Below are 57,450 nucleotides of genomic sequence, written 5' to 3'. Positions count from 1 at the left end.
CACTGCCAGCTCAGTCCGTCGACCACGGCGCCGCCGACCACCGGGCCGACCGCCACCCCGAGACCGGTGATGCCGCCCCAGATCCCGATGGCCGCGCTGCGCATCCGCGCGGGCACCGCCACCGACAGCAGGGTCAGCGACAGCGGCATGACGCCCGCGGCGCCCAGGCCCTGCACGGCGCGGGCGGTGATCAGCATCCACGGATCGGTGGCCAGTGCGCAGGCCGCGGAGGCGACGGTGAATACCGCGATCCCGACCAGGAATACGCGCCGCCGGCCCAGCCGGTCGCCCAGCGCGGAGGCGGTGAGCAGCAGCGACGCGAACGCCAGCGTGTAAGCGTTGACGAACCACTGCAGATCGCCGAGCGAGGCGCCCATCTCGGTACGGATCACCGGCAGGGCGTTGGTCACGACGAGGTTGTCCAGCGTGACCATGAACGTGGGGATGCCCACCGCGGCGAGGACCGCCGCCAGCGGTGGCTTGCGGCGCGACGCGGCCGGGACGGCGGTTGCCGCTTCGGTCGTCTCGAAGGTGCTGGTCATGGCGCTTCTACTCCTTGTTGTTATCCGCTGATAACTTGATGAGTGAAGAGTATGCATCGGCTGATAACATGTCAACAGCTACGCTTCCGCCCACATCGGAGCGCGGCAGATCCGAGCCGAAACACCCCGAGGAGGACGACGGTGACCCCGAGCCGAACCCGGCTGACCGCGAGCGAGCGCAGCGTGCAGGTCCTGGATGCGGCCGTCCTCGCATTCGCCGAATCCGGTTACGCCGCAACGAAAACCGACGAGATCGCGCGACTGGCCGGAGTATCGCAGCCCTACGTCATCCGGCTTTTCGGCAGCAAGCAGCAGTTGTTCGTCGCCACCGCGCACCTGGTCTGCGACCGCATCGAGGAGGTCTTCCGAGCGGCACACGCGGGCGTCGAGCCCGGAGCAAGCCCGGATGAGGCGTTGCACGCGCTCGCCAACGGATACGGTGCCTTCCTGGCCGACCGCTCCCTGCTACTGGTGCTGCTGCACGGCTTCGCCGCCAGTTCGGATCCGGCCATCGGCAACGAGGTGCGCGACCGTTTCGGGCGTATCTACGGCCTGATCCGCGACCTGACCGGCGCCTCGCCCGACCACGCTCGGCAGTTCATCGCCAACGGCATGCTGCTCACCGTCATGACCGCGATGCAGGTCGTGGGGCCCGATGCGGTTCCGGCCGGGTGGGCCGAGGAACTCCTGAATTCCTTCGGGAACGACTGACCACCGCGCCGCGGCCTAGGACACACCCACCCCACCGTGACAGCGGAGGCCCTCTCCGCTTATAGTTAGATGCAGCAAGCAACTTATTGCTCTTGTCTACTTGATCCACCACACAGCTTCGACGCGGTCACGGTGGGCCCCGCGGTACTCGCCCGGCCACCGCATGCCCGTGTCCGGAAAGAGAATCGATGGCAACCACCACCGCGCACGACGCCGCCCCCGGCGTCGCCGCACCGGACGAGGCCGCGATGACGCACCGGCAGATCATGGAGGCCCTGTCCGGGCTGCTGCTGGGCATGTTCGCCGCCATCGTCTCCTCGACGATCGTCTCCAACGCGCTGCCGAAGATCATCGGCACCCTCGGCGGCGGGCAGACCGCCTACACCTGGGTCGTCACCGCCGCCCTGCTCGCGATGACCGCCACCACCCCGCTGTGGGGCAAGCTGGCCGACCTCTACAGCAAGAAGGCGCTGGTCCAGATCGCGCTGCTGATCTATATCGCCGGTTCGGTGGTGGCCGGTCTGTCGATGAACGCCGGGATGCTCATCGCCTGCCGCGCCGTGCAGGGCATCGGCGCGGGCGGACTCTCGGCGCTCGCGCAGATCGTGATGGCCGCGATGATCGCGCCCCGCGAACGCGGACGCTACAGCGGCTACCTCGGCGCGACCTTCGCCGTCGCGACGGTCGGCGGACCGCTGCTGGGCGGTGTCATCACCGACACCAGCTGGCTGGGCTGGCGCTGGTGCTTCTACGTCGGCGTGCCGTTCGCGCTGATCGCGCTGGTGGTGCTGCAGAAGACGCTGCACCTGCCGGTCACTCGCCGCGAGGTGAAGGTCGACTGGCTCGGCGCGTTCCTGGTGACGGCCGCGGTGTGCCTGCTGCTGGTCTGGGTCAGCTTCGCCGGGGACAGGTACGAGTGGATGTCGTGGCAGACCCTGACCATGGTGCTCGGGTCGCTGCTGCTGGCGGTGGTGTTCGTCCTCGTCGAGTTCCGGGCCGCCGAGCCGATCGTGCCGATGCGCCTGTTCCGCAACCGGACCATCACGCTCGCCTCCGCCGCCTCGCTCATGGTCGGCACCGCGATGTTCGCCGGCACCGTGTTCTTCAGCCAGTACTTCCAGCTGGCGCGCGGCGAATCGCCGACCATGTCCGGCGTCATGACGATTCCGATGATCGGCGGCCTGTTCATCGCCTCGACGGTCTCCGGCCAGGTCATCACCCGCACCGGGCGCTGGAAGGCGTGGCTGGTGTGCGGCGGCGCGCTGGTCACCGCCGGTCTGGGGCTGCTCGGCACGATCCGCTACGACACCGACTACTGGCTGGTCGCGCTGTACATGGCGCTGATGGGCCTGGGCATCGGCATGACGATGCAGAACCTGGTGCTGTGCACGCAAAACCAAGTAGCGCCGAGGGACCTGGGAGCCGCGAGTTCGCTGGTGGCGTTCTTCCGCTCGCTCGGCGGTGCGATCGGCGTGTCGGCGCTGGGCGCGGTCATGGCCAACCAGGTGCGCGAGCACATCACCGACGGCGTGTCCAAGCTCGGCCCCGCCGCCGCGGGCGCGATGGGCGGCTCGGGCAACGAACTGCCGAACCTGGCCGCGCTGCCGGGCCCGGTGCGCACCGTCGTCGAGGACGCCTACGGGCACGGCATCGCGGATGTCTTCCTCTACGCCGCGCCCGTCGCGTTCATCGCGTTCCTGCTGACCCTGTTCATCAAGGAGGTCGCGCTGCGCACCTCCGGCCCCGCGCCCACCGCGCCGACCGCCGTGACCGAGCTGACCCAGGTCGGCGACGCGGCCACCATGCCGATCGAATCGGTGCGCGACGCTGCGGTATACGGACATGTCCGCGCGGGCGACGACGCTCCACTGCCGGGCGCCGCGCTCACACTGATCTCCCCCACGGGACGCCAGGTCGGCCGCGCGCTCGCCCACCCCGACGGCCGGTTCGGGCTCGACGCCCCCGAGCCCGGCGCCTACGTCCTCATCGCCTCCGCCGACGGCTTCCAGCCGCAAGCCGCCCCCATCACCGTCAACGGCAGCCCACTCGCCTACGACTTCCAGCTCAGCGGCATGAGCGGCCTGGCAGGCACCTTGCGCGCCGCCGACGACCGGACCCCCGTCCCCGACGCCGTGGTCATCGTCACCGACAGCCGCGGCGAGGTAATGGCCGCCGGTTCCTCGGGCCCCGACGGCGGCTACGACCTGGCCGACCTCATCCCCGGCCCCGTCACGGTGGCAGTGAACGCCACCGCCTTCCAGCCGATCGCCGTCTCCGCCCAGGTCCACGGCCAAGGCATCACCCGCCTCGACCTCACCCTCTCCCGAGGAGCCCGCCTACACGGCACCGTCTACGCCGCCGACCGCCCCCTCCCCGACGCCCGAGTCACATTGGTAGACACCGCAGGCGCGATAATCAGCACAGCCACAACAGCTTCGGACGGCACCTACACATTCACCAACCTGGGCAACGGGGATTACACACTCATTGCCTCGGGCTACCCGGCGACAACCTCAACCGTCGCCCTGCGCTCGGGGGAGTCGGGTGGGCACGATATCGAACTGTCCCACCCGAGCGAGTAGTCCGTAATAACCACGGCACCAAGACATTCCGTGGTCCGTATAACCGCAACGTGCCCGGGCGCAATCCGCCCGGGCACGTTCACTCTCTCCCGCCACTCGACTGACCGCCTTCGCAATTCGCACCGAAAGGCGATCTTCGCCGTCTCGATAGAAGACCCATTGGTCGCCAATTACCTATTCTCACAAATGATTTCGCGGTAGCGCACATGAAACAAAGAAAATCGACACGGCGATAGGTGATTGCAATGCCCCAGGTGGCCGCGGAGGAGATGGGCATGATCGACGGAACAACGATCGCCAACTATTTGGCCTCGGCGTTAGAGGGAGCCGGCGACAGATGGGTGGACCACTCACTGGACAAGGGATTGGCCGCGCTCACCCAAGCAGTGACTCGCAGGCTCGGACGTGGGCCCGTCGATGACCTTGCCGAGAATCCGGACAGCATCCGGGCCCGGCAGCGGGTAGCGACCGCAATCGAGCGGGCGGCCGAGGCCGACGAGCAGTTCGAGCGCGAACTGGCAGGCCTGCGGGATCAACTCGATCGAGCCAGGAGCCAGACCACGGTGAACCACACCGGCCGCGGCGGCCGGACGGTGCTGCGCGGAACCGGCGACGGCCATACCGCCGCAGGCGATATCTGGATCTACGACCACTACGCTCCCCCGCCGGACGACCTTTCCGGAGCACCGGCCTGGACGAAGATATGCCTGTGGATGGGCGGCGCGATCGCCGCTTTCGGCTGGGCGATCATGATGATCGGCATCGCCCAACACACGTCCCAGAGCACGCCCAGCACCGGATTCGCGATCTTCGCCATCGGCGGTTTGATCATGGCCGCAGGGGAACTCGGGGCTCGCACTTCACCTCCCAAGCGCCGCCGCTGATGCGGGGAGTGCCGGACAGCCGCCAAATCCCGTTGTGCTGGCCCCCTTGACGACGCGACACTTCCCGGTCGAGTTCACCAACCGACCCGCCACACCCGCGGGATGGGTCGGCGCGCGGTAACCGGTGGGTACAGTGCTCGGACATGCGCAACCGGCTGCTGCTGTCCGCTGTCACCAGGCTCGTGAGTTCGATCGTGGCGGGAGTCCTGGTGGGCGCGGTCGTCGGGGTTTACACGGCCGGGCCTCTGGGCGTTACGGCCGGAATTGCCATGACAGCAACAGTTTTCGTCGCGATGGGCTGGCTGGCCCTGTGGCCGCTGGATGCCGACGAGACACGGGCGTATTCACGTCGCGAGGACTTCCGGCCGGTCGTGGAGGAACTGGCCGTGGTGGCCGCCGCCCTGAGCGGCCTCGTCGGCACCGTCATGATCCTCGTCCTCCGCCACTCCGAAGAAGGCCCCGCCGCAGCCGCGACCTCACTGTGCGGAGTCTTCATGGCATGGGCGGGCCTACACCTCATGTACACCACGCGCTACGCCTACCTCTACTACGAAGACCCCACCGGCGGAATAGATTTCAACTCCGACGCACCCCCGTCCTACCGCGACTTCCTCTACTTCAGCTACAACCTCGGCATGACCTACCAGGTCTCCGACACCGCCGTCTCGAACCAGCACATCCGCGCCGTAGTACTCCGCCACACCCTCCTCTCCTACGTCTTCGGCACAGTCGTCCTGGCAACAACCATCAACCTGGTAGCAGGCTTCGCCAGCGGGTAGACGCTTCCCTCAACCCTCCGTATCAGCCGAATGATCAGATCGGTAAGGAATGGACCACGCCGACCTAGCCTCCCGACCGAGAACGCTCGCACAGGTCGCTGAGAACCGCACCCGTCACCGCAGTACAACCACGACGAATCCACCACCACAGCAGCGACGAATCCACCACGACCACAGCGACCAATCCACCACCGACTATGCGACGAATCCACCACCAAACGAGCGACGAATGCACCAAGCACGCACATATCAGCCCCGTTAGCCCCCGACATACGGTTCGTGTCAAGAGCCGTTCACGCAGGTGAGCGACTCAGAGAGAGCCGGACTCGGGACTGTCGGAACAACGGCGGATCTTGATCTCGGTCCGATCGGCCGGACCTGATGGTTCGGCAGGAAGGACCGACTGATGTCGGAGACACTGGCTGCCGTGGCGAAAGACGCGGTGGACACCAAGAAGCTGGCCGAGCAGCTGCTCGCGCAGGCCAAGGAACAGGGTATCGACCTGGTCGGGCCGGGCGGGCTGCTCAACCAGCTGACCAAGACCGTGCTCGAAACCGCGTTGGAGGCAGAGATGACCGAGCATGTCGGCTATGAGAAACACGACCCGTCCGGCCGTGGAACGGGCAACTCCCGCAACGGAACCCGAACGAAAACCGTGATCACCGAGATCGGCCCGGTCGGCATCGACGTGCCGCGCGACACCAATTCCTCGTTCGAACCCAAGATCGTCAAAAAGCGGCAGCGGCGCCTGTCTGGGGTCGACGAGATCGTGTTGTCGCTGACCGCGAAAGGCCTGACCACGGGCGAGGTTTCGGCGCATCTCGCCGAGATCTATGGGGCTTCGGTGTCGAAGGACACGATCTCGACGATCACCGAGAAGGTGGTCGCGGAGATGACCGATTGGTGCAACCGGCCCCTCGACGCCGTCTATCCGGTCTTGTTCATCGATGCCATCCACGTGAAGATCCGCGATGGTCAGGTGGCCAATCGACCGGTCTATGTGGTCATCGGTGTCACCACCGCCGGGGAACGTGACATTCTGGGGTTGTGGGCCGGCGATGGCGGTGAGGGAGCCAAGTTCTGGCTGCAGGTGTTGACCGAGCTGAAGAATCGTGGCGTGGCCGATGTCTGCATCGCGGTCTGCGACGGACTCAAAGGACTGCCCGAGGCGATCAACACCGTCTGGGCGCAGACGATCGTGCAGACCTGCGTTATCCATCTGCTGCGCAACAGTTTCCGTTATGCGGGCCGTCAGCATTGGGCCGAGATGAGCCGCGATCTCAACCCGGTCTACACCGCTGCGACCGAGGCTGCGGCTCGCGAACGGTTCGGCGAGTTCGCGGCGAAATGGGGCGAGCGTTACCCCGCGATCGTCAAACTCTGGGACAACGCCTGGCCCGAGTTCGTGCCGTTCCTCGACTACGACGTCGAGATCCGGCGAATCATCTGCTCCACCAACGCGATCGAGTCCCTGAACGCTCGCTACCGGCGCGCGATCCGCGCCCGTGGCCACTTCCCCAGCGAGCAGGCCGCGTTGAAATGCCTGTATCTGGTGACCCGTTCCCTGGACCCGACCGGGAAGGGTCGGGCACGATGGGCGATGCGGTGGAAACCAGCATTGAACGCCTTCGCCATCACCTTCGAAGGCCGGATCCACCCGACCGGGAACTAACCCACACCGAGGTCGGATCCGCCGTTAAACCGACAGTCCCCCGGACTCAGGCGGCATCGATATGATGGCCGGTGAATTGCACCCGAATATCTTCGGCGTCGACGGCAATGTTGAGGGTGGCGTCCAAGGCACCGGCGAGTTTGGCGAGCAGTGGAAGGGTTGGCACGGTGTCAGAGCCTTCGATGCGCGAGATCTCGGCCTGGGTCAGGCCGGCACGATCAGCGAGATCCGCTCGAGTGAGTCCGAGTCCGGTTCGGCGGTCGTAGACCGCTTTGGTCAGCGCCATTGAGAGCTGGATTTCGCGACGGGCCTCGGTGACATCGTCGGGTTCCGTGTAGCCCTCGGCAAGTTTGCGTTCCCGGAAGGTCTTCCAGCGTGCGTGGCTCATCGGTCCAGTTCTCCTCTCTCGATGACACGGACGAATTCTTAGTGGGCGGGTTCGTACTCCGCTCGGCAGGTCTGTTGGGCGAGTTTCGCCCGTTTGACCTCGATGTCTTCTCGCATTCAGGTCTTTCGAAACAATGGCTCCTCGTCCGGGCGCGAGCCAGTACGTGATGCGGATGGCAGCCGATTCTTCGGCCCGTTCCCCCGGGCGGCGGCGTCATGCAACGCCGGGCACCGTTTGGCTAACTCGTTCGCACACTCACCGAAGGCTTCATGCAGATCGGCCCGTCCGAGTATGTTCCCGCCATGTCCGCCACCAGCCAGACCGCCTGTGGCTAGCCCGAGGCGTGTCGGCAACTCAACCGCGGTGCTGCACCCGCGAACTCGCGTAAAGGCAGATGGCCGCTGCGGCGGCCAGGTTCAAGCTTTCCGCTCGGCCGTGGATGGGGATTCGGATGCGGTGGTCTGCTTGGGCGGCTACGGAAGGGGGGAGGCCGTGGGCCTCGTTGCCAAAGAGCCAGGCGACGGGGTGGCGGAGGATTTCGTCGGCGTCGTCTAGGTCTACCTCGCCTCGGGCTGTGGTGGCGAGGATGGTGATTCCGGCGGTGCGGAGGTCGGTCAGCACGGAATCGGTGTCGCGCTCGCGGGCGAGGGGGACGTGGAAAAGGCTTCCGGCGCAGGCTCTTACGCACTTGCCGTTGTGTGGGTCTACCGAATCGCCTGCCAGTACAACGCCGTCCGCGCCTACAGCGTCGGCGACCCGGATCAGGGTTCCCGCGTTGCCGGGGTCGGAAATCTCCACGGGTACCGCCAGCAGTCGCGCCCCGGCGAGTGCCATATGGCGGTGATCCACTGTGGCAGAACGGCTTTCCAGCTGAGTGGTGACTGCCATTGCCGTGCCCGCGTGTTCGCCCGAGCCGCCTCGAGGTTCGGCGCCCGCGCCCGAATCGGAACCCGCGCTCAGCTCTGACCGAAGTACTTGCCCGAGTGGCACATCCACCTGACGGCACACAGCGACCAGCCCCGGCGGTGTCACCGTCTCCCCCAATTGCTCAGCGGCACGGTCGTTTACGAGCGTAGTCCGCACCCCCGACGCCGCGGCCGAAGCCACCAGCTCATGCTCCCGCTCGGCAGCCCGACCGGAGAAGAACAGCTCCTCCACTCGCCCCGTATCCAACGCCGCCGCAACGGAATTCGAACCCTCGGCGAGAAACAACCCGGTCTTGCGCCGCTGCGCGCCCCGATGCAGCTTGACAGCCGAAACGACCCGCGGATTGCGCTCCGAGAGAGGCGCGTCCGCGGGTCGTTTCGAAAAGTGCTGTGTCAAGCCCGGATCAGGCGGCGGGGGCGTTGACGTCGGCCGGGAGGGCCGCCTTCGCCACTGCGACCAGGCCGGCGAACGCCTCGGCGTCCGACACTGCCAGCTCGGCGAGGATCTTGCGGTCGACCTCGACGCCGGCGGCCTTCAGACCCTGGATGAAGCGGTTGTAGGTGATGTCGTTGGCGCGGGCCGCCGCGTTGATGCGGGCGATCCAGAGCTTGCGGAAGTCACCCTTGCGCGCCCGGCGGTCCCGGTAGGCGTAGGTGAGCGAGTGCAGCTGCTGTTCCTTCGCCTTTCGGTACAGGCGAGAGCGCTGGCCCCGGTAGCCCTTGGAGGCCTCGAGGATGGAACGGCGCTTCTTCTGAGCGTTGACGGCCCTTTTGACGCGTGCCACTGGTCAGTCCTTGTTCGATCGTGGGGCGCTCGCGGCGCCCGAGTGGTCGGGGTTGGCGGGGCTTACTCAGATACCGAGCAGCTTCTTGACGCGCGGGACGTCGGCCTTGGCGACAGACACGGTGCCTTCCAGACGACGAGTCCGGCGGCTGGACTTGTACTCGAACAGGTGGCGGCGGTTGGCCTGCTGGCGCAGCAGCTTGCCCTTGCCCGTCACCTTGAAGCGCTTCGACGCGCCGCTGTGGCTCTTCATCTTCGGCATGGATTCCTCAATCTGTCTCGTGCCGGTGGCAGCGCGAAGCCGCACTACCACCGGTGCTGTTCGGTTCTACTACGGGGCGGCCGCTTCGGCTTCCGGCGCGGGCGCCGGTCCGGGGCGGGCCGCGCCGGCGCCGGACCACCGGCGGAACCGCCACCGGCCACGGTGCCCTGCTGCGACTGCGACGCCGTCTGCTGCGCCTTCACCCGCGTCTTCGCACCCTTGTGCGGCGCGAGGACCATCGTCATGTTCCGGCCGTCCTGCTTGGCGGAGGTCTCCACGAAGCCGAGGTCGGCCACGTCGGAGGCCAGCCGCTGCAGCAGCCGGAAGCCGAGCTCGGGCCGCGACTGCTCGCGACCGCGGAACATGATCGTCACCTTGACCTTCGACCCGGCCTCGAGGAACCGCATTACGTGGCCCCGCTTGGTGGCGTAGTCGTGGTCATCGATCTTCGGACGGAGCTTCTGCTCCTTGATCACGGTCTGCTGCTGGTTCTTCCGGGACTCGCGCGCCTTCTGCGCCGTCTCGTACTTGAACTTGCCGTAGTCCATGATTTTGCAGACCGGCGGTCGCGCGTCCGGCGCGACCTCGACCAGATCGAGATCTGCCTCCTGCGCGACGCGTAGTGCATCTTCAACACGCACGATCCCAACCTGCTCGCCGCCGGGTCCGATGAGCCGAACTTCGGGCACGCGGATGCGATCGTTGATGCGGGTCTCAGTGCTGATGGGGCCTCCTAGGTCAAGCGGTGTCGTCCAACGACCGCGCGCTATAACTGCAACCCCATATCCAACACGAAAGCCCCGGTGCGGTATTTCACCGCCACGGGGCCCGATGTCGACCGGCCGCCGACGCGAGACATCTCGCATCGACCCCACGCTGGGGAAACCCCGCGCGAGGAACCCATCGGCAACGATGGGCGACCGGACCGTCGTGCCTGGCGTGTCGCCGGCCGGCGGTGGGAGTCGGGCTCCACTTATGGCCCCGAACCTGTTGCAATAACACGACCGGGGCGGTCGTCGGCTGCCAGCTTAACATCCGGCGACCCGCAACTCCCAATCGGCCGCCCCGCGACCAGGCACGTCGGTCTCGGATGCGATGCTACCGGGCATGAGTGAGGCGTCGTCGAACGAGCCCGTGCGGGAGCTGGCGGATATCCCCGCGGTCGAGGTGATCAGTCGCGCGGCCGTGATGCTGATGAGTTCGGCCGCCGAGAAGCTCGGCCTGGCCGACGACGACCCGGACACCAGCGCGCGCCTCGACCTGGACGAGGCCCGCCGCGTCATCACCGCCCTCGCCGGTCTGGTCAGCGCGTCGGTGGAGTATCTGGGCCCGCACGCCGGGCCGATCCGCGACGGACTCCAGTCGCTACAGCGCGCGTTCCGCGAGGCCTCGGCGCACCCCGACGAGCCGGGTAAGGGGCCGGGCGAGAAGTACACCGGCCCGGTGTACTGAGCAAGTGGTTCTGCGCGCCGCGTCGCCGGGGAGCGCGATCGAGATGATCTCCGTGCCGAGCGGGCGGGTGACACTGTCGGATCGGCGCACGCAAAGCACGTGGTCCGTCGACGTGGCCGGGTTCACGCTGGCGGCGTTCCCGATCACGCAGTCACGGTTCGCCGAAGTGACCGGACGCCGGCCGAGCGCGGTCCACGGCGACGAGCTTCCGGTGGAGAGCGTGTCGTGGTGGGACGCGATCGAGTTCTGCAACGCGCTGTCGAGACAGTACGGTGCCGTGCCCGCCTATCGGGTGGACGGCGAGACCGTCGAATGGGACCGCACCGCCGACGGCTACCGGTTGCCGACCGAGGCCGAGTGGGAGTACGCGTGCCGCGCCGGAACCACGGGCCCGCGCTACGGCCCGCTCGACGATATCGCTTGGTACCGCGGCAATTCCGACGGCCGGATGCACGAGGTCGGCGGCAAGCGCCCCAACGCCTGGGGCCTCTACGACATGCTCGGCAATGTGTGGAACTGGTGCTGGGACGTCTACGACCCGCAGGTCTACGGCGAGTACCGGGTGCTGCGCGGCGGCGGATGGTTCGACGAGCACTGGAGCTGCCGGGCCGGGGTCCGCCGCCGCAGCCACCCCGCCGCTCGGATCGACGACATCGGATTCCGGGTCGCGCGCTCGCCGGTCTGATCCCGCCCGGACGCGAACGGCCCACTGGTTCAAGTCAATACAAAATCTCCCGTTTCACACACACGACCGGGGACCGCCCATATGATTCGACGGATGTCCGCCAGAAACGACCTCGAGCGAGAATTGCGCGGCCCGACGGCGGCTTTGGATCTCCTCTCCGACGGGGAGATCGCCGACCTGCTCACGCTGTTCCGTTCCGCCCGGCAGCAGGAACGCACCGCGCTCGCGGAATCCATTGACGGCATGGTCGGCGCACTGCCGAAGCCGCTGCGCGGGGTGACGAAACGGATCATGTTCGGAGACGCCGTCGACTGATGAGTGAACTGGTCACCCGCGCCCAGATCATCCTGCTGGCGCGCACCCTGCACGTGTCGCCGCACCGGCTGGCGCATCTCGAGCGGCTGGGCGCGGACCATCTGCACGAACTGCAACAGCGGATGGCGGCGGTCATCTTCGACGAGCATGCCGAAACCTTCCGCCGCATCAGCAAGTTGGTCCCATTCATTCCGTTGACGATCTCGATGCCGCTGGTGCAGCGGATCGTGCCGCCGACGATGACCGGCCGTGCGGCGGGGGCGGTCGGTGTCGACCATCCGAAGAAGGCCGTCGAGACGATGTCGCTGCTGGGTACGGAATATGCGACCGACTGCACGCCGTATCTGGATCCGGCTACCGTCGGCCTGCTGGCTTCCGACGCGCCACCCGAACCGGTCGTCGCCGTCGTCAACGAGATGTTGCGCCGCCGCGACTACGTCACGGCCGGGCCGTTTCTGGGCTATGCCACCCCGTCGTTGATCCGGGCGGTCGAGCAGGGCGTGCCCGACGACGAGGGACTGATCTTCTCCGCGGCGTTCGCCTACTCCTCGGCGAGCGTCAGTGCCGTCGTGCGGCAGTTGCTGGACGGGCCGGCGCAGCGCATTCCGCGCATGGTGCGCACCGTGCTGAGCGGGTCGCCGGATCTGCAGTCGGCGGCGCTGTCGGTGTTCGCCCGGTGCGATCCCGATGTGATCGCCGCGGTCGGCGACATCCTGTTCGGCATCGGGTCGCCGGAGTCGCTCGGCGCGCTCCTCACCAATGCCCGGCGCACGGGTGTCACGGCCGAGTTCCTGGCGTTCACCGCCTCGCTGAGTTCGGCGGCGCTGGGCCGGCTGGTGACGAATCCGGTGCTGGCCGAGCGGGATACGCTGTCGGGCCTGGTCGCCGCGTTGGACGGGCCGGTCGGGCCGCGCAGCTGGCGGGGACTGTTCGAATTGACCGCGCACGGCGATATCGACCTGCGCCGCGACGTCGCCCGGCTCCTGGCCGAGGTGTCCGCGGCCATGGTGGCGCAGCTGCCGTCGCAGGCCACCGAGGCGGGGGTGTGGACGGCGCTGCTGGATATGGTCGCCGACTCCGACGCCGACGTCCAAGCCCACATCGGCGGGGTGTGGGCCGCCCTACCGGACGAACGCCGCGTCGGCCTGCAACGTCACCTGGACGAACGCACCGCCGATCCCCGCCTGGCCGTGCTCCGCGCCGCCATGCCTTCGGTCTCGGTGGAAGAGGTGTTCTTCCGCCGCCGCCAGCTACGCCGTCACGGCTCCGGCGGCCCCGAATTCGGCGCCGCCGCAGGCGGTTTCGGCGGCTGACGCGCCCCCTCAGGAACGCGCTTGTTCCCGTTCGATCCAACGCATGCCCACCAGGGCCGGATCAGCGCCCAATCGCGCCGCGCCAGCGCACGCCCGCCGCATGAATCAGCGCACAATCGCGCCTGATCCGGCACACGGCTGCGCCCGGTCAACACACCGGCCCCGGGTCTGTGCGTAATCGCGCTCGACCGACGCATGCCCACGGCATGGATCAGCGCACAGTCGCGTCTGGTCCTACGCCCTGCCGTGCTCGGTTCAGCGCACTGCGGTGCTCGGTCAGCGCAGGGCGGCGGCCTTGCGGCGGGCGGCGGCGGCGCGTTTGGGGTCGGCGTCGGCTGGTTTGCGGGGGGCGGATTTCTTGGCGGGGGTCTTCTTGGCGGTCTTGGTGGGGGCGGGCTCGTCGGGGGTGGTGGAGAGGACGGTGCGGAGGAACTGGCCGGTGTAGCTTTCCGGCACGGCCGCAATGTCTTCCGGGGTGCCCTGGGCGATGACGGTGCCGCCGCCGGAGCCGCCCTCGGGGCCCATGTCGATCACCCAGTCGGAGGTCTTGACGACATCGAGGTTGTGCTCGATGACGATGACCGTGTTGCCCTTGTCGACCAGGCCGTTGATGACGCCCAGCAGTTTGCGGATGTCCTCGAAGTGCAGGCCGGTGGTCGGCTCGTCGAGGATGTAGACGGTACGGCCGGTGGAACGCTTCTGCAACTCGGCGGACAGCTTCACGCGCTGCGCCTCACCGCCGGACAGCGTCGGCGCGCTCTGCCCCAGCCGGACGTACCCGAGACCGACGTCGACCAGGGTCTTGAGGTAGCGGTGAATCGAGGTGACCGGCTCGAAGAACTCGGCCGCCTCCTCGATGGGCATGTCCAGCACCTCGGCGATGGTCTTGCCCTTGTAGTGCACCTCCAGCGTCTCCCGGTTGTAGCGGGCGCCGTGGCACACCTCGCACGGGACGTAGACGTCGGGCAGGAAGTTCATCTCGATCTTCAGCGTGCCGTCGCCCGAACACGCCTCGCAGCGGCCGCCTTTGACGTTGAACGAGAACCGGCCGGGCTGATAGCCGCGTACCTTCGCCTCGGTGGTCGCCGCGAACAGGGTGCGGATCTTGTCGAACACGCCGGTGTAGGTGGCCGGGTTGGAGCGCGGCGTGCGGCCGATCGGCGACTGGTCCACCTGGACCAGCTTGTCCAGGTGATCCAGGCCGTTGATCCGGGTGTGGCGGCCGGGGACCTGCCGGGCGCCGTTGAGCTTGTTCGCCAGCACCGTCGCCAGGATGTCGTTCACCAGCGTGGATTTACCCGAACCCGACACGCCCGTGACGGCCGTCAGCACGCCCAGCGGGAAATCCACATCGATGCCGCGCAGATTGTGTTCGTTGGCGCCGACGACGGTGAGCTGCTTCTTCTTGTTCACCGGCCGCCGCACCATCGGCACCTCGATGCGCTCGCGCCCCGCGAGATACGCGCCCGTCAGCGAGTTGCGGTCGGTGAGCAGGCCCGGGTACGGGCCGCTGTACACCACCTGGCCGCCGTGCTCGCCGGCCATCGGGCCGATGTCGACCACCCAGTCGGAGGCGTGGATGGTGTCCTCGTCGTGCTCGACCACGATCAGCGTGTTGCCGAGATCGCGTAGCCGCGAAAGGGTTTCGATGAGCCGCCGGTTGTCGCGCTGGTGCAGCCCGATCGACGGTTCGTCCAGCACGTACAGCACGCCCACCAGGCCCGAACCGATCTGGGTGGCCAGCCGGATGCGCTGCGCCTCGCCGCCGGACAGCGTGGCCGCCGCCCGCGAGAGCGTCAGGTACTCCAGGCCGACATCGAGCAGGAAGCCCAGCCGCGCCTGGATCTCCTTGAGCACCTGTCCGGCGATGGCCGCCTCCCGCTCCCCCAGTTCCAGCGAGTTCAGGAACTTGGAGCAGTCGCGGATCGAGAAGTCACACACCTCGGCGATGGAACGACGGCCCTCGCCGGAGTTGAGCGTGACCGCGAGGATCTCCGGGCGCAGCCGCGCACCCCGGCACACGGGGCACGGGATGTCGCGCATGTAGCCCTCGTAGTGCTCCTTCATCTGCTCGGACTCGGTGTTGTCCATGCGCCGCTGCAGGAACGGCATCACGCCCTCGAAATCGGCGTAGTAGGAGCGCTTGCGGCCGTAGCGGTTGGTGTAGGACACGTGCACCTGGTCGGTGCTGCCCTCCAGCACCGCCTTGCGGGCCTTGGCGGGCAAGCGATTCCAGGGCGTGTCCATGGAGAAGCCGATGGACTCGGCCAGACCCGACAGCAGCCGGGTGAAGTATTCGGCCGTCTGCCCGCGCGACCACGGGGCGATGGCGCCCGCGGCGAGGCTCAGGTCGGGATCCGGCACCACCAGGTCCGGGTCGACCTCCTTGCGGATGCCCAGACCGGTGCAGTCGGGGCAGGCGCCGTAGGGCGAGTTGAACGAGAACGAGCGCGGCTCGAGATCCTCGATGTCGAGCGGATGGCCGTTGGGGCAGGCCAGTTTCTCGGAGAAGCGGCGCTCGCGGTCGTGGGCGTGCTCGTCGCGGTCGACGAAATCGAGCACCACGATGCCGTCGGCCAGGCGTAGCGCGGTCTCGATGGAATCGGTGAGGCGCTGTTTGGCGCTGGGCTTGGCGGTGAGGCGGTCGATGACCACCTCGATGTCGTGCTTCTCCTGCTTCTTCAGCTTCGGCGGTTCGGTCAGCGGATGCACCACGCCGTCCACTCGCACGCGCGAATAGCCCTGTGTCTTCAATTGATCGAACAGGTCGACGAATTCGCCCTTGCGGGTGCGGACCACCGGCGCGAGCACCTGGAACCGGGTGCCCTCCGGCATCTCCAGCACCTGGTCGACGATCTGCTGGGGCGTCTGCTTGGCGATCAGCTCACCGCAGACCGGGCAGTGCGGGGTGCCGGCGCGCGCGTACAGCAGGCGCAGGTAGTCGTAGACCTCGGTGATGGTGCCCACCGTGGAGCGCGGGTTGCGGTTGGTGGACTTCTGGTCGATCGAGACCGCCGGCGAGAGGCCCTCGATGAAGTCGACATCGGGCTTGTCCATCTGGCCGAGGAACTGCCGCGCGTAGGCCGACAGCGACTCCACGTAGCGGCGCTGCCCCTCGGCGAAGATGGTGTCGAAGGCGAGGCTCGACTTGCCGGACCCGGACAGTCCGGTGAACACGATGAGACTGTCGCGGGGCAGGTCCAGGTCCACTCCCTTGAGGTTGTGCTCCCGCGCTCCGCGCACCGTCAGGCGATCCGCCACAGGCCGTCCCTTCTCCATCGTGTTTCGGCGTCCAGAAGTACCCCCGCCGTCATGCTAGGCACACCCACCGACAAGTTCGCTCGCCGAGCGGGCATCGCGGCGCCGACCAGGGATTTCGACGGTCACCGACGGGAGCGACGGGGCCGCGGCGACGCTCTGCGTCGGCTCGCGAGGCCCCCTGGCACCCTGCCGGGCACCGCACCCGTCCAGAGTACGTGCCCCCTGCCCGGCGGCCCGTGTGAGACGCCGGACATCATCCGGGCGACGCCGCGTCGATCAGACCGGTCCGAGCACGAGGACCGAATTGTGGCCGCCCATGCCGAGCGCGGTCTTCACGGTGAGCCCACCCTCGAACGGCGTCGGGCCGTCGAGCAGCCGCGGGTGCGGCGCGGCGACGATGGGCGGCGCCGGGACGATGCCGCGCTCGTAGCCCAGGGCCGCGGCTGCCAGCTCCACCCCGGCCGAGGCGCCCATGCAGTGCCCGGTCAACGGTTTGATCGAATACACCTGCGGGACATCGTCGAACACCTCGCGCAGCAGCGTCGTCTCGGCGACGTCACACTGGCGGGTGCCCGGCCCGTGGGCGTTGTAATATGCCACGTCGGCGGAGTCGACGCCCGCGAAATCCAAAGCGCGGCGGGTACATTCGAAGATCTGGCTCAGGCTCGGCTCGACCGACACGACGTGGTACGCGTCGTTGGTCATGGCGCCGCCCAGCACGGTCGCGTACGGCCGCTGCGCCGACCGCGTCAGCACGAACGCCACCGACGCCTCGCCGAAGCTGAAACCGCGGCTGCCCTCCTGGAACGGGCGGCACGCGTCCAGCGGGTCGGCGTCGGCCACCGCGGCGCCCATCCGCACGAAATGTTCGACCATGTCGGGGCTGCCCGACAGATCGGTGGTCACGCAGACCACGTCGTCCGCGAAACCCTGGTCCAGCCACAGCTTCGCGGTGATCAGCGCGACGTTGGCCGAACTGCACGCCGCCGACACGTTCATCGACGGACCGTGGAAGCCGTACTCCTGCATCAGTACCGAGATCGGGGTCGAGGGTAATAATCGCAGGTAGTCGCGGGACCGCCGGTGGCCGTCGTCGACGAGGTAGAAATCGTGCCAGTCGTAGACGTCGCCGAGCACGATCGCGTGCAGCAAACCCACGGTGCGCCCTCGGCGCCATCCCCGCTCCGTCGCGTCGGCGATCGCCTCGCGCGCCGACTCGTGCATGGCCCGCGCGTAGCGGCTGGGGCTGACGGCGGGGTCGCCGCCGTCGGGTAGTAGGGCAACCCACGCGCGCTCATCGCGGTCGGGGCCGTACCCTGGATGCAGCCGGGCCGCGGGTTTTCCACTCAACAGACCCTGCCAGAATGTCTCGCGCCCCCAGCCGTAACCACTGACGACTCCGATACCGGCGATCGTCATATGATCTTGATATTGTTCCGCGGGCCGCGGAGTGGTGGTGCTCGACATCGCATTGCTCCTTCACCGGTCGCGGACCTGATAGCGAATAATCCGCCATCACTGAGCAAACCGGTAGCTGTAATGATCGCCAATCAGCACCCGACGAAGCGCCCGGACAGTGACAGATCCAATACCGTCTCTGCTGTGATCTGATATACGCCGGACAACAGAATGATCCCGTGTGCCATTGACGCAAGTCTTCGATGATCAGGGGGTACGTGTGGTTGAGGTGGGTGGCGACCGGGACGACCCGGTCGATGCCGAACAGCTTGCCCAGCGGTACCGCACCCTGGTCGAGCACAGCCCGGACGGGGTGGTGGTCCACGAGCGCGGCATCATCGTATTTGCCAATCCAGCAATAGTGCGGCTACTTGAAGCCGAGGATACCGATCAGGTTGTCGGACAGCCGGTCACACGCTTCGTCGACCCTCGATCGATCCCCGGAATGCTCGAGCGCATCGGCCGGCTCGAGGCCACCGGAGATGCCTCCGAGCCTGCGGAGATGACCCTGATCCGCTGCGACGGGCGACCGGTCGATGTGGAGACCGTGTCGGTGCTGACGGCGTGGCACGACCATCTCGCGTATCAGGTCGTCATCCACGATCTGACCGCGCAGCGGCGCGCCGAGGCGGCCCAGCGGCGCGCCGAACAACACTTCACCACCGTCGTCTCCCAGCTGGAGGAGGGCGTCGTGGTGATCGATCGCGACGGGCGCATCGAATCGATCAATCCCGCCGCCAAACGGATCTTCGGCCACGACGGCGACGATCTGGTGGGCACCCGGATCGACGCGCTCCCGCTGGCCCTGCTGGACGCCAACGCCCAGCCGCTGCCCCCGATCCGGCATCCGGTCGCGCGCACGCTCGCCACCGGCGAGACCATCACCCGCTACGTGTTCGGCGTGGATCGCCCGGACGGGCAGCGGCGCTGGCTGTCGGGTTCGAGCCGGCTGCTCAATCCCGCCGACCCGGATTCGCCCGCGGTGTCGTCGTTCAACGATGTCACCGAATTCCGGGCCAGCCGAAGGCAATTGGAGTATCAGGCGACGCACGATCCGCTCACCGGGCTGGCCAACCGGTCGCTGGTGCTGTCACGGCTGGCTGCGGCGCTGGGCACCAGCGAGGACCTGCCGGTGGCCACCGTGCTGTTCATCGATCTCGACGGTTTCAAGAACATCAACGACACGCTCGGGCACGCCATCGGCGACACGGTCTTACAGATCGTGGCGCAGCGCCTGCAGCGCAGCCTGCGCCACGACGACGTGGTCGGACGGCTGGGCGGCGACGAGTTCCTGGTGCTGCTGTCCGGCCACACCCTGCCCGACGATCTGGACGCGCTGGTGGCGCGGCTGCGCCAGAGCATGGCCGAGCCGATCATCGCGCGTGGGCACCGCATCCACGTCGACGCGTCCATCGGCGTGGCGCCGCTGCATCCCGGCGACACCCGCACCCCGGAAGCCGTTCTCCACGACGCGGATGTGGCGATGTATCGCGCGAAGCCGGCCACCGGCCGCGAGAACAACACGATCGGGCGGCGCCCGAACAACACGCACGCCTCCTGAGACACCGGACCGGACCGGGCGCGTGCCGAACACCTCACCTGCGATTACGGCGCGCTCGCCGAACCCGAACTAAACTCGACAACTCTGTTTTCCTTTGCGCGGCCACACCCGGCCGACCGTGGTGACAAGGAGTTGACGTCTTGCCCGACCGCCTCACCGAGGATCGCCCGGCAACCGACCGCGCAGCCGAACTCGACCGCGAACAGCACCATCTCGCCCTGCTGTACCAGCGCCTGGACGCGATGCGCGAATACGCTCAGCGCCGCCTGAAAACAGTGCTGCTGGAATCCGGCGGCACCCCGCAGGCCCGCAGCGAACGCGAGTCGTTCACCCAGCTCTACAGCGAGGACCTGGCGAAGTACGACGCCGCCGAGCACGGCCTGTGTTTCGGCCGGATCGACCTGGCGGACGCCGAGGGCGGCGCCGAACAGCGCTACATCGGCCGCCTCGGCATCCTCGACGAGGACGACGACTACGCCACCCTGCTGCTGGATTGGCGCGCACCCCTGGCCCGCCCGTTCTATCTGGCGACCACCGCCCAGCCGGACGGCGTGACGCGCCGCCGCCACATCCGCTCGCGCAACCGCGAGGTCACCTCGATCACCGACGAGTACCTGGACCTGGAGACCGCGCGGCAGGCCGGGGCGGTCGAGTCCGACGAGACCGGCGTCGGCAGCGAGAGCGCGCTGCTGGCCGCCCTCAACGCCGCCCGCACCGGGCATATGAGCGACATCGTCGAGACCATCCAGAGCGAGCAGGACGCCATCATCCGCTCAGAGCACAAGAGCGTGCTGGTGGTCCAGGGCGGGCCGGGGACCGGCAAGACGGCCGTCGCACTGCACCGCGCGGCCTACCTGCTCTACACCTATCGCCAGCAGCTGGACAAGGCCGGTGTACTGATCATCGGCCCGAACACCACCTTCCTCGACTACATCGGCCAGGTGCTGCCGTCACTGGGCGAGACCGGGGTGCTGCTGTCCACGATTGGCGACCTGTACCCGGGAGTGCGCGCGGCACTGGATGATTCGCTGCGCGCCGGCGAGTTGAAGGGCTCGCTGGAGATGCTCGAGGTGCTCAAGAAGGGCGTCCGGGACTGGCAGCAGATCCCGCGGGAACCGATCCGGCTGAGCTTCGACGGCTACGACCTCACCCTGGACCGCAAGATCGTCACCAAGGCCCGCGGCCGCGCCCGTTCCTCGCGGCGCCCGCACAACCTGGCCCGCCCCATCTTCGCGGCGTCGGTGGTGGACGCGCTCACCGATCAGCTGGCCCAGGTGCTCGGCCAGGACCTGACCGGCGGCCGGAACCTGTTGAGCCAGGCCGATTTGACCGAGATCCGCGACGAGATGCGCGCCGACGCCGACATCCAGCGTGAGATCGCCAGGCTGTGGCCCATCCTCTCGCCACAGGAGGTGCTGGCCGGACTGTGGGCCGACCCGGACCGGCTGACCCGCGCCGCCGCGGATCTGTCGCCGGAGGACCGCAAGGAGCTGTACCGGCCCGACGACGGCCGTTTCAGCGCCGCCGATGCCCCGCTGCTGGACGAACTGGCCGAACTGCTGGGCGTCGACGACGCCGAGGAACGGGAGCGCGCTCGTCGCCGCTGGCGGGCCCAGCTCGCCGAGGCCCAGGACGCCCTCGACATCCTGACCGGTTCGGCGCCACAGGATCTCGAAGACGAGATGGATCCGGAGATCCTGATGGCCTACGACCTCATCGACGCGAGCCAGCTGGCCGAGCGCCAGAATGTCGGCACCCGGCAGACCACGGCCGAACGCGCGGCGGGCGACCGCACCTGGACCTACGGGAACGTGATCGTCGACGAGGCGCAGGAGTTGTCGGAGATGGCGTGGCGGATGGTGATGCGGCGCATCCCGAATCGCTGGGTCACCGTCGTCGGCGATGTCGCGCAGACCGGCGATCCGGCGGGCGCCTCGTCGTGGCAGCGGATGCTGGAGCCGTATGTGGCCAAGCGGTGGAAGCTGACCGAGCTGACCGTCAACTACCGCACCCCCGCCGAGATCATGGCGGTCGCCGCCGACGTGCTGGCCGCGATCGATCCCGATGCCGCGGCGCCTCGGTCGGTGCGCGAAACCGGTTACGCGCCACACGCTTTCCGGGCGGACGCGGACGACGCGGTGGGCCGGGTCGCCGCACTGGTCGCCGCGGAGGCCGAACGCCCCGGCATCACCGCGGTACTCACTCCGCACGATCGCCTGGCCGACTACGCCCACCTGACCGGCGACTCGGTGCGCGTGCTGACCGTGTCGGAGGCGAAGGGCCTGGAGTTCGACGCGGTGATCCTGGTCGAGCCGCAGTCCGTGCTGGACGAGTCGCCGCGCGGGCTCAACGACCTCTACGTCGCGCTCACCCGCGCCACCCAGCGCCTGTCGGTTGTCCACACCGCGGACCTTCCGGACGTGCTGAGCCGCCTCGAAAGGGCCTGAAAACGCCTGTGCCGCCCCACCGGACGGGCGGGGCGGCACACGCGGGTTACTACGCTCAGCGCACGGTGTGCACGATGAGCACGTCGGTGCGGGACTTGCGGGCGACGTCCGAGGGCACCGAGCCGAGCAGGCGCCCGGTCAGGGTGTTGAGGCCGCGGTTACCCACCACCAGCAGGCCGGCCTCCACCTCCTTCGCCAGTGTCAGCAGGCCCTCGACGGGCTCGCCGACGATGGCCTTCTCGACGATGTTGGCGGCACCGGCCGCGGTGGCCCGGTCCCGCGCGACGCGCAGGATCTCGTTGGTGGGCGCGGAGCCGCGCACCTGGTAGGCCTCGTCCTTGAGCACGTCGGCCGCGGCGGCGACGTCGCGGTCATCGGTCGGGTAGTACGCGCAGGCGACGTACAGGGTGGCACCCGCGTCGCCGGCCAGCGCGGCGGCCTTCTCGACGGCGACATACGACGAGTCCGAGCCATCGGTACCGACGACAATGGACCGGTAGGCGGTCATCTCTCCTCCAAACGTGCAACGGGTCGGATGCCGGCGCGTTTCGCCCGGGAGTGCGGGCGCCGCGCGGCAACTGCGCTAGACAATAACCGGTGTCAGGCCGGGATTATCCGAAATCGCAACACATCACACTCGCGTGCCGAGTAACCCGCGGCACACATTCGCCGGGCGGCCGCGGGAAAAGGCCCGCACTACCAGCGTCGATTCCGGGATCGGTTACGAATCGGCATGATCCTCGACACGGACCGAACGGTCTTGTGCCCCTGGGATTTTCGTCACAACCACATATTCTCGGCCCCGGCCCCGGCCCCGGCCCCGCCGTTCCCGACCCGGCGCAGGTCGGGAACGGTTGGTGAGGTTTCACAATTGCGCGGCGACGGCCCGCGCTGGTAGTTCGCCCGGAAATCCGACTATTGCCACGAATAGCGGTGCGGCGGTCAGCCGAGATGGAAAAGCGGGCCGGTGATGGTCAATCCGAGATCCGATACGTGCGCGAAGAAGGAGAACAACATCAACGCCGCACCGGCGAGCGCCAGATCCTTGTTGAATTGGATCATCTCGGTCTGCTTGGCCTGGGGATCGGTTTCCTTCCAGAACGGATGCATCAGCACCGCGGTCAGCACCAGGAAGACCAACAGCAGCAGCGCGCCCAGGTCGGCCCAGATGCCGAGCAGGATGCTCAGCCCGCCGATCAACTGCACGACGCCCGAGCCGAGCACCGCGAGTTTGGCCGCCGGGACACCCTTGCTCTGGGCGTACCCGGCCATCCCCTCGGCCTGGGTGAGATGCCCGGCCGCGGACGCCAGGAACAACACGACGAAGAGAATCCGTCCGATCAATATCAGAACGCTCATTGCCAACTCCTCCGGTCGTCGGCAGGGCGGCCATGCCGCACGGCAGGTCCCTGCCGAGCTGGTAATACAGCATTCAACTACTTCGCTCGCCGGGTATTCCCGGCCCCGGCTGCGACACCAACGAGGTGCGGGCGTATTCCAGCGGCGCCATCCCGACCTCCTTGGCGAATTCGCGGCAGAAGTGCGGCTGGTCGAAGTAGCCCAGATCCAGCGCGAGCGACGCCAGATCCGCGGTGCGGCCCTCGGCCAGCAGTTGCGCGCCGTCCTGCAGACGGTAGCGGCGCAATACCCATTTAGGGCCCGCGCCCACATACCGGCGGAAGAGTCGCTGCAGGGTACGGATCGGTACGTCGAAACGCTCGGTCACCTGCTCGACCCGGGTCAGGTCGCGGTCGGACTCCATCTCGGCGACGATGCGCAGCACCATGCGGTAGGCCGCGTCGTCCCCGGCGTGGCGCACAGCGTCGGCGAAGAAATCCTCGACCAGGTCGCGACGTTGCTCGTCGGTCGGCGCGGACAGGACGCGCTCGGTGAGACCGGCGGCCGCGGGCAGCACCTCGGTGAGTTCCACCGCGGTGTCACGCAGCGCGCCGACGTCGACACCGGTGCAGGCGCCGAAGCCACCGACGCGGAACTTCAGCGCGAACGTCTCCCCCCTGTCGGCGAGTTCGCGGGTGAACTTGGTGGTGCAGACGCCGTTGACCCAGCCACCGGACCGGCTGTGGCTGCGCTCGAAGGTGACGTTGACGCACGGATAGGGCAGCACCTCGGCCATATACGGCGCGCGGCCGCGCAGATCCCACCGCACCGACCAATACCACTCGGCGAACGTGGCCGTCCGCGGCCCGGCCGGCAACCGCACCAGGCTGCGGTGCCGCTCCTGCTCGCGCGGGTGCAGGATGCCCTTGGTGACCTCCGGCGGCGGCACCGGAACAGCTTCCGGCACAACCGATTCCGAGCGATCTACCGTTCCCGTCACGACCGCGCTCCGGGCTGTCGCGTTCTTACAAGATCCGCGCGGCCCGACCGGCGAAAGTAGTGGTCATGACGAACACCGTGCATCCCGTTCCCGAGGGCTACCACTCCATCACCTGCTTCCTGGCCGTCCCGGACGGCAACAAGGCCCTCGACTTCTACTCCGCTGTCTTCGGCGCCGAGGTGCTCAGCCGCAACGACCTGCCCGACGGGCAGCCCGCGCACGCCGAGTTGAAGATCGGCGACTCGACGATCCAGGTCGGCATGCCGGTGCCGGAACACGGCCTGCGGCCCCCGAACGGCGAGTGGGTGCACACCAGCATCGTGCACTACTGCGACGACGTGGACCTGGTGGCGAAGCGGGCCCGCGAGCACGGCGCCCGCAGCGTCGACGACCCGCAGACCTTCGTCACCGGCGACCGCTACGGCGCCGTCATCGACCCGTTCGGCCATCGCTGGGTGTGCATGACCCGCGTCGAGGACGTCCCGCGCGAGGAGGCCGAGCGCCGCGTGAACGAGTGGATGGCGACCCAGAACTGAACTCATTTCAGCCCGGCGGCATCCATGCCCCGTAGCTCCTTCTTCAGGTCGGCGATCTCGTCGCGGAGCCGGCCGGCCAGCTCGAACTGCAGCTCGCGGGCCGCGTTCATCATCTGCGCGGTCATCTCCTTGACCAGGTCGGCGAGTTCGGCGCGCGGCATGTTGGCGATATCGCGGCCCTCGTAGACGCCCGCGCTGACGGCGCGCCCGGGTTCGCCTTGGGCGCGCCGGCCGCGGCTGGCGTTGCGGCCGGATCCGCCGACTTCGACCTCCGTCTCGTCGGCCTCGCGATAGACCTGATCGAGGATGTCGGCGATCTTCTTGCGCAGTGCCGTCGGCTCTATCCCGTTCGCCTCGTTGTAGGCGACCTGTTTGGCGCGGCGGCGCTCGGTCTCGTCGATGGCCTGCCGCATGGAGTCGGTGATTTTGTCGGCGTACATGTGCACCTCGCCGGAGACGTTGCGCGCCGCGCGGCCGATGGTCTGGATGAGGCTGGTGGAACTGCGCAGGAAGCCCTCCTTGTCGGCGTCGAGGATCGCCACCAGCGACACCTCCGGCAGGTCCAGGCCCTCGCGCAGCAGGTTGATGCCGACCAGCACGTCGTACTCGCCGAGCCGCAGCTGCCGCAGCAGCTCGACGCGGCGCAGGGTGTCGATCTCGGAGTGCAGGTAGCGGACCCGGACACCGAGACCGAGCAGGTAGTCGGTCAGGTCCTCGGCCATCTTCTTGGTCAGCGTGGTGACCAGGACGCGTTCGTCGCGCTCGGTGCGCTGGCGGATCTCGCCGAGCAGGTCGTCGATCTGGCCCTTGGTGGGTTTGACCACGACCTGCGGGTCCACCAGGCCGGTCGGGCGAATGACCTGTTCGACGAACTCGCCGCCGGTCTGCCCCAGTTCGTAGGGGCCCGGCGTCGCGGACATGTAGATCGTCTGCCCGATGCGGTCGGCGAATTCCTCCCACGTCAGCGGGCGGTTGTCGACCGCCGAGGGCAGCCGGAAGCCGTACTCGACCAGATTGCGCTTGCGCGACATGTCGCCCTCGTACATGCCGCCGATCTGCGGGACGGTCACGTGGGACTCGTCGATGATCAGCAGGAAATCGTCGGGGAAGTAGTCGAGCAGCGTCGCGGGGGCCGAACCGGCCGGGCGGCCGTCGATGTGGCGGGAGTAGTTCTCGATACCGGAGCAGAACCCGACCTGCCGGATCATTTCCAGGTCGTACTGGGTGCGCATGCGCAGGCGCTGCGCCTCGAGCAGTTTGCCCTGCCGCTCCAGATCGGCGAGGCGCCCCTCCAACTCCGCCTCGATGTCGCGCACGGCGCGTTCCATCCGCTCCGGGCCCGCGACGTAGTGCGTGGCCGGGAAGATGCGCACCCGGTCGACGCGGCGCACCACGTCGCCGGTCAGCGGGTGCAGATAGTAGAGGGCCTCGATCTCGTCGCCGAAGAACTCGATGCGCACGGCGAGTTCCTCGTAGGAGGGGATGATCTCGACCGTGTCGCCGCGGACCCGGAACGAGCCGCGGGTGAACGCCATGTCGTTGCGGGTGTACTGGATATCCACCAGCAGCCGCAGCAGGCGGTCCCGGTCGACCTCGCCGCCGACCTCGAGCTGGACGGACCGGTCCAGATAGGACTGCGGCGTGCCCAGGCCGTAGATGCACGACACCGACGCCACGACCACGACGTCGCGCCGGGACAGCAGGTTCTGGGTGGCCGAGTGCCGCAGGCGCTCGACGTCGTCGTTGACCGAGCTGTCCTTCTCGATATAGGTGTCGGTCTGGGCGATGTACGCCTCGGGTTGGTAGTAGTCGTAGTACGAGACGAAGTACTCGACGGCGTTGTTCGGGAGCATCTCGCGCAGTTCGTTGGCCAGCTGCGCGGCCAGCGTCTTGTTCGGCGCCATGAGCAGGGTGGGGCGCTGCACGCGCTCGATCAGCCAGGCCGCGGTGGCCGACTTGCCGGTGCCGGTGGCGCCGAGCAGGACCACATCGCGCTCCCCCGCCTCCAACCGGCGTTCCAGCTCGGCGATCGCGGCGGGCTGGTCGCCCGCCGGCTGGTAGTCGCTGACCACCTGGAACCGGCCGTCGGCCCGCTCGATCTCACCGATAGGCCGGAACTCCGAATGCGCCAGCGGTGTATTGCCCTCGGCGGGGACCTCGGTTGCGAAAGCCATGGTTACCAGACTAGGACGAGGCACCGACAACAAGCACCCGCGCGACGCCACCGTGGCCCACGCCACCACCGACACGCCGACACGCTGCCCCGGTCGCGGAATCGGACGTGACGGAGCGCACCCGGACCAGCCCGGCGAGCGAGGGGACAGACGATGCCGCGGGATGTCGGACCAGACGGCTACCACCCCGCAACGCACCGGCAGCGCGACGCCGCCCAGTCCGCGCTACCGAGGCCGACCGTCTCTCACGGTCTCTCACACGGTGACCGCCGGGCGGCTGTCACATCGACTCAGCGCCCACTACGTGAAAGCGAGAACGTTTGTCCCGCAGACTATTACAGCGACACGGCAAGCAATTCACGCAACGACCTCGGGATGTCGAGGGACGGCACAGGTTTCGGCAGTCGATCAGTGCGCGATCGAAAAGCACTACACCACAACACTATTCGACAAGAAGCAAACCCCAGCGACCCCGGCGCACAACGCTTCCGAAGCCTGGCAAGCACTCCCGAAACGCACCGCGCCCGCCCGTTTGCTGTGAGCCGCGGACACCACCCGGGCAACTTCCGCGCAGCGCTCCGGACCGATCCGAGAATGTCCGAAATGTCCGGTGCCACAAGGAAGCTCATCGATGGTGGCGAAAGCGTGACAGGACAATTCCGGTCTGTTCACGAGCCTCCGCGCGGGGTTGCCCGGGTGTACTCTGATCCGGTCCGACAGTCGAGAAGGGCAGTGTCATGGCCGGTTTCCTCCCCTCACGCGTCGCAATGCCCGCGAGCAACGCCGTCGCGAATCCACTTCGGGACCGGCGCTCCACCGCGCTCAACGGAGTTGCCCCCATGCAGTTCAAACGCCGCAGCATCCCCGGATCCGACTCCGACGCGACTCCCGCCCCGGCGAGACCACCGCATCGGCCGCACACCGAGTATTTCGACCTGGCAGACCTCACCAAGACCGACGCCCGCGGCTTCGTCCATTCGGTCGAGCACTACCACGCGGAGCCGTGGGGCCTGTATCTGGTGCGTGCCGCCGACACCCCGCCGGACCGCTACACCGAGACGTGGCTGCTACCGCAACTGTCGCTGCGGGTGAGCATGAACCACGTGAACGCCGCGCACGACCGCAACCCGCTCTACCACATCCATATCGGCGAGTTCTCCCGGATCGAGCCGAAGCGGTGGCGGGCGATCTACCACTATCTGGACATCGAGTCCCGCCACGGCCGGATCTGCGAACTACGCGGCGTCGACGAGCTGTTCGCCGCCCACGCCGCGGGATACATTGATGCGGCTACCGCCCAGCACGCCTTCGAGCAGGCCACCGCGGTGGTCGACGGAATCGCCTCGCACGACCACAACTTCGGGCACTGGCTGGCCTCCCGCGGCATCACGCTGACCTGGTTGTGAACCATCGGTAGCGCGGTCCTCGCGCGGCGCGAGCGATCGGACGGTAAATTCGGGCTGTGTCCCAGGCACCAGTTGTGGATCTGCACCGGCCCAAGGTGGAGTATTTCGACCTGGCCGCACTGACCAACACCGACCCCAAGGGGTTCGTGCGGCCGGTCGAACGCTATCGCCTCGAGCCGTGGGGCCTGTACATGGCCCGGACTGCCGACCATCCGCAGTTCCACTACCTGGAGTCGTGGCTGTTGCCCCGAGTGGCGTTGCGCGCCACGGTATTCCACTACAACCCCGGGCACGTCCGCGACCAGGACTACTACCTGGACATCGGCGAGTTCGGCGAAACCGACGCGGGCACCTGGAAATCGGTCGACCACTACCTCGACATCGTGGTGCGCACGGGCCGCGACGCGGAACTGCTCGATGTCGACGAGCTACTCGCCGCACACGCCGCCGGCTACCTGGACCTGCCCGCCGCGCAGCGGGCCGTGGAGACCGCCACCATCGCCATCGACGGGATCGCGGGTCACGGCTACGACTTCGACCGCTGGCTGCGCTCGCTGGACATCCATCTCACCTGGCAGTAGCGGTCACTCGCCCGGCCGCGCGGCGATCACCCGCGGGTAGACCTCGTCGAACCAGGGCGTCTTCACGTCGAGGTAGGCCTGGATCGCCGGCTCACCGGTGAGACCGGCCGCGGCCGCCACGGCCTTCTGCTTGACCGCCAGGTACTCCTCCCGCGCCGCCGCGTCCGAACGCAGCCAATCCCGAAAAGCCAGGGCCCACCGCTGGTTGGGCCAACCGTCCACCCGCAGATGCACATTCGCCGGACGCCCGGGATCGGCGTTGGCGTGCACGCGTTTGCCCCACTCGGCGGGATCGGCGCCGGGCTTGGGGTCGTCGGTCAGGTACTCGACCCACGGGAAACCCGCGCCCTCCAACGCCTCTCGCAGCCCGTCCGCCGCAGCGAGATCGGCGACGGTGATCTGGATGTCCAGCACATCCTTCGCGGGCAACCCCGGCACTGCGGTCGATCCGATGTGGTCGATGCGCCGGGCGGCGCCGCCGCACACGACCGCCAAGCGCGCGATCAGCCGCTGCGCCTGCGCATCCCACGTCGGGTCCGGCCCGACCAGCTGCACCTCGCCGCGCGGCGCCCGGGTCCTGGTGCGCAGATTGTGTTCGAACGGCACCAGCCGGTGCTCCCACAGCGCGTCCACCTGGCGCTCCAGCTCGGCGGCGCCGGCGTTGTTGTCCAGCAGCACGTCCGCCGCGGCCCGGCGCTGCTCGTCGGTGGCCTGGGTCTTGATGCGGGCCAGCGCATCCGCGCGCGCGATGCCCCGGAACTCCTCCAGCCGCCGCACCCGGGTCTCGGTCTCGGCCATCACGACGACCACCAGATTCGTCACCGCGCCCAAACCGTTCTCGACCAGCAGCGGAACATCCTGCACCACAATCGCGTCCGCGGGCGCGGCGGCCATCAGCTCGGAGGTCCGCCTGCCCACCAGCGGATGCGTGATGCCGTTGAGGGTCCGGCGAGACTCGTCGTCGGCGAAGGCCCGGGCCGCGAGCGCCGGACGGTCCAGGCTGCCGTCCGCGGCGAGAATGTCCCGGCCGAACGCCTCGACCAGCGCCGCCAGCCCCTCGGTGCCGGGCGCCACCACCTCGCGCGCGATCGCATCGCTGTCGATGAGCACGGCGCCCAGCTCGACCAGTCGCCGCGCCGCCGTCGACTTGCCCGCTCCCATGCCTCCGGTGAGACCGATACGCAACATTCGATCAGTCTCGCATCCCCGCCCGGGCCCGGCGTGCGGTGGCCCGGCAATCCGGGCGGATTACCCACGGTGGCAATAACTCCCACCTCGCCCCGGGCAATTTTCTCAATCCGTGATGGCGGTGATATCAATTCGCAACTTTTTCCATCGGTTCCGGACCTGCGGTTGGCAACTTTCCGACACGCCGGGACGAAAGTCGCGCAAAATACGCAGCCGCACACTTTTGTTCCGCTACTGTTTCGCCGCAGGCGATCCAGGCCGTACCAAAGCAAGCAAAGGAACACCATTGGGCACCAGAAACATCCAGACGGGTCGCCACCGGCTGGGCAAGGGCGGCACGATGCACTGCATCGAGATCCCGGAGGTCGCGGCCGCGCTGGCGCAGTTCCGGCGCCCGTGGCTCACCGCGCTGATCAGTCCCGCCCGCCACAGCCTGGCCGCCATCCGCAAGCGGACGGCCGACGCCGCGGCCCACTGGGTGCCCGCTACGGCCAGTTGACCTGACGCCCTAAACCATTCCGCTCGGACGGCGGCGCGTGCCCGGCTCCTGCACCGGCATGCTGTTGGGCGGCACCGGATAAGGCGCGCCCTGCCCCGCCGTACCCAGCGCGATATTCGGGCCGCATTGCGCGAGCGCGGCTTCGGTCCGGGAATTCGGATCGGTGATCCGCGGCGGCGCCGCGTCGGGCGCGGAACCGAAATCGAATGCCGTCGTCATATCGCCGGTGACACCGCGGCGCCAGGCCGTCACATTGGGCACGTCCACGCCGAAACGACGCTCCAGCAAACGCAATTGCGAGGTGTGATCGAAGGTCTCCGAACACACCAGGCCGCCACGCGAATACGGTGAGACGACCCAGCACGGTACCCGGTAGCCCAGGCCGATCGGACCGGCGATGCCCTTCGCGGCGGGAACCCGGTTCAGATCGACGGTGAGAAATTCCCCCGGCGTGCCCGGCGGCGGTGTCGGCGGGGTGACATGGTCGAAGAAGCCACCGTTCTCGTCGTACATGACAATCAGCGCCGTCTTCTCCCACACCGCCGGATTCGAGGTCAGGATGTCGAGTACCTGCATGATGCCGACCGCGCCGAGCGCCGGCGGCAGCGCCGGATGCTCGCAGTTGAACAGCGGCGGAATCACCCACGACACCGACGGCAGCCGGTTCGCGGCCACGTCCGCGGCGAAGTCCTGCGGATAGACCGGGACCTTACCGCGTTGCGCCAGTTCGGAATTCGGGTCGGCGGCCTGGGTGAAGCAGCCCATCATGCCGTCCAGGATCACCGAGGAGATGGGGCCGACGTCGCGGTTGTTGTAGATCTTCCAGCTCACGCCGGCCTCGGACAGGTTCTCCGGAAACGTCCGCCAGCTGTAGGCGTTCTGCGGGATGAGCGACGGCGTCTCCACCAGCGGGCCGCCCGCGTAACCGTCCGGATCGATGGTGGCCGAGATCCAGTAGAGCCGGTTCGGGTCGGTCGGGCCCAGTACCGAGCAGTGGTAGTGGTCGCAGAGGGTGAAGGCGTCGGCCAATTCGTGATGGACGGGGATGTCCTGGCGGGTGTGGTAACCCATTGCGGCGGGCCCATTTCCGGCCCCGACGCTCGCGATCGACATGGGCATCCAGCGGTCGTTCGCCCCGCCGTTCCACGCCTCGTGCATACCCGCCCAGCCGTGGTCCGGATCGTTGACGCATTCACCGTCGAGGCTGGGGCCGCGGGTGGTGTCGAGCCGGAACGGCAGCAGATAGCCGTCGGGAGTGGGGCCGATGCCCGGCGCGTACCCGTACTGCTGCCAGGCGGGCGAGGGATCATCGAATCCGCGCACTCCGGAGAGCGTGCCGAAATAGTGGTCGAAGGAGCGGTTCTCCTGCATCAGCAGCACGAAGTGCTCGATGTCCCCGAGCCCGCCCATTCCCGCCGGATCCGCGGCGTAGGCCCGCTCGATGATCGGATTCGCCCACCCGGCCAGCGCTCCCACCCCGCCGGCGGCCAGTGCTTTCGCCAGGAACTCCCGCCGATTGACGCCTTCGAACAGACCCATGCCGCCGACTCGACCTTTCCGCCGATTCGATAAGGACAGTTGCACCGATGTCGTGGAGCATAACGGCTCGCCGCGGACGCGCCGGTGACGCACGGGTGAACCGTACCTGACAGTCACTTGCACCGTGCCGTCGCGCACACCTAGACTCGCGATCACTACCTGATAGTGACTATCAGGTAGTGATTTCATCGGGAGGGGCCCATGACACAGTCCGCGACAACCGAGCGAGCGCACCCGCCTCGGCCCGCTCCCCCGCTGCGCCTGGTGGGCCGCTGGGGTGTGCTGATGGCCCGGCATCGGAAAATCGTTCTGGGCGTATGGCTGCTGCTCGCCGTGCTGTGCGGATCGGCGTATCCGGCCCTGCACGACAAACTGGGCGCGCCCGACTACGGCGTCCCCGGCTCGGAGTCGAGCGCCGTCGATTCCCTTGTCTCCCAGCACTTCACACAATTCGGAGTGGAACAGGATCTGCTCGTCTTCCACTCCGAGCAGTACCCGGCGGACGCACCCGAATTCCGCGCCGTGATCGACCGCGCGCTCCGCTCGGCTCGCGCCGTGGACGGTGTCACCGGAGTCGTCTCGCCGTTCGAAGGCAATGCCGCCCTGCAGATTTCCGCGGATCGTCACACCGCGCTGGGCATCGTCGGCATCGAGGGCGGCATGTCGGAGCGGGTCGCCGTCGCCACCGGTGTGCAGTCCGCGGTCGCCGCCGCCTCCGACGCCGCCGTCGAGGTGACGAGCACCGGGTACGCTCCCGTCGAAGCCGAGATGATGCGGACCGAGACCGCCGACATGTCGCGCGCCGAGGCCATCGGGGTGCCGGTGGCGGCGGCGTTCCTCGTCCTCGCCCTGGGCGCGGTGGTGGCGGCGACCGTCCCGATCGCGGTCACCGCGGCCGGGATCGCGGTCGCGGTCGGAGTTCTGTTCGGGCTCACCGCCTTTCTGACCTTCGATTCGCTGATACTCTCGGTCGCCACCATGATCGCGACCGGGACCGCGATCGACTACGCGATGTTCATCGTGAGCCGCTGCACCGAGGAACTCGCCCGGCGCGGCGTCCGGGACCGCCGCCGGCGTGCCGACATCGAGCAGTCCGTGGGCGCCGCGATGGACACCGCCGGCCGCACGGTACTCGCCTCCGGCCTCATCGTGATGATCTCGCTGTGCTCGCTCGCCGTGGTCGGGCTGCCGATGCTCGACGGGATCGCCGTCGGTGTGGTCACCGCCGTGATCGCCACTCTCACAGCGGCTTTCACGCTGCTCCCGGCGCTGCTCGCGACGCTCGGCCCGGCGGTGAACCGGGGCGGGCTGCCGCCGCGGCTGCGCCCGGCACAGACCCGGACCACCGCGGCGTCGAGCGCCTGGACCCGGTGGGCGCACACGGTGATGGCACGGCCGATCCGGTTCGCGCTGGCCGGAGTGGCGCTGCTGCTCGTCGCCGCCGCCCCGCTGACCGGTATCCGCTACGGCATCGACATGGGACTCGGCGCGCTCACCGGAACGCCGACCGGGCGAGCGAACGAACTGGTGCGCGACAACTTCGGCCCCGGATTGCTGGCGCCGATCCAGGTGCTCGCCACCGGCCCCGGCGACACACCGCTGACCCCGGAGTCCCGTGCGGAGGTCACCCGATTCCTCGGCGGCCTGTCCGGCGACCCCCGGGTCGCGACGGTGCTGTCCCAGCCGACCTCCGGACGGGTCCTCGCCTCGGTGGTCGCGAAGGATGCGTTCGATTCCACCACGGTCTCCGATCTGACCGCCGATATCCGTTCCCGCGCAACAGCTCTCGACGCCGCCGAGGTGCGCGTCGGCGGCACTTCGGCCACCTTCTCCGACGTCTCGCGGCTCATCACGGCGCGGCTGCCGTGGGTCGTCGCGCTCGTGCTCGCCGCGTCCCTGGCCTTCCTGATCGTCGCGTTCCGCAGCATCGTGCTCGCGATCAAGGCGATTCTGCTCAATCTGCTGGCGACCGGCGCGGCGCTCGGGCTCACCGTGGCGGTGTTCCAGCACGGCATCGGCGAATCGGCGCTCGGGTTCCACAGCACCGGCTTCCTCCAGGTGTACCTGCCGATGCTGGTGTTCGCGGTGCTGTTCGGGCTGTCGATGGACTACGAGGTGTTCCTCGTGCGCCGCATGAAGGAGGCGTGGGATCGCCACGGGGACAACACCGCCGCCGTCGCGGAGGGACTACAGCACACCGCCCGGCCGATCACCGCGGCGGCGGCGATCATGGTGGCGGTCTTCGCGAGCTTCGTGACCGCCGACGTGCTGGAGTTGAAGCAGATCGGTTTCGCGCTCGCGGTGGCCATCGCCATCGACGCGCTGCTCGTGCGGTTCGTGCTGGTGCCGGCGTTCATGCGACTGTTCGGCCGCTGGAACTGGTGGCTGCCGCTGTCGCGCGGCAAAACCCCTCGCGCTCAACCGAACAGCGACTCGATCGCGTCGACGGCCGATCCGATCTCGTCGACGTAGATGTCCTGGAGGCGGCCCGCGAAACCCGCTTCCGCCCAGTGGTCCAGGGCCGCCATGCTGCCCCAGACCACGAACGCCGCGGCCATCCGCACCTTCAAGTCGTTGGGGTCGCGGCCGGATCGCTGCGCGAACAGCACCCGGAACTGGTCCTCCAGATCCCGCATCTGACGCACTTGGCCGTCGCGCACCTCCGGGATCGTCCGGACGTAGTGCATGCTGCGCCGCACACGTCGTTCGGTATCCGCGGTCAGCAGCGCCTCGGCCATGATCGGCACCAAGGGGCGCGCGATCGCGATCAGCTCGGTGATCTCGAGGGTTTCGCCGCCGCCCGCCGTCCGCAGCACGTCGATGACCTTGGGGTCCGCTTCGTCGTAGAGGACCAGCATTTCCTTGGTGCCGAAGTACCGGTAGATCGAACTCGGCGAGACCCCGGCCGCCGCGGCCACCCGCTCCACGGTGACCTGGCGATACCCGTGCGCATCGAACAGATCCAGCGCGACCTGCTGGATTCGGCTCATGGCCGCGAGCTTTCGGCGTTCCCACTCGGTCGCGGACGCGGAAGACGCAGTGGACTGGGACATATCAACACCGAGGATACCCGCACGTCATCGGCCCCGGAGCAGAGGACGAAGGCCCCCGGTCCGAGCGGACCGGGGGCCTTCGTCAGCTGTGCGAATTACGCGTTGCCGGACAGCTTCTCGCGCAGCGCGGCGAGCTGCGCGTCGCTGGCCAGCGAACCACCGGCCGACTCCGGCTGCGAAGAGGAGGACGACGACGACCGCTCGCCACCACTCTCGGAGGAGTAGTTCGACGAGCCACCACCGTTCGCGGCCTCGGCGGCGGCGTCGGCGGCCATCTTCTCCATCTGCGCGGTGTGCATCTTGTGGCGACGCTCCGCCTCGGCGTAGCGGTTCTCCCACTCCTCGCGCTGCTTCTCGTAACCCTCGAGCCATTCGTTGGTCTCGGGGTCGAAGCCCTCGGGGAAGATGTAGTTGCCCTGGTCGTCGTAGCTGTCGGCCATGCCGTACTTCGACGGGTCGAACTCGGCGTGGTAGTCCTCGTTGGCCTGCTTCAGCGACAGCGAGATGCGGCGGCGCTCCAGGTCGATGTCGATGACCTTGACCATCGCGTCGTCGCCGACGGACACGACCTGATCCGGCACCTCGACGTGGCGCTCGGCCAGCTCCGAGATGTGCACCAGGCCCTCGATGCCCTCCTCGACACGCACGAACGCGCCGAACGGAACCAGCTTGGTGACCTTGCCGGGCACGATCTGGCCGATGGCGTGGGTGCGGGCGAACTGACGCCACGGGTCTTCCTGAGTCGCCTTGAGCGACAGCGAAACCCGCTCGCGGTCCAGGTCGACGTCGAGCACCTCGACGGTGACCTCCATGCCGACCTCGACAACCTCGGACGGGTGGTCGATGTGCTTCCAGGACAGCTCGGAGACGTGCACCAGGCCGTCGACACCGCCGAGATCGACGAACGCGCCGAAGTTGACGATGCTGCTGACCACACCCTTGCGGACCTGGCCCTTCTGCAGCTGGTGCAGGAACTCGCTGCGGACCTCGGACTGGGTCTGCTCCAGCCAGGCGCGGCGGGACAGCACCACGTTGTTGCGGTTCTTGTCCAGCTCGATGATCTTGGCCTCGATCTCCTTGCCGACGTACGGCTGCAGATCGCGGACCCGGCGCATCTCGACCAGCGAGGCGGGGAGGAAGCCGCGCAGCCCGATATCGAGAATCAGACCACCCTTCACGACCTCGATGACGGTGCCCTTGACGGCCTCGTCCTTCTCCTTGAGCTCCTCGATGGTGCCCCACGCCCGCTCGTACTGAGCCCGCTTCTTCGACAGGATCAGCCGGCCTTCCTTGTCCTCCTTGGTGAGAACAAGGGCCTCCACCTCATCGCCCACGGAAACGACCTCTGCCGGGTCGACATCGTGTTTGATGGACAGTTCGCGGGAAGGAATGACGCCTTCGGTCTTGTAACCGATGTCGAGCAGGACCTCGTCGCGATCGACCTTGACGATCGTGCCTTCGACGATGTCCCCGTCGTTGAAGTACTTGATCGTCTTATCGATGGCGGCGAGGAAGTCCTCGGCGGAGCCGATGTCGTTGACGGCTACCTGCGGCGAGGTGACAGTGGTGGGCATGTGTTGGGTTGCTCCGGACGGATTGTGGTCGGTAGTGGACATGTGGGCTTTCGGTTTTGCTGTGAACTCACAGCGATGGAACTAACGTCGGCGTGTACAGCACATCGCTGCGACACAGCACAACGCTGTACTCATTGCATAAACTCACAGCAGCGTGCGCCTCGGTACGCAAGTACGGCGGGCACTCGCGGGAATCAGCGTACGCGACGTGAGTTGTGGCAAGCAAACAAGGGTCCCCCTGCCCGCGTGGCTACTCTGACATGATGCCCGAAGATCATCCCGATGTGCACGCCGTGCGCGAAACCGTGACCGCACAGGGAGTCGATACGGCCGGTGAAGACCGCCATGCGCAGGCGAATGCGCTGCTCGGCACGGTCGCGGTCACCCGCGCCGAGGTGGGCTCGACCGAGAGCCAGCGGGCCAGCCGGCGATGGTGGGACGCCGACGCCTCGCAATACCACGACACCCACGCCGAGTTCCTCGGCGTCGATTCCCCCGACGGCGAATTCATCTGGTGTCCGGAGGGACTGCACGAGGGCGACTGGCATTTGCTCGGCGACATCACCGATAAGCGGATATTGGAAATCGGCTGCGGCTCCGCCCCGTGCTCGCGCTGGCTGGCGGCAAATGGCGCGCAACCCGTCGGTTTGGATCTGTCCGCCGGAATGTTGCGGCGCGGACTGGCCGCGATGGCGCGCGGCGGCCCGCGAGTGCCGCTGGTGCAGGCCGGGGCCGAGGCGCTGCCGTTCGCCGACGCCTCCTTCGACCTGGCGTGCTCGGCGTTCGGCGCACTGCCCTTCGTGGCCGATTCGGCCCGGGTGATGCGCGAGGTGGAGCGGGTACTGCGACCGGGCGGCCGCTGGGTCTTCTCCGTCAATCACCCGATGCGCTGGATCTTTCCCGACGATCCGGGCCCGGAGGGCCTCTACGCCAGACTCTCCTACTTCGACCGCTCCCCGTACGTGGAAGTCGACGGCAACGGCGAGCCCACCTACGTCGAACACCACCGCACCCTCGGCGACCGCATCCGCGAAATAGTCGCGGCGGGCCTCGTCCTGACCGATCTCGTAGAACCCGACTGGCCGGAATGGCTGGACCGCGAGTGGGGCCAGTGGAGCCCGCTCCGCGGCCAGATCTTCCCGGGCACAGCCATTTTCGTCACCGAGAAACCACCCCGCAAATAGCAGCGGGCAGGTGGCGTGCGGGGCTCTCGTGTCGCGGGCAGGTGGTGTGCGGGACTCCCGTGTCGCGGGCAGGTGGCGTGCGCGCTGCCGCCGGTAGTGGTTGGGGTCAGCTCTTGGGTATGGGGCGAGTTTCGGCGCCGGCGGAGACGGTTTCGGGGGAAGCCGGGTTGTCGTGGTCGTAGGCGGTCGTGCGGGTGGAGGGCAGGGCTGTTGTTTCGTCCGCTCCGGACGTGAAGTGCTGGTGGGCGTCGGTGCGGGAGGCGTCCGGGTCGCGCGCGGGGCGGGTGGGGATCGCCGTCGTCTTGTCCGCGGGCAGCTTCGATTCGGCTGACGATTCCGGGATGTGCCATGGGTTTTCGGGATTCGGCGACCCATGAGCGTCGTCCGGCTCGGGTCCGGTGGACAGCACGGTCGTCTCAGCGGGATTGTCGGACGTGCGCAGGCTACCCAGGGGGATCCCGGCAGGCATCGCGGTGGTCTCGGCGGCGTCCGAGGTGTTCCCGTTCGAGGACGACGGCTGCGCGCCGTTCTCCGGCGTGGCCCAGCCATTGGCGGTGCTCCCGGAGATGTCCGTCGCGGGCGGCTGCGAGAAGTCCACCGACGCGGGTATGGCCGTCGTCTTCGCCGCGGCGCTGGGTGCCGCGGCGTAGGCGGCGGCGCTGGCCGGGAGACGGGGAATGCTGCCCGGCGTCGGTGTCGTAGGCGCGGGCGCGGCGGGCTTGCGCGGCGCCTTGCCCAGCGCCGAGGCACTCGGGATCGGCGCGGTCTCCGCCGCGGTCGCGGCAGCCGGTGACATCGGCGCGGGGGCCGACGGTACCGGAGCCGACGGCGCATGACCCGACGGTGCCTGAGCCGACAGCGCCGGGGGCGATGATGCCTGAGCCGATGACGCCTCAACCGACGATGCCGCAGGCGACGATGCCTCTTCCGCGAGGGCCGACAGCTCCGCGAATTCGTCCGGTGCGGCCGGTCCGGTGAACGGCGGCAGGGCCGCGAACCGCGGATCGATACGGGCCGTGCGGCTGGCGAGGGAGATCCAGCGGCGGGCCCGGCTGAGCGGATGGTCGGGGAACTGCGAATCCCACTGCGCGTCGTCGGCGACGTTGTAGGGCAGCTTGCCCCGCACCTCGGGCGCGTAGGGGTGCGGCCGGAACATGTTCTGGAAGCCGACCTTCGGCACGATCGCGGCCTCCCGCGTCCCGGAGCGCCCGGTCTCGCGGCACATGATCTTCAGGATCGCGCTGCAGGTCGCCTTCGGCACCACGATCCCGGCGGTGAAGCCGAGCCCGGCCCCGTCCCCGAGCGGGAACTTCTCCAGGCGTAGCAGCGCGGGCTGGCCGGCCACGGCGATGGTGTACGCCTCGATGAGACAGCCGAACTCGGCCTGCTGTTCGGTGAGCTTGCGGCGCAGGGCGTCGATGTCCTCCAGCGGAGCCGGGAGGTCGGGGACGGCATCGACGTATACGAGCGTGACGAGGTCACCGGTCGCCGGATTACCCCATGTGCTCGGATCGAGTTGCTGCAGTCCGCCGGTTTCGAACGCGATAGGCACGCCAACACGTTACCGAGTCGACGCATAATCGCACGTCCTTGTGCGTTTTGTAGTCAATACGTGACTTGTTGGTGATCTATACTGGGCAAAACAGGCAGTCGGTCTGTTTCTATCCCCGCGGCTTCGGCGATCGCCCGGCCTGCTCCAGCGCCAGCCGCAACGCGTACTCGATCTGTGCGTTCACGCTACGCAGATCATCGGCCGCCCACTTGGCCACGGCCTCGTGGACGGCCGGATCGAGCCGCAGCAGCACCTTCTTCGGCTCGCGCTTGGCCATTACGAATACAGCGATCCGGTGTTGACCACGGGCTGCACGGAGCGATCCCCGCACAGCACCACCAGCAGGTTGGACACCATCGTCGCCCGGCGTTCCTCGTCGAGGTCGACCATGCCCTCCGCCGTCAACCGCTCCAGCGCCATGCCGACCATACCGACCGCGCCCTCGACGATGCGACTGCGGGCCGCCACCACCTGCGCCGCCTGCTGGCGGACCAGCATGGCCTGGGCGATCTCGGGCGCGTACGCCAGGTGCGTGATGCGGGCCTCGAGGATGTCGATCCCCGCCAGCGCGGTCCGCTCGCTCAGTTCGGTCGTCAGTTCCTCGGCGACCTCCGCGCCGTTGCGCAGGCTGGTGCGGGCCGGGTCGTCGGAGTCGTACGGATGCACCGTGGCCAGATGCCGGACGGCGGCCTCGGACTGGGTCTGCACGTACTCCTCGTAGTCGTCGACGGCGAAGGCGGACTTGAAGCTGTCCACCACCCGGTAGACGACCACGGCCGCGATCTGCACGGGATTGCCGTCGGAATCGTTGACCTTCAACGTCTGGGTCTCGAAGTTGCGCACTCGCAACGAGATTCGGCGCTTGCTGGTCAGCGGCACGACCCAGAAAAAGCCCGGGTCGGCGACCGAACCGATGTAGCGACCGAAGAATTGCAGCACCTTGGCCTCGTTCGGGCCCACGGTGATCAGTCCGGTCAGCAGCACCAGCGCGATGCCCGCCACCACGAACCCGGCCACCGCACCCGCGGCGGCCCCCGCGCTGCCGTCCTCGGAGGCGACGCCGGCCGCCGCGATGGCGCCGATCAGGGCGCCGCCGCCGACGACGATCAGCGCCAACAACATGAGGAACCCGTTCACCCGGAAAGCCGGACGAAGCTCCATGACATCCTCCCAATATCTAAGTGATATCACGACAATAGCATGGAGCCGGGCCACGCCTCAGGCCGCGGGAACGATGTTGCGGTTGAGGCGGAACAGGTTGGCGGGATCGTGCTCGGCCTTCAGAGCCGCCAGCCGGTCGTAGGTCTCCGGCCGGAATCCGGCGCGGGTCTGTTCCGCGCCCGCCCACTCTTGCGCGCCATAGAGGAAGTTGAGGCTGTGGCCGATGGTCCACGGCGACAACGCCTTCGCGATGAGATCGTGCCGGTCGCGCACGGCCGTGCCGCCGGACTCCGGCGCGGTGATGAACCGCGCGATGTACTCCGCCTCGCGGTGATCCACGGCGATATCGGCCGGGCCGGGCCGGCGCAACGCGCCGCCGAGGTGGCGGAAACCGGCGACCACCGGCACCGGCGACTGCGGGCCGGTCGTATCCAGGAAGGCGGCGGCCGCGTCGGCGGTCAGGTCCGACAGCAGCGCGTTGGTGGCGGCATAGGCGTGCGGGAAGTCCGGATCCCGGTAGATGCCATGGGTTTCGGCGTAGGGCATCGAGCGCAGGTCGTCGGTCAGACGCGGGCCGATCCGGCGCAGCGGCGCGACCAGCCGTTCGCCGTCGGCCGCCGAGCCGGTATAGGCGATGTTGACGGTGGCGAGGTAGCGGCCGCGGACCGGTTCCGGAATGGCGGGCACATCGGGCATGGTCATGATCGTGATCGCCGAGGTCATCTCCTCGGGCAGGTCCTGGGTCCACAGCCGCCAGCCCTCCAGCGCGGGCTCCACGAGGTGGGTGTCGAAGACCAGCTGACCGCCGAACACCGTGGTGACCGGCACCAGCTCGATCTCCAGCGCCGTGACGACGCCGTAGTTCCCGACGCCGCCCAGCACCGCGCCGAACAGCGGGTCGCCCGGCGTCAGGCGGCGCAGCCGACCGTCGGCCGTCACCATCTCCATCGAACGCACGTGGTCGGCGGCGTAGCCGAAGGTCCGGCCCAGTAGGCCGAGACCACCGCCCAAGTGGTAGCCGATCACGCCGACCGAGAGCGACGAGCCGTTCAGCGGGGCCAGCCCGTGCGCCACGGCGTCGATCAGCGCACCGGCCCGCACCCCGGCCGCCACCCGCGCGGTGCGGGCCGCGGCGTCGACGGAGACGGCGGTCATCCGGCGGGTGCTGATCAGCACGCCACCGTCGGCGGCCACCGACAGGCCGTGACCGGTCGCCTGCACCGCGATCGGAAGGCCTTGGCGCGCGGCGTATTCCACCGCGGCACGGACGTCCTCGGCATGCGCGGCGCCGACGACGACGGCCGGGCGGTGGTGGTAGGCGGTCTGGAATCCGGCGATCTCGGCGTCGTATCCGGCATCGCCGGGACGGAAGACCGGACCGGTGAAAGTGGGAAGATCCGCGTTCGTGTTCGTCATACCTCCGACGATGCCGCGTTTGTGGTGAGAAGTGAAACAGATAGTTCTTCTCGTAGCTAGAATAATCAGTTATGGAACTGCGGCAGCTGCGCTACTTCGTCACCGTGGTCGAGGAGGCCAACTTCACCCGGGCCGCAGCACGACTGCATCTGGCCCAGCCGGGGCTGTCCGCCCAGATCCGGCAGCTGGAACGCGAACTCGGCCAGCAACTGCTCGACCGGTCCGGGCGCACCGTGACCCCGACCGCGGCCGGTGCGGCGGTGCTGCCACACGCGCGCGCCGCTCTCGCCGCCGCCGAGCAGGTCCGCCACACCGCCGACGAGTTCACCGGGCTGCTGCGCGGGCACATCCGCCTGGGAACCATCTCCGGCGCGGCCACCGAGGAATTCGACCTCGCGGCGAACCTGGCCGACTTCCACGACGATCACCCGCAGGTCGAAATCACCCTCACCGAAACGAATTCCGATCTGATGCTGGACGATCTGGAGCGCGGCGCGCTGGATATCGCACTGGTCGGGCTCACCGGCGCGGACCTCGATCCCCGCGTCGGCCTCGAGGTCGTGCTCGAGACCGCCGTCGTCGCCGCGGTAGCGGCGCACACACCGGATCCTCCGGATGTGCTCCCGCTCGCCGCGCTGCGCGACCGGCCGCTGATCTGCCTCGTGCGCGGCACCGGAATCCGTGGCGTACTCGAACGCCATTGCGCCGCAGCGGGGTTCGAACCGAATGTGGCCTTCGAGGCGGCCGCTCCCCCACTGTTGCTGCGACTGGCCGCCCGGGGGCTGGGGACGGCCGTCGTGCCCGCGCTCACCCCGGAAGAGGCCGACGCCTTCGGCGTGCGCACGATCCCGATCGTCGAGCCGGAGCTGCGCGGACAGCTCGCGCTCGCGTGGCGCACCGACCGCCTGACCGCGCCCGCCGCGAAAGTCCTACTGGGCCAACTGCGTATCGCGCTGGCGCGGCAGCGGGAACGCGCTACCGCAAGCACCGCACCGGACTGACGCGCACTCAGCGCAGGCCCAGGACGGGCCGGAGGCCGCCGTCACGTACGGCTTGCACGGCGACCAATCCCAGCAGCACCACCCCGGTGACGATGTGCTCGATCGCGTCCATGTGGTGGTGCGGGAAGCTGAACATCAGGACATGGTCGGAGAACAACGCCCAGAAGCCGACGCCGAACCCGCCGCCGAGCGCGGCGATCACGCAGTACCACGCCGCCCACGGTTTACGCAGCGCCGCGAGCAGCGCCGGACCGAACAGCAGCAGCCCGGCGACGGCATGCCAGCCGTTGTAGTCCATGCCGAGCACCGGCGTCGCGGGCGCGTGCTCCCCGACCGCGAAGCTGGGTTCGGCGATCCATCCCGCGATCGCCCACACGATGTGCGCGACCCCGACGACGAACACCGCCCATTGCAGAAAACTCCACCGCGCCATGGCGTTTCGGCCCACTACTCCAGCTGGTGCGTGCACGGCGTCCTCCCGCTGACTCGCCCGAAACTTCTACTACATAGCGTAGTTGAAAGCCCGGTCGCGCGGAAGGCCCGGCACTACAGAATGCGCGACAGGAACGCCTGAGTACGCTCCTGCCGCGGGTTCGCCAGCATCTCGCGCGGCGGCCCCGACTCCACCACCACACCGGCGTCCATGAACACCAGATGGTCGGCGACCTCGCGGGCGAATCCCATCTCGTGGGTCACCACCACCATGGTCATGCCGGAGGCGGCCAGTTCGCGCATGACCCCGAGCACCTCACCCACCAGTTCGGGATCCAGCGCGGAGGTCGGCTCGTCGAACAGCATCAGCTTCGGATCCATCGCCAGCGCGCGGGCGATGGCGACCCGCTGCTGCTGCCCGCCCGAGAGCTGCGCCGGATAGGCGCCGGCCTTCTCCGCCAGACCGACCCGGTCCAGCAGTTCCCGCGCCCGGCCGACCGCATCGGCCTTGCGGATCCGCTTCACCCGGGTGGGCGCCTCGATGACGTTCTCCAGCACGGTGCGGTGCGGGAACAGATTGAAATGCTGGAACACCATGCCGATGTCGCGGCGCTGGCGCGCAGCCTCGCGGGGATGCAACTCGTAGAGCCGCCCGCCCTTCTCGCGATAGCCGACCAGTTCGCCGTCGACGTAGAGCCGTCCGGCATTGACCTGCTCCAGATGATTGATGCAGCGCAGAAACGTCGACTTGCCCGACCCGGACGGGCCGACCAGGCACATCACCTCCCCGCGCGCCACCTCCAGCGAGATGCCCTTGAGCACCTGCAGCGCGCCGAAGTTCTTGTGCACCTGCTCGGCGCGGATCATCGGGGCGGAATCGGTTGCGGCAGTGCTCATTTGCCCACCTCCAGCTGGGCGGCGGCCAGCGCCCGCAGCTGTTTCGCGGTCAGCTGGCGGCTGGCTCCGCGCGAGTAGTACCGCTCCAGATAGTGCTGCCCGATCATCAGGATGCTGGTGATCACCAGGTACCAGGTCGCGGCGACCAGCAGCAGCGGGATGGGTAGCAGGTTCACGGCGTAGATGTCGCGCGCCCGGCCGTACAGGTCGGTGGTCAGCGGGATCGCCGCCACCAGCGAGCTGGTCTTCAGCATGCTGATCAGCTCGTTACCGGTCGGCGGGATGATCACCCGCATGGCCTGCGGCAGCACCGTGCGCCGCATCGTCTGACCCCACGACATGCCCAGCGCCAGCGATGCCTCCCGTTGCCCCTCGCCGACGGAATTGATTCCGGCACGGACGATTTCGGCCATGTAACCGGCCTCGTTGAGGCCGAGGCCGATCATCGCGAACAGGAACGGCGTCCGCCAGTCCTGAATATTCAGGTGCAGTAATTGCGGCCCGAACGGGACACCGAGATCGATGATCTTGTACAGCGACGGGAACAGTCCCCAGAACACCAGCTGCACATACACGGGCGTGCCGCGGAAGATCCACAGGTACACCCACGCCACCGAGCGCAGCACCGGATTCGGCGACAGCCGCATGACCGCCAGCACCACGCCCAGCACCACGCCGATGGCCATGGCCAGCACGGTCAGCTCCAGCGTGATCAAGACGCCGGACTCGATGCGGGAATCGAACAGGTACTTCCAGTAGATGTCCCACCGGTAGGCGTGGTTGGTGGCGGCGCCGTATACGAACAGCGCCACCAGCGCCAGGATTATCACCGCGGCGAACCACCGGCCGGGATGTCGCAGCGGGACCGCCTTGATCGGCGACGGTTCGGCACTCGAATCCGCTACGGCGCCAGCGTCTTCCGACCCGGACGCGGCGGTGTCGCGCTCGCTCACGCCCTCACCTCGCGGATGCGGGACGGCGTAGGCGAACCGCGTCGTCTCGGTGCGCCGGCATCAGCCCACCGCTCCGTTGATGGTGGCCTTGGTGAGGGCGCCGTCCTGCACGCCCCAGTTCTCGGCGATCTTGCGGTAGTCACCGGAATCGATCAGGTGCTGCACGGCCTCCTGCAGCACCGGTCCCAGCGGCGCGCCCTTGGGCACCGGCCAGCCGTAGGGCTGCGACTCGAACAGCGGGCCCGCCGCCTCGATCTTGTCCTGGTTCTGCTTGATGGCGTACGCCGTCACCGGGGAATCCGCCGACATCGCGTCGACCTGGCCGAGCACCAGCGCCGTCGCGGCCGCGCTCTGCTCGTCGAAGGCCACGATCTCGATCTTGGGCTTGCCCGCCGCCTCGCACGCCTTGCTCTTGCCGGGTACGTCCTCGGTCTCCTCGATGGTGGTGCGCTGCACCGCCACTCGCTTGCCGCACGCGTTGTTCGGGTCGACCGGTTTGCCCGGCTGCTGCGCCCACTGGATGCCCGCGCTGAAATAGTCGACGAAATCGACGGTCTGCTCGCGCTCCTTGGTGTCGGTCATCGAGGACATGCCCACGTCGTAGGTGCCGGCCTGGATCGAGGGGATGATCTTCTCGAAGTCCGATTCCTGGTAGTCGGCCCGCACACCGAGCACCGCCGCCACCGCGTCCATCAGGTCGACGTCGTAGCCGACGATCTTGCCGGAGCCGTCCTTGTATTCGTTGGGCTGGTAGGGCACATTCACCCCGACCACCAATTTGCCGGACTGCTTCACCTTGTCGGGCAGCTTCGCCGCGATCGCGTCCACCTTGTCGACCTGGACCTTCTCCGCGGTCGGTGCGGTGTCCTCAGTGTTCTTCGTACAACCGGCCAGCACCAGCGTCCCGCCGGCCAGTACACACACCGCCCGCAGCGCCAGCCCGCGGGCACCGATTCGAACAGACACAGCAGCCCTCCATGTTCTGGTGGGCGACATCCGGCATTCGCCCGCCGTTCGAAATCTAGGCGATGGGGACCGAGCGCGTCGGTCGGTTACCGAAGGTTAATGCGCGGCCGGTGCGGACGCCGCCCGCACACGCCGAGTCCGCGAACCCCTCAACGACGGTGCAGGCGGGCGCACACCTGTTCGGTGAATTCGCGGGTGGAGGCCAGCCCGCCCAGATCCGCGGTCGCGATACCGGCGGCGAACGTCCCCGCCACGGCCTGCTCGATGCGCTCGGCCGCCCGCGACAGCACGACGTCGCCGCGACGGGAACTCAACCAGCGCAACAGCATTGCCGCCGACAGCTGGAGGGCGGCCGGGTTGGCGCGGTTGTGCCCGGCCAGCGCGGGCGCCGCGCCGTGCACGGCCTGCGCCATCGCCTGGGTCGCCGAGCAGTTCAGGGAGGCGGCGAGGCCGAGTGATCCGCTCAGCTCGCCCGCCAGGTCGGAGAGGATATCGCCGAACAGATTCTCCGTCACCAGCACGTCGTAGTCGGCGGGCGCGCGGACCAGGTGCGCGGCCGCCGCGTCGACATGTTCGTCGTCGACGCGCAGCCGCGGATAGTCGCGGGCCGCCGCGTAGCAGGCGTCGCGGAACAGGCCCATGGTCAGCGGCAGCACGTTCGCCTTGTGCACGATGGTCAAGCGGCCGCGCCGCGCGGCGGCCAGCTCGCAGGCCTCGCGGGCGATCCGTTCGCTGGCCGTGCGGGTCACCACTCCGACCGAGAGGGCGATGTCCGCGGTGGGCGCGAACTCGCCCGACCCGGCGGCCATATTACGGTCAGCGTAGAAACCCTCGCTGTTCTCCCGGACGATCACCAGATCGATGTCGTCCGCGGCGGCCCGCACACCCGGAAACGCCCGCGCCGGGCGGATATTGGCGTACAGGCCGAATCGCTTGCGGATGGCGCCGCCCGGCGGGGCGCCGACGCGATGCTCCGGGGCATAGGAGGCGTTGTCGTGCGGGCCGAGGATCCAAGCGTCGAGCTGTTCCAGCCGGTGCACCGTGGACTCCGGCAACGGTTCGCCGAATTCCGCGATCGCGCTGTGCCCCATCGGCAACGGAATCCACTGCACGGCCGGCGCCGCGAGCACGGCCAGCGCCTCGTCGACCACCTCCCGCGCCGCGCGCACCACCTCGGGACCGATGCCGTCGCCCTCGATCAGGCCCAGCCGCAGCTGTCCGTTCGCTCCACTCACGCCCCCATCCTCGGTCCTCGGATTTGCGGGAAGATCACCGGGGTTCCGGCGTATCTTGTCCCAGGTCATGGTTCAGTCGGTCGAATTGCTGTTGGACGAGCCCGCCGAGACGGAGATCCGGCGGCAGTGGGAACTGCTGTCCGAGGCCGGAATACCCAGCCCGTCCGCCGACCACCGACCCCACATCACCGTGGCCGTGGCCCGCCAGATCTGGCCCCGCCTGGACGAGGTACTAGCCGCCCAGGAGTTCCGCCCCCTCCCGATCCGCCTCGGCGGCCTCCTGATCTTCGGCGCACGCAATCCCATCCTGGTTCGCCTGGTAGTCCCCACCGACGCACTGCTCACCCTCCAGCGTCGCGTGTTCTCCGTGATCGAGAAATGCCCCGGCATCCCGGCCAATATCCACCCCGACGCCTGGACCCCACACGTCACCCTGGCCCGCCGCCTCAAACCCCACCAACTCGGCGAGGCCGTGCACGCGGTGGCGGCCGACCGAGATTTCGCCACTACGGTGGTGGGTATTCGTCGGTGGGACGGCGATCAGCGTCGTGACTGGCCGGTCGCACGCGGAAGCGGAAGATAACGGAGTTGCCCGGCGTTGTATCGGGGCAACCCACGAGACGAGAGGATCCCATGGCCACCCAGACCCTGACCGCGCAGAACTTCGATGAGATAGTCACCGGGAACGATGTCGTACTCGTCGACTTCTGGGCCGACTGGTGCGGTCCGTGCAAGCAGTTCGCTCCGACCTTCGAGGCGTCGTCGGACAAGTATCCCGATGTCATCCACGGCAAGGTGGACACCGAAGCCGAGCAGAGCCTCGCCGCGGCCGCCAACATCCGCTCCATCCCGACCATCATGGCGTTCCGCGAGGGCGTGCTGGTCTTCGCGCAGCCCGGCGCGCTGCCGCCCGACGCGCTCGAGGACCTGGTCACCCAGGTGAAGGGCCTCGACATGGACGAGGTCCGCAAGCAGCTCGCCGAGCAGCAGGCGCAGCAGGAACAGGCCTGACGACCGAGCGCCGCCGCATCGCCTCCGATTACCGGAAGCGATGCGGCGCTTCGTGTTTCGGGGTCAGCTGCCGAGCTTGTTGGTGACCGCGATCATGGCGCGGGCGGCGGATTCCGCCCCCTCGGCGGCCATCGCCGCAGCCCAGCCGCGGCGCCCGTTGAACTCGCACTGCACGAACGTGGCGGTGCCGACCGCGGTGCGCCGCTGATGGAAGCGCAGGATCTCGATCGGATAGCCCTCCTCGTAGAGGGCCGAGGTGAGCGCGGCCACCGGGCTGCCGGCCGACACCACGGTCCGCAGCCGGTCGGTGAACTCGAGCGTCGCGGTGTACTCCGCCCCGTGGCGGTGCCCGGCGCGGCTCCAATCGCTGAGCTTCACCGGGCCGGAGTGCTCGCAGTAGCGGTCGAGGAATTCGGCGGGAGACAGTCCCGCGCATTCGGTCCGCAGGCCCTGGGGCGCGGCGGTGAGGATGTCGTGTGCGTCGATAGTGATGGTCATTGAACCAGGTCTTCCCGAAGTCTCGTCGTGTCGCAGGACAGTCGCGTCTGAGCTGAATGTCTGAAATGACAGAGGGGACCAGCGCAAGAAATCTGTATGGCCGCAGCGAGGAGGCCAGTCCGAATCAGACCCCGCTACGGCGGGTTACTACGAGAAGTCGCGCAGCAGCCACCATCGCGGTTAGCGGAAGGTGCGCGGCGCGGTCGCGGTCGGCGACGAGCTGCGCTGCGCTGCGGCTTGCGGCGGGATTCGGCACGGCACCGAGAATATGGACTAATCCACGCCTTGGCAACCACATTGGCCCGGAACCGATGGGTAACTTCGTCACAATGGTTGGTGAACGGCGTACCAACATCCGATGCGCGGTCCAGCAATCGCCTTCGGCGAGCTTCCAACCAGGTCACAAAGCCTGATCACTTCTTCGGCAAACGACGGGAAACCCTTCGCGGACCCCTCGAATATGCCAGGCTCGAGCCGAGAGGAGGCACCGATGACCGACCCGAGTGTCCAGGCGGCGATCAATCATCTGCTCGGCTGCCACCGCCGCTGCGAGCACCAGATGCGCGACTCGCTCGACCGTGGCGGCGAGCACGCCACCGCCCACCACATCGCGACCCTGCGCGACTGCTCGGACCTGTGCCGCCTCACCGGCGATCTGCTCGACCGCCACTCCGAGTGGGCGCACCGGCAGTGCGAGCTGACCGCGCGAGTGTGCACCGACACCGCAGAACGCTGCGACCGCCTCGGCGAAACCGCGTGCGCCTCGGTGGCGCGAGCCGCAGCCGCGGCCTGTCTGTCGCTGACCGAGGTGCTCGCGCGCTGAGGTACAGCGCCGCCCTCAGTGGGCGGCGGCGTCCCAGCTGCGGCCGACGCCGACGGAGACCTCCAGCGGCACCGACAACTCGATGGCCTTGGACATGTGGTCGCGGGCCAGCGCCTCGAGGGATTCGCGCTCGCCCGCGGCGACCTCGAAGACCAGTTCGTCGTGGATCTGCAGCAACATGCGGGAGCGCAACCCGGCCGCGCGAATCGCGCTCTGCACGTTGATCATCGCGACCTTGATGATGTCGGCGGCGGTGCCCTGGATGGGGGCGTTGAGGGCCATACGCTCGGCGCCCTCGCGACGCTGGCGATTGCTGGAATCCAGATCCGGCAGGTAGCGGCGGCGGCCGAACAAGGTCTCGGTGTAGCCGACCTTGCGGGCCTGGTCGACGGCGTCGTGCAGGTAGTCGCGGATCGCGCCGAAGCGGCTGAAGTACACCTCCATCTGCGCCTTCGCCTCCTCGGCGCTGATCTTCAGCTGCTGGGACAGGCCGTAGGCCGACAGACCGTAGGCCAGCCCGTACGACATCGCCTTGATCCGGCGCCGCATCTCCGGATGCACCTCCGACAGCGGGATGTCGAAGGCCTTGGAGGCGACGAAGGTGTGCAGGTCCTCACCGGAGTTGAACGCCTCGATCAGGCCCGCGTCCTTGGACAGGTGGGCCATGATGCGCATCTCGATCTGGCTGTAGTCGGCGGTCATCAGCGACTCGTAGCCGGGGCCGACGACGAAGGTGTCGCGGATGCGACGGCCGGTGTCGGTGCGGATCGGGATGTTCTGCAGATTCGGTTCGGTGGACGACAGCCGGCCGGTGGCCGCGATGGTCTGGTTGAAGGTGGTGTGAATGCGGCCGTCGTCGGCGACCGACTTCAACAGACCGTCCACGGTGACCTTCAGACGGGTGGCGTCGCGGTGGGCCAGCAGATGTTCGAGGAACGGGTGCCCGGTCTTCTCGAACAGCGACTCCAGCGCGTCGGCGTCGGTGGTGTAGCCGGTCTTGGTGCGCTTGGTCTTCGGCATGTCCAGCTCGTCGAACAGCACCACCTGCAGCTGCTTCGGGGAGCCGAGATTGATCTGCTTGCCGATCACCTCGTAGGCGGCCTCGGCGGCTTGGGCGACACGGTCGGCGAATTCGGATTGCAACTGCTGCAACTGATCACCGTCGACCGCGATACCGGCCTCCTCCAAATCGGCCAGCACGCCGAGCAGGGGCAGCTCCATCTCGGTGAGCAGCTTGGTGGACTCGATGCCCTCGAGTTCGGCGTCGAAGGCGTCGGACAGGTCGGAGACGGCGCGGGCGCGCAGGATCTCGGCCTTGGCCAGTTCGGCGTCGACCTGGTCCTCGTCGTCCAGCAGCGAGAGCTGGGTGTCCTCGCCGGATTCCACCCGCAGCTCGCGCGACAGATACCGCAGCGAGAGGTCGTCGAGGTTGAAGGTGCGCTGGCCCGGCCGGACCAGGTAGGCGGCCAGGGCCGTATCGCTGGTGAGACCGGCCAGCCGCCAGCCGCGGGCGCGCAGCGCGTGCTGAGCGGATTTGGCCTCGTGCACGGCCTTCGGGGTGGCGGGATCGGCCAGCCAGGCGCCCAGCGCCTGCTCGTCCTCCGGGGTCAGGCCGATGACGTCGAAGTAGCCGCCCTCGCCGTCGGCGGCGGCGATCGCGATCGCCTTCACGTCGCCGTTTACCGGGGTACCGGTGCCCGCGATCGAAATACCATGGCGCACACCGGATTTCGCGTGCTCGGCGAGCCAGTCGGCGACCGCGCCGGGCTCCACCGCGCCGCCGCTGATCTCGAAACCGCCCTCGGCCTCCGGCTCCGGCGGCGCCAGCGTCTCGAACAGGCGGTCGCGCAGCACCCGGAACTCCAGGTCGTCGAACAGGCGGTGGATCCGATCGCGGTCCCACGGCTGCTGGGCCAGCTGCTCGGGGGTGTAGGGCAGCGGGACGTCCTTGACCATCTCGGTGAGCTGCCGATTGAGCACGACGCTGGACAGGTTGGCGCGCAGCGCGTCACCGACCTTGCCCTTCACCTGGTCGACCCGGTCCACTAGGGTGGCCAGGTCGCCGAATTCGCGCACCCACTTGGTCGCCGTCTTCTCCCCCACGCCCGGAATGCCCGGCAGATTGTCGCTCGGGTCGCCGCGCAGGGCCGCGAAATCCGGATACTGCGCGGGCGTGAGGCCGTACTTCTCCGAGACCGCCTCGGGTGTGAACCGAGTGAGCTCGGAGACGCCCTTCTTCGGGTACAGCACTGTGACATCGGGATTCACCAACTGCAGCGCGTCGCGGTCACCCGTCACGATCAGGACGCGGAAGCCCTCCGGCACCGCCTGGGTGGCGAGGGTGGCGATGATGTCGTCGGCCTCGTAGCCCTCCAGGGCCATGGTCGGGATGCCGAGCGCGGCCAGCACCTCCTGGGTGATCTCCACCTGGCCGCGGAACTCGTCGGGCGTGGTGATGCGGTTGGCCTTGTAGTCGGGGAACGCCTCGGTGCGGAAGGTCTTGCGGTTGACGTCGAAGGCGGCCGCGACATGGGTGGGCTTCTCGTCGCGCAGCAGGTTGATCAGCATCGCGGTGAACCCGTACACCGCGTTGGTGGTCTGGCCCGTGACGGTCTTGAAGTTCTCGGCGGGTAGCGCGTAGAAGGCGCGATAGGCCAGCGAATGCCCGTCCAGCAACAACAGCGTGGGCCGCTCACCGGCGGAACTCGGGGTCGCTGCGGACACACTGCGCGGGCGCTGATCGGTGGTCGCTGGAGTCACGGCCCCGAGTCTATGTACCGGCACCGACAAACGGGCGCACCGGGGATGACGTGGGCTACATCGACTAGGCCACGCCCAGGTACGCCGACTTGACTGCGGGGTCGGTGAGCAGTTCCCGTCCCCGCCCCGTCTTGGTGACCTCGCCGGTCTCCAGGATGTAGGCGCGGTCGCTGCGGGTGAGCGCCTGCTGGGCGTTCTGCTCGACCAGCAGCACCGTGGTGCCCTGGGCGTTGATCTCGCCGATGATGCGGAAGATCTGCTTGATCACCATCGGTGCCAGGCCCATCGACGGCTCGTCGAGCAGGAGCAGCCGGGGCCGGGCCATCAGCGCGCGGGCGATGGCGAGCATCTGCTGCTCGCCGCCGGACAGCGTGCCGCCGACCTGTTTGCGCCGCTCGGCCAGCCGCGGGAACAGCTCGAGGATCCAGTCCAGCGTCTCGGTGTACTGGGCGCGCTGCTTGAACGGCCGGGCGTGACAACCCATGTCGAGGTTCTCCTGCACCGTCATGCCGGGAAACACGCCGCGCCCCTCCGGCGCCTGGATCAGGCCCGCCACCACCCGTTCATGGGCCTTCATCCGGGTGATGTCCTTGCCCTCGAACATAATTCGCCCCCGGGTGAGCGGCAGCAACCCGGACAGCGCCCGCATGGTGGTGGTCTTGCCCGCGCCGTTGGCTCCCAGCAGGGTTACCAGTTCACCCGGTGCCACCTGGAGCGAAACGCCATGCAGCGCTTCGATCCTGCCGTAGTTGACCACCATGTCCTCGACTACGAGCAGCGACTCCCCGGCCGCATCGACGCCCGACGACGCCGATCCCGCCGGAGCGAACCCGGTTGCGACACCGGGCAATTCGTCCGCAGATTCCGGAAGGATCGCCGATCCCGCATCGTCCGATGATTCCGGAGATCCCGGAATACCTTCGCCCCCAGCCGCTTTCACCACATCCTCGACCTCGTCGTCGGGCACGCCGAGGTACGCCGCGACCACCGCCGGATCGTCGCGGATCTCCTCCGGCAGCCCGTCGGCGATCTTGCGGCCGAACTCCAGCACCACGATGCGGTCCGTCACGCCCATCACCAGCCGCATGTCGTGCTCGATGAGCAGCACGGTGAACCCGTCGTCGCGGATCTTGCGGATCAGATCCATCAGCGCCGACTTCTCGCTCGGATTGAATCCGGCGGCCGGCTCGTCCAGGCACAGCAATTTCGGCTCGGTCGCCAGCGCTCGCGCGATCTCCAATCGGCGCTGATCGCCGTAGGAGAGGTTGCGGGCCTTCTCCACCGCGTGTGGCGCGATGCCGACGAACTCCAGCAGCGCCATGCCGCGCTCGATGGCGTCGTGTTCCTCCCGCCGATGCCGCCCGGTCCGGAAGATGGCTCCCGGCACCGAAGTTCGGTGCCGGGCGTCGGTGCCGACCACCACGTTCTCCAGCGCCGTCATCTCGCCGAACAGCCGGATGTTCTGGAAGGTGCGGGCGATGCCGAGACGGGTGATCTCGTTGCGCTTGGTCTTGGTGAGCGGCCGGCCGTCGAAGAACACCCGGCCCGCCGACGGCCGGTACACCCCGGTGATGGCGTTGAAGCAGGTCGTCTTACCCGCGCCGTTGGGTCCGATCAGTCCGAGGATCTCGCCGCGGCGGATCTCGAAGGTCACGTCGTCGAGCGCGGTGAGACCGCCGAACCGCACCGTCAGCCCCTCGGTGCGCAGCAGCGGCGCCCCGATCTCGGTCTCGATCGCCCGGGTGGGAGCCACCACCTCGGCCACGGTCTCCGTGTCGGCCAGTTCCGGCAGCACCTCGCCGACGTCGACCACGCCCGCGCTCGGGGCCGCCTGCTCGGGCTCGGCGTATCCGGCGGCCATGTCCTCGTTGTCGAACAAGGCGCCGCCCGGCCCGGTCATCGGCCCGCTCCGGTCGCCTCGGGCCGTCGCACCGCCTGATACACCTGACGACCGTAGGCGAGGAGTTTCTGCCGCACCGGGAACAGCCCTTGCGGACGGAAGATCATGACCACCACCAGTGTGAGACCGAAGAACAGATACTTGTAGTCGCCGAGCGACTGCCCGCCCACGTTCACCGACATGAACCGGTTGGGCAGGTACACGATCAAGAATGCGCCCACGAGCACGCCGAGCTTGTTGCCCTGGCCGCCCAGCACCACCGCGCACAGGAACAGCATCGAGTTGATGATGTTGAACCCGGCCGGGTTGATGAACTGCACCTGACCGGCGTAGAGCGCGCCCGACAGGCCACCGATCGCGGCGCCGATGGTGAACGCCCACAGCTTGAACTTGAACGTCGGCACGCCCATCATCTCCGCGGCGTCCTCGTCCTCGCGGATCGCCACCCACGACCGGCCGACCCGGCTGCGCTCCAGATTGCCGACGACCAGCAATACGATGATCACCAGCACCATGCCGATCCAGAACCACCAGGTCCCGGAGTTGGCGCGGTCCAACGGATTCCACGAATGCGAGTCGCCGAGATTGCCGGAGGAGAAATAGCCGCCGGGGTGCTGCTGCGACTCCCCCACCCGCGGATACGCGATCCCGGCCAGGCCGAGGCTGCCGTTGGTGATGTCGCCGAGATTGTCCGCCAGCAGCCGCACGATCTCGCCGAATCCGAGGGTGACGATCGCGAGATAGTCACCGCGCAGCCGCAGCGTCGGGGTGCCCAGGATCAGCCCGGAGAGCGCGGTCAGGACGACGGCCACCGGCACACACGCCAGCCACGCCCACCGAGGATCCAGGAAACCACCCGCCGTCTGATTCCACGGGCTGTTGGGACTGGTGAGCAGGCCCACCGAGTAAGCGCCGACGGCGTAGAACCCGACATATCCCAGATCCAGCAGACCCGCCTGTCCCACAACGACATTGAGGCCGATCGCGATCAGCGCGTACATGGCGAACTGCGCCATCACCCCGCCGAAGCTGGTGCCCGGGGTGTCCAGCAGCGGCGGCGGGAACATCGGCAGCAGCGCCAGCACGGCGATCGCCGGTATGCCGACGGCCCATTGCATCGGCCGGGACAGGCCGTTCCACCAGGAGCGGATTGCGTCGCCGAAGCCGTGCATCGGTCTCGAGGTCGTCATGCCCGCGCCCTCCCCAGGCTCTCGCCCAGAATTCCGGTCGGGCGGATCATCAGCACGGCCACCAGCAGGACGAACGCCACCACGTCGCGCCATTCCGTGCCGAACAGGATCTGCCCGTAGTTCTCCGCCAGGCCCAGCAGCAGCCCGCCCAGCAGCGCGCCGCGCAGATTGCCGATGCCGCCGAGCACCGCGGCGCTGAACGCCTTGATACCCAGCACGAATCCGCCCGAATAGATGATGCCGTTGGGAATCTTGAGCGTGTACAGCAGCGCGGCGGCGCCCGCGAGCAGGCCGCCGATGAGGAAGGTCAGCATGATGACCCGCTCCCGCGACACTCCCATCAGCGTCGCGGTGTCCGGATCCTGCGCCACCGCGCGGATGCCCCGGCCGAATTTCGTTCTGTTGATGACCAATTCGGTGAGTACCGCCAGCGCCACCGCGGACACCACGATCACCAGCGCGACGTTGGTCACCGCGGCATCGAAGAGGTGGAATTCGTCGGTGGGCTTCACCAGGATGATCGGCTGCTGGGCATTGGTGCCGCCGAGGTCCGGATCGATCTTGGGCAGCACGTAGTGCACGAATTCCTGCAGCACGAACGACATGCCGATCGCGGTGATCAGGAAGATGAGCCGCTTGGCGCCGCGCTGCCGCAACGGCCGATAGGCCACGCGTTCCAATCCGACCGCGGCCCCGCCCGACACCAGCATGCCGATCACCATCGCCACGCCGAGATAGATGACGGTGAGAAATGTGCCCTGCGAATAGATGTCGCCACTGGCCGCGAAGCCGAGCAGCATCAACCCCACCAGCTGACCGAACATGCCCAGCATGAATATTTCCGAATGGGCGAAATTGATGAGCAGCAGCACCCCGAAAACCAGTGTGTAGCCGACCGCCACCAAGGCGTAGATCGAACCATAGGTCAGGCCGTCCACGGTGAGTCGCCAGAATTGGTCGACGACACCGGAGACGTTGAAATCGATGGACCCGCTGGCCAGCAGGGTCGTGACTGAGGAAGTCATCGTTACTCTCGCCGTCTGGAAAACAGCGTGCGCCGGCGAATCGCCGTACTCCGGTCGCTCCGGACGTCAGCGTGCCGGCACACGCTGTTTTGTTCGGAGGATCGCTACTTGACCTGGTACATCCAGATCAGGGCGTTCGACAATTCGCCCGTCGCGTCCCACTGGTAATGCCGGGCCACACCCTGCCCGTCATAGGTGCGCACGAACTCCACCAGGTCGGGGCGCGTCACCTTCCCCTGCGCCAGACCCTTCAGCACGATGGTGGTCAGGTCGTAGCCCTCGGTCGAATAGGTGCCCGCGTCGAATCCGTTGAGCGCCTTGTAGTCGGCGGCGAATTTGTCCGGCGCCGGGCCGCACGGGCAGGACAGCACCGAATCCTTCGACGCGTTTCCGGCCTGCTTGACGAATTCGACGTCCTTGGTCCCGTCGTCGGAGATGAATGTCGAGGTCACGCCGCCGGAACGCAACTGCTGCACGAACGGCGCCGCCTCGGCGTAGTAGCCGGCGTAGAAGATGGCGTCCGGCTTCGCCGAGGC

At 68.1% G+C, this 57,450-nt stretch carries 52 protein-coding genes and 1 pseudogene (2 of these 53 running past the window's edge); 21 read left to right on the top strand and 32 right to left on the bottom strand.

All coding sequences use genetic code 11. The features are described from left to right. Positions 1-542 carry the 5' portion of a DHA2 family efflux MFS transporter permease subunit gene (locus ACFMRZ_RS35515; protein WP_400182537.1) on the bottom strand. 886 nt of this gene lie to the left of the window's left edge, so 542 of the gene's 1,428 nt are visible here — the first part of the coding sequence; its start codon is at positions 540-542; its stop codon lies beyond the left edge, outside the window. Positions 543-683: 141 nt separating this feature from the next. On the opposite strand from ACFMRZ_RS35515, the gene ACFMRZ_RS35510 reads away from it, so the two are divergent. The 5 genes from ACFMRZ_RS35510 to ACFMRZ_RS35490 all read left to right on the top strand — a co-directional run bounded on the left by ACFMRZ_RS35510 (position 684) and on the right by ACFMRZ_RS35490 (position 7,170). Then, positions 684-1,253: a TetR/AcrR family transcriptional regulator gene (locus ACFMRZ_RS35510; RefSeq protein WP_400182536.1), complete on the top strand. Its 570-nt coding sequence runs from the start codon at positions 684-686 to the stop codon at positions 1,251-1,253. A gap of 188 nt (positions 1,254-1,441) precedes the next feature. Further along, positions 1,442-3,835 (top strand): MFS transporter, encoded by a 2,394-nt coding sequence (locus tag ACFMRZ_RS35505; protein WP_400182535.1) that lies wholly within the window; start codon positions 1,442-1,444, stop codon positions 3,833-3,835. A gap of 245 nt (positions 3,836-4,080) precedes the next feature. After that, on the top strand, positions 4,081-4,719 hold the full coding sequence (locus ACFMRZ_RS35500) for a hypothetical protein (RefSeq protein ID WP_400182534.1): 639 nt from the start codon (positions 4,081-4,083) through the stop codon (positions 4,717-4,719). A gap of 143 nt (positions 4,720-4,862) precedes the next feature. Next, a complete protein-coding gene (locus ACFMRZ_RS35495) occupies positions 4,863-5,498 on the top strand; it encodes a DUF1345 domain-containing protein (RefSeq protein WP_400182533.1) in 636 nt (211 codons plus the stop codon). Between the two features lie 406 nt (positions 5,499-5,904). Further along, entirely contained in the window at positions 5,905-7,170 is a 1,266-nt protein-coding gene (locus tag ACFMRZ_RS35490) for an IS256 family transposase (protein WP_400177628.1), read from the top strand. 46 nt (positions 7,171-7,216) lie between these two features. Here ACFMRZ_RS35490 and ACFMRZ_RS35485 read toward each other — a convergent pair whose 3' ends face one another. From ACFMRZ_RS35485 to infC, 5 genes are all read right to left on the bottom strand, one after another. Further along, positions 7,217-7,558: a helix-turn-helix domain-containing protein gene (locus ACFMRZ_RS35485; protein WP_400182532.1), complete on the bottom strand. Its 342-nt coding sequence runs from the start codon at positions 7,556-7,558 to the stop codon at positions 7,217-7,219. A gap of 354 nt (positions 7,559-7,912) precedes the next feature. Then, positions 7,913-8,881, bottom strand: a complete 969-nt coding sequence (locus tag ACFMRZ_RS35480) for a TrmH family RNA methyltransferase (RefSeq protein ID WP_400182531.1) — start codon at positions 8,879-8,881, stop codon at positions 7,913-7,915. Between the two features lie 7 nt (positions 8,882-8,888). Beyond that, entirely contained in the window at positions 8,889-9,269 is a 381-nt protein-coding gene (gene rplT / locus ACFMRZ_RS35475; RefSeq protein ID WP_187683876.1) for a 50S ribosomal protein L20, read from the bottom strand. Positions 9,270-9,335: 66 nt separating this feature from the next. Then, positions 9,336-9,530 (bottom strand): 50S ribosomal protein L35, encoded by a 195-nt coding sequence (rpmI, locus tag ACFMRZ_RS35470; RefSeq protein WP_280271700.1) that lies wholly within the window; start codon positions 9,528-9,530, stop codon positions 9,336-9,338. Between the two features lie 44 nt (positions 9,531-9,574). Beyond that, positions 9,575-10,300, bottom strand: a complete 726-nt coding sequence (gene infC / locus ACFMRZ_RS35465; protein WP_400183053.1) for a translation initiation factor IF-3 — start codon at positions 10,298-10,300, stop codon at positions 9,575-9,577. A 337-nt stretch (positions 10,301-10,637) separates the two neighbouring features. Here infC and ACFMRZ_RS35460 point away from each other — a divergent pair, with 337 nt between their 5' ends. From ACFMRZ_RS35460 to ACFMRZ_RS35445, 4 genes are all read left to right on the top strand, one after another. Beyond that, positions 10,638-10,982 (top strand): DUF1844 domain-containing protein, encoded by a 345-nt coding sequence (locus tag ACFMRZ_RS35460; RefSeq protein WP_280276836.1) that lies wholly within the window; start codon positions 10,638-10,640, stop codon positions 10,980-10,982. 43 nt (positions 10,983-11,025) lie between these two features. Beyond that, positions 11,026-11,667 (top strand): formylglycine-generating enzyme family protein, encoded by a 642-nt coding sequence (locus ACFMRZ_RS35455; protein WP_400183052.1) that lies wholly within the window; start codon positions 11,026-11,028, stop codon positions 11,665-11,667. A 93-nt stretch (positions 11,668-11,760) separates the two neighbouring features. Next, a complete protein-coding gene (locus ACFMRZ_RS35450) occupies positions 11,761-11,982 on the top strand; it encodes a hypothetical protein (protein WP_280276837.1) in 222 nt (73 codons plus the stop codon). Beyond that, positions 11,982-13,295, top strand: coding sequence for a hypothetical protein (locus ACFMRZ_RS35445; RefSeq protein WP_400182530.1), 1,314 nt, complete (start codon positions 11,982-11,984; stop codon positions 13,293-13,295). Before ACFMRZ_RS35450 ends, ACFMRZ_RS35445 begins: the two co-directional genes overlap by 1 nt. A gap of 276 nt (positions 13,296-13,571) precedes the next feature. On the opposite strand, the gene uvrA is transcribed toward ACFMRZ_RS35445, so the two are convergent. Then, entirely contained in the window at positions 13,572-16,556 is a 2,985-nt protein-coding gene (gene uvrA, locus ACFMRZ_RS35440; protein ID WP_400182529.1) for an excinuclease ABC subunit UvrA, read from the bottom strand. Between the two features lie 276 nt (positions 16,557-16,832). Then, positions 16,833-18,023 carry a beta-ketoacyl synthase N-terminal-like domain-containing protein gene (locus ACFMRZ_RS35435; RefSeq protein ID WP_400182528.1) on the bottom strand — a complete coding sequence of 397 codons (1,191 nt, stop codon included), beginning with the start codon at positions 18,021-18,023 and terminating at the stop codon, positions 16,833-16,835. A gap of 211 nt (positions 18,024-18,234) precedes the next feature. Here ACFMRZ_RS35435 and ACFMRZ_RS35430 point away from each other — a divergent pair, with 211 nt between their 5' ends. Together ACFMRZ_RS35430 and ACFMRZ_RS35425 are read left to right on the top strand one after the other, a co-directional pair. Continuing rightward, a complete protein-coding gene (locus tag ACFMRZ_RS35430) occupies positions 18,235-19,575 on the top strand; it encodes a diguanylate cyclase domain-containing protein (RefSeq protein WP_342213808.1) in 1,341 nt (446 codons plus the stop codon). A gap of 140 nt (positions 19,576-19,715) precedes the next feature. Then, positions 19,716-22,022 carry a HelD family protein gene (locus ACFMRZ_RS35425; protein WP_400182527.1) on the top strand — a complete coding sequence of 769 codons (2,307 nt, stop codon included), beginning with the start codon at positions 19,716-19,718 and terminating at the stop codon, positions 22,020-22,022. Between the two features lie 55 nt (positions 22,023-22,077). Here ACFMRZ_RS35425 and ACFMRZ_RS35420 read toward each other — a convergent pair whose 3' ends face one another. The 3 genes from ACFMRZ_RS35420 to ACFMRZ_RS35410 form a co-directional block, all read right to left on the bottom strand. Beyond that, entirely contained in the window at positions 22,078-22,530 is a 453-nt protein-coding gene (locus tag ACFMRZ_RS35420) for a universal stress protein (RefSeq protein ID WP_400182526.1), read from the bottom strand. A 434-nt stretch (positions 22,531-22,964) separates the two neighbouring features. After that, on the bottom strand, positions 22,965-23,381 hold the full coding sequence (locus ACFMRZ_RS35415) for a DoxX family protein (RefSeq protein WP_400182525.1): 417 nt from the start codon (positions 23,379-23,381) through the stop codon (positions 22,965-22,967). 73 nt (positions 23,382-23,454) lie between these two features. Continuing rightward, entirely contained in the window at positions 23,455-24,327 is an 873-nt protein-coding gene (locus ACFMRZ_RS35410) for a helix-turn-helix domain-containing protein (RefSeq protein ID WP_400182524.1), read from the bottom strand. Between the two features lie 98 nt (positions 24,328-24,425). Here ACFMRZ_RS35410 and ACFMRZ_RS35405 point away from each other — a divergent pair, with 98 nt between their 5' ends. Beyond that, a complete protein-coding gene (locus tag ACFMRZ_RS35405; RefSeq protein ID WP_280276847.1) occupies positions 24,426-24,896 on the top strand; it encodes a VOC family protein in 471 nt (156 codons plus the stop codon). Between the two features lie 2 nt (positions 24,897-24,898). On the opposite strand, the gene uvrB is transcribed toward ACFMRZ_RS35405, so the two are convergent. Next, complete coding sequence (gene uvrB / locus ACFMRZ_RS35400) at positions 24,899-27,070, bottom strand: excinuclease ABC subunit UvrB (protein ID WP_400182523.1); 2,172 nt, start codon at positions 27,068-27,070, stop codon at positions 24,899-24,901. Positions 27,071-27,909: 839 nt separating this feature from the next. Here uvrB and ACFMRZ_RS35395 point away from each other — a divergent pair. Beyond that, positions 27,910-28,476: a hypothetical protein gene (locus ACFMRZ_RS35395; protein WP_400182522.1), complete on the top strand. Its 567-nt coding sequence runs from the start codon at positions 27,910-27,912 to the stop codon at positions 28,474-28,476. Positions 28,477-28,532: 56 nt separating this feature from the next. Beyond that, entirely contained in the window at positions 28,533-29,057 is a 525-nt protein-coding gene (locus tag ACFMRZ_RS35390; RefSeq protein ID WP_400182521.1) for a DUF402 domain-containing protein, read from the top strand. 3 nt (positions 29,058-29,060) lie between these two features. Here ACFMRZ_RS35390 and coaE read toward each other — a convergent pair whose 3' ends face one another. Further along, positions 29,061-30,245, bottom strand: a complete 1,185-nt coding sequence (gene coaE / locus ACFMRZ_RS35385) for a dephospho-CoA kinase (RefSeq protein WP_400182520.1) — start codon at positions 30,243-30,245, stop codon at positions 29,061-29,063. A 286-nt stretch (positions 30,246-30,531) separates the two neighbouring features. Between coaE and ACFMRZ_RS35380 the strand changes: the two genes are divergently transcribed. Then, entirely contained in the window at positions 30,532-30,744 is a 213-nt protein-coding gene (locus ACFMRZ_RS35380; RefSeq protein WP_280276870.1) for a hypothetical protein, read from the top strand. Between the two features lie 9 nt (positions 30,745-30,753). On the opposite strand, the gene ACFMRZ_RS35375 is transcribed toward ACFMRZ_RS35380, so the two are convergent. After that, entirely contained in the window at positions 30,754-32,283 is a 1,530-nt protein-coding gene (locus ACFMRZ_RS35375; RefSeq protein WP_400182519.1) for a phospholipase C, read from the bottom strand. A gap of 201 nt (positions 32,284-32,484) precedes the next feature. Here ACFMRZ_RS35375 and ACFMRZ_RS35370 point away from each other — a divergent pair, with 201 nt between their 5' ends. Continuing rightward, complete coding sequence (locus ACFMRZ_RS35370; protein ID WP_400182518.1) at positions 32,485-34,755, top strand: MMPL family transporter; 2,271 nt, start codon at positions 32,485-32,487, stop codon at positions 34,753-34,755. On the opposite strand, the gene ACFMRZ_RS35365 is transcribed toward ACFMRZ_RS35370, so the two are convergent. Beyond that, positions 34,701-35,336 (bottom strand): TetR/AcrR family transcriptional regulator, encoded by a 636-nt coding sequence (locus ACFMRZ_RS35365; RefSeq protein WP_400182517.1) that lies wholly within the window; start codon positions 35,334-35,336, stop codon positions 34,701-34,703. The two genes, ACFMRZ_RS35370 and ACFMRZ_RS35365, sit on opposite strands and share 55 nt — an antisense overlap. 95 nt (positions 35,337-35,431) lie before the next feature. After that, positions 35,432-36,910, bottom strand: a complete 1,479-nt coding sequence (rpsA, locus tag ACFMRZ_RS35360) for a 30S ribosomal protein S1 (RefSeq protein ID WP_280276855.1) — start codon at positions 36,908-36,910, stop codon at positions 35,432-35,434. Between the two features lie 263 nt (positions 36,911-37,173). Between rpsA and ACFMRZ_RS35355 the strand changes: the two genes are divergently transcribed. Further along, positions 37,174-38,094 carry a class I SAM-dependent methyltransferase gene (locus ACFMRZ_RS35355; RefSeq protein WP_400182516.1) on the top strand — a complete coding sequence of 307 codons (921 nt, stop codon included), beginning with the start codon at positions 37,174-37,176 and terminating at the stop codon, positions 38,092-38,094. 106 nt (positions 38,095-38,200) lie between these two features. On the opposite strand, the gene ACFMRZ_RS35350 is transcribed toward ACFMRZ_RS35355, so the two are convergent. The 4 genes from ACFMRZ_RS35350 to ACFMRZ_RS35335 form a co-directional block, all read right to left on the bottom strand. Continuing rightward, entirely contained in the window at positions 38,201-39,646 is a 1,446-nt protein-coding gene (locus tag ACFMRZ_RS35350; RefSeq protein ID WP_400182515.1) for a hypothetical protein, read from the bottom strand. A gap of 109 nt (positions 39,647-39,755) precedes the next feature. Next, positions 39,756-39,923, bottom strand: coding sequence for a hypothetical protein (locus ACFMRZ_RS35345; RefSeq protein ID WP_280276858.1), 168 nt, complete (start codon positions 39,921-39,923; stop codon positions 39,756-39,758). Further along, positions 39,923-40,807, bottom strand: a complete 885-nt coding sequence (locus tag ACFMRZ_RS35340; RefSeq protein ID WP_280276859.1) for an SPFH domain-containing protein — start codon at positions 40,805-40,807, stop codon at positions 39,923-39,925. Before ACFMRZ_RS35340 ends, ACFMRZ_RS35345 begins: the two co-directional genes overlap by 1 nt. 57 nt (positions 40,808-40,864) lie before the next feature. Beyond that, complete coding sequence (locus ACFMRZ_RS35335) at positions 40,865-42,223, bottom strand: FAD-binding oxidoreductase (protein ID WP_400182514.1); 1,359 nt, start codon at positions 42,221-42,223, stop codon at positions 40,865-40,867. A gap of 71 nt (positions 42,224-42,294) precedes the next feature. On the opposite strand from ACFMRZ_RS35335, the gene ACFMRZ_RS35330 reads away from it, so the two are divergent. After that, positions 42,295-43,224, top strand: a complete 930-nt coding sequence (locus ACFMRZ_RS35330; RefSeq protein ID WP_280276861.1) for a LysR family transcriptional regulator — start codon at positions 42,295-42,297, stop codon at positions 43,222-43,224. 7 nt (positions 43,225-43,231) lie between these two features. Here the strand turns inward: ACFMRZ_RS35330 and ACFMRZ_RS35325 are convergent, their stop codons facing one another. From ACFMRZ_RS35325 to ACFMRZ_RS35305, 5 genes are all read right to left on the bottom strand, one after another. Then, on the bottom strand, positions 43,232-43,693 hold the full coding sequence (locus tag ACFMRZ_RS35325) for a DUF4383 domain-containing protein (protein WP_400182513.1): 462 nt from the start codon (positions 43,691-43,693) through the stop codon (positions 43,232-43,234). A 77-nt stretch (positions 43,694-43,770) separates the two neighbouring features. Continuing rightward, positions 43,771-44,553: an amino acid ABC transporter ATP-binding protein gene (locus ACFMRZ_RS35320; protein ID WP_400182512.1), complete on the bottom strand. Its 783-nt coding sequence runs from the start codon at positions 44,551-44,553 to the stop codon at positions 43,771-43,773. Beyond that, complete coding sequence (locus ACFMRZ_RS35315) at positions 44,550-45,506, bottom strand: amino acid ABC transporter permease (protein WP_400182511.1); 957 nt, start codon at positions 45,504-45,506, stop codon at positions 44,550-44,552. The genes ACFMRZ_RS35320 and ACFMRZ_RS35315 overlap by 4 nt, the downstream gene beginning before the upstream one ends. A gap of 60 nt (positions 45,507-45,566) precedes the next feature. Further along, positions 45,567-46,502: an ABC transporter substrate-binding protein gene (locus ACFMRZ_RS35310; RefSeq protein WP_400182510.1), complete on the bottom strand. Its 936-nt coding sequence runs from the start codon at positions 46,500-46,502 to the stop codon at positions 45,567-45,569. Between the two features lie 119 nt (positions 46,503-46,621). After that, positions 46,622-47,686: an isocitrate/isopropylmalate dehydrogenase family protein gene (locus tag ACFMRZ_RS35305; RefSeq protein WP_400183051.1), complete on the bottom strand. Its 1,065-nt coding sequence runs from the start codon at positions 47,684-47,686 to the stop codon at positions 46,622-46,624. Between the two features lie 88 nt (positions 47,687-47,774). Here ACFMRZ_RS35305 and ACFMRZ_RS35300 point away from each other — a divergent pair, with 88 nt between their 5' ends. Beyond that, positions 47,775-48,290 carry a 2'-5' RNA ligase family protein gene (locus ACFMRZ_RS35300; RefSeq protein ID WP_400182509.1) on the top strand — a complete coding sequence of 172 codons (516 nt, stop codon included), beginning with the start codon at positions 47,775-47,777 and terminating at the stop codon, positions 48,288-48,290. A gap of 50 nt (positions 48,291-48,340) precedes the next feature. Further along, entirely contained in the window at positions 48,341-48,718 is a 378-nt protein-coding gene (gene trxA, locus ACFMRZ_RS35295) for a thioredoxin (RefSeq protein ID WP_280361917.1), read from the top strand. Positions 48,719-48,781: 63 nt separating this feature from the next. Here the strand turns inward: trxA and ACFMRZ_RS35290 are convergent, their stop codons facing one another. Further along, on the bottom strand, positions 48,782-49,216 hold the full coding sequence (locus ACFMRZ_RS35290) for a 2-keto-3-deoxygluconate kinase (RefSeq protein ID WP_280276154.1): 435 nt from the start codon (positions 49,214-49,216) through the stop codon (positions 48,782-48,784). Positions 49,217-49,706: 490 nt separating this feature from the next. Between ACFMRZ_RS35290 and ACFMRZ_RS35285 the strand changes: the two genes are divergently transcribed. Further along, positions 49,707-50,039, top strand: coding sequence for a hypothetical protein (locus ACFMRZ_RS35285; RefSeq protein WP_280276153.1), 333 nt, complete (start codon positions 49,707-49,709; stop codon positions 50,037-50,039). 15 nt (positions 50,040-50,054) lie between these two features. Here the strand turns inward: ACFMRZ_RS35285 and polA are convergent, their stop codons facing one another. From polA to ACFMRZ_RS35255, 6 genes and pseudogenes are all read right to left on the bottom strand, one after another. Further along, complete coding sequence (gene polA, locus ACFMRZ_RS35280; RefSeq protein ID WP_400182507.1) at positions 50,055-52,799, bottom strand: DNA polymerase I; 2,745 nt, start codon at positions 52,797-52,799, stop codon at positions 50,055-50,057. Positions 52,800-52,863: 64 nt separating this feature from the next. Continuing rightward, entirely contained in the window at positions 52,864-53,559 is a 696-nt protein-coding gene (locus ACFMRZ_RS35275; protein ID WP_400183050.1) for an ABC transporter ATP-binding protein, read from the bottom strand. Positions 53,560-53,748: 189 nt separating this feature from the next. Then, a pseudogene (locus ACFMRZ_RS35270) lies at positions 53,749-54,699 on the bottom strand (ABC transporter ATP-binding protein); the annotation flags it as partial. Continuing rightward, the gene (locus tag ACFMRZ_RS35265; RefSeq protein WP_400182505.1) at positions 54,696-55,889 is read right to left on the bottom strand and encodes a branched-chain amino acid ABC transporter permease; all 1,194 of its coding nucleotides are present in this window, start codon (positions 55,887-55,889) and stop codon (positions 54,696-54,698) included. The gene ACFMRZ_RS35265 and the pseudogene ACFMRZ_RS35270, both read right to left, overlap by 4 nt. Further along, positions 55,886-56,914 carry a branched-chain amino acid ABC transporter permease gene (locus ACFMRZ_RS35260; protein ID WP_400182503.1) on the bottom strand — a complete coding sequence of 343 codons (1,029 nt, stop codon included), beginning with the start codon at positions 56,912-56,914 and terminating at the stop codon, positions 55,886-55,888. The genes ACFMRZ_RS35265 and ACFMRZ_RS35260 overlap by 4 nt, the downstream gene beginning before the upstream one ends. A gap of 104 nt (positions 56,915-57,018) precedes the next feature. Further along, positions 57,019-57,450, bottom strand: partial view of a branched-chain amino acid ABC transporter substrate-binding protein gene (locus ACFMRZ_RS35255; RefSeq protein ID WP_400182502.1) — the 3' end only. 807 nt of this gene lie beyond the right edge of the window; only the last 432 of its 1,239 coding nucleotides appear in the window; the start codon falls outside the window, past its right edge; the stop codon is at positions 57,019-57,021.

Origin of the sequence: Nocardia sp. N2S4-5 (genome assembly GCF_044628355.1) — a bacterium.
Lineage (GTDB): Bacteria > Actinomycetota > Actinomycetes > Mycobacteriales > Mycobacteriaceae > Nocardia > Nocardia wallacei_B.
Note: the sequence above shows the minus strand (reverse complement) of the source record. Positions and strands in the feature narration are given on the sequence as shown.

Coding starts and splice junctions, on each gene's coding strand:
- ACFMRZ_RS35505 (WP_400182535.1), top strand. CDS start 1,442: ATGGCAACCACCACCGCGCACGACGCCGCCCCCGGCGTCGCCGCACCG.
- ACFMRZ_RS35500 (WP_400182534.1), top strand. CDS start 4,081: ATGCCCCAGGTGGCCGCGGAGGAGATGGGCATGATCGACGGAACAACG.
- ACFMRZ_RS35495 (WP_400182533.1), top strand. CDS start 4,863: ATGCGCAACCGGCTGCTGCTGTCCGCTGTCACCAGGCTCGTGAGTTCG.
- ACFMRZ_RS35490 (WP_400177628.1), top strand. CDS start 5,905: ATGTCGGAGACACTGGCTGCCGTGGCGAAAGACGCGGTGGACACCAAG.
- ACFMRZ_RS35485 (WP_400182532.1), bottom strand. CDS start 7,558: ATGAGCCACGCACGCTGGAAGACCTTCCGGGAACGCAAACTTGCCGAG.
- rpmI (WP_280271700.1), bottom strand. CDS start 9,530: ATGCCGAAGATGAAGAGCCACAGCGGCGCGTCGAAGCGCTTCAAGGTG.
- ACFMRZ_RS35460 (WP_280276836.1), top strand. CDS start 10,638: ATGAGTGAGGCGTCGTCGAACGAGCCCGTGCGGGAGCTGGCGGATATC.
- ACFMRZ_RS35455 (WP_400183052.1), top strand. CDS start 11,026: ATGATCTCCGTGCCGAGCGGGCGGGTGACACTGTCGGATCGGCGCACG.
- ACFMRZ_RS35450 (WP_280276837.1), top strand. CDS start 11,761: ATGTCCGCCAGAAACGACCTCGAGCGAGAATTGCGCGGCCCGACGGCG.
- ACFMRZ_RS35445 (WP_400182530.1), top strand. CDS start 11,982: ATGAGTGAACTGGTCACCCGCGCCCAGATCATCCTGCTGGCGCGCACC.
- ACFMRZ_RS35435 (WP_400182528.1), bottom strand. CDS start 18,023: ATGTCGAGCACCACCACTCCGCGGCCCGCGGAACAATATCAAGATCAT.
- ACFMRZ_RS35420 (WP_400182526.1), bottom strand. CDS start 22,530: ATGACCGCCTACCGGTCCATTGTCGTCGGTACCGATGGCTCGGACTCG.
- ACFMRZ_RS35415 (WP_400182525.1), bottom strand. CDS start 23,381: ATGAGCGTTCTGATATTGATCGGACGGATTCTCTTCGTCGTGTTGTTC.
- ACFMRZ_RS35405 (WP_280276847.1), top strand. CDS start 24,426: ATGACGAACACCGTGCATCCCGTTCCCGAGGGCTACCACTCCATCACC.
- uvrB (WP_400182523.1), bottom strand. CDS start 27,070: ATGGCTTTCGCAACCGAGGTCCCCGCCGAGGGCAATACACCGCTGGCG.
- ACFMRZ_RS35395 (WP_400182522.1), top strand. CDS start 27,910: ATGCAGTTCAAACGCCGCAGCATCCCCGGATCCGACTCCGACGCGACT.
- coaE (WP_400182520.1), bottom strand. CDS start 30,245: ATGTTGCGTATCGGTCTCACCGGAGGCATGGGAGCGGGCAAGTCGACG.
- ACFMRZ_RS35375 (WP_400182519.1), bottom strand. CDS start 32,283: ATGGGTCTGTTCGAAGGCGTCAATCGGCGGGAGTTCCTGGCGAAAGCA.
- ACFMRZ_RS35370 (WP_400182518.1), top strand. CDS start 32,485: ATGACACAGTCCGCGACAACCGAGCGAGCGCACCCGCCTCGGCCCGCT.
- ACFMRZ_RS35365 (WP_400182517.1), bottom strand. CDS start 35,336: ATGTCCCAGTCCACTGCGTCTTCCGCGTCCGCGACCGAGTGGGAACGC.
- rpsA (WP_280276855.1), bottom strand. CDS start 36,910: ATGCCCACCACTGTCACCTCGCCGCAGGTAGCCGTCAACGACATCGGC.
- ACFMRZ_RS35355 (WP_400182516.1), top strand. CDS start 37,174: ATGCCCGAAGATCATCCCGATGTGCACGCCGTGCGCGAAACCGTGACC.
- ACFMRZ_RS35345 (WP_280276858.1), bottom strand. CDS start 39,923: ATGGCCAAGCGCGAGCCGAAGAAGGTGCTGCTGCGGCTCGATCCGGCC.
- ACFMRZ_RS35340 (WP_280276859.1), bottom strand. CDS start 40,807: ATGGAGCTTCGTCCGGCTTTCCGGGTGAACGGGTTCCTCATGTTGTTG.
- ACFMRZ_RS35335 (WP_400182514.1), bottom strand. CDS start 42,223: ATGACGAACACGAACGCGGATCTTCCCACTTTCACCGGTCCGGTCTTC.
- ACFMRZ_RS35330 (WP_280276861.1), top strand. CDS start 42,295: ATGGAACTGCGGCAGCTGCGCTACTTCGTCACCGTGGTCGAGGAGGCC.
- ACFMRZ_RS35320 (WP_400182512.1), bottom strand. CDS start 44,553: ATGAGCACTGCCGCAACCGATTCCGCCCCGATGATCCGCGCCGAGCAG.
- ACFMRZ_RS35310 (WP_400182510.1), bottom strand. CDS start 46,502: ATGTCGCCCACCAGAACATGGAGGGCTGCTGTGTCTGTTCGAATCGGT.
- ACFMRZ_RS35300 (WP_400182509.1), top strand. CDS start 47,775: ATGGTTCAGTCGGTCGAATTGCTGTTGGACGAGCCCGCCGAGACGGAG.
- trxA (WP_280361917.1), top strand. CDS start 48,341: ATGGCCACCCAGACCCTGACCGCGCAGAACTTCGATGAGATAGTCACC.
- ACFMRZ_RS35290 (WP_280276154.1), bottom strand. CDS start 49,216: ATGACCATCACTATCGACGCACACGACATCCTCACCGCCGCGCCCCAG.
- ACFMRZ_RS35285 (WP_280276153.1), top strand. CDS start 49,707: ATGACCGACCCGAGTGTCCAGGCGGCGATCAATCATCTGCTCGGCTGC.
- ACFMRZ_RS35275 (WP_400183050.1), bottom strand. CDS start 53,559: ATGGTGGTCAACTACGGCAGGATCGAAGCGCTGCATGGCGTTTCGCTC.
- ACFMRZ_RS35265 (WP_400182505.1), bottom strand. CDS start 55,889: ATGACGACCTCGAGACCGATGCACGGCTTCGGCGACGCAATCCGCTCC.
- ACFMRZ_RS35260 (WP_400182503.1), bottom strand. CDS start 56,914: ATGACTTCCTCAGTCACGACCCTGCTGGCCAGCGGGTCCATCGATTTC.